The following is a 56,863-nucleotide window of genomic DNA, read 5'->3' as shown; positions in this document are numbered from 1 at the left end:
CAAGGTGGCGCGCACCTTGGCGGATCTGGAGCAGGAGGAAAACATAAGCCGGGAGCATCTGGCCGAAGCGTTGCAGTATCGACCAAGCTCCAGTTAGATAAATCTCTTCTATCCGCTCAGTTGGGAACGCCTGGATCAGAATCCAAGTTTCCAGCAATAGCCATCTCTGCATAGACCTTCTGCTGGCCTATGCCCAAACACTTCTCCCACCAATCAGGGGGATTTGAAACGACCTCCCCCGTCACGTCTCGAATTATTTTGACCAGATCATATGATCGAAGCCCATCAACGTGTTCACTCAAACTACGGCTCGTGTTAGCCCACATGGGATCCATGTATAAAATCGATACCTTTCATACGCGCCAACTTAGCGGCAGGAACAAAATCAGAATCTCCAGCAACCAATATGACAACGTCCACCAACTTGTCGAGAGTGAGTGTTGTTATATCCATCCCAAGCTTCGTATCAACTGCTTTCTGCTGAACCTTGTAATGAAAATCGCCGTTCGTCAGTTCTGCCCATTGCCGTGCCCCCCTAAGCAGATCCTTCAGAGTATGGGCGTTAAGCTGCCATTCCCCGGTTTTAGCCAACTCTCCCAGACGCAACGCGGTCTTTCGGCTTGATCGCAGATGATCGTGCAGATCCCGCCGAAGCTGGTAAGGCGGATGGCTTTTGAAATTCAAATGATCTGCCGAGGTTTGTCCTTCCGATGCTATTGGCAGACGCACCTGATTTGACGGTGGCGGACAATCGTAATAGTAAACCCGGTACAGCTCTCGGGTTGCAGTTCGTGAGTCTTCAATATGAAGCCGAACGATTTTTCTGATAACTCGCGCTAATTGCTCCGCAGTAATAGAAAAATCTTTCCTAAAGTATTTTCGAATAAAAAACATGATTCTCTGGAAGAAGAATCCTCCGTCAATGAGGACGGCTGTTCGCTTCATTGGCTTTCTCCAGGCAAAAAAAAGCCCAGGACCGCTGGGCAGGTTCTAACTATTGCCTGCGCGCTGTACTGGGCTGTTGATCGAATAATATTCGCCTATGACGAAACAGTCAAACCAATGTCATATGCTGTTTCAAAACTCAGTGACAACAGGAATATCACGCGAACAAGGTCTGACCGACACACCACACCATCGGCCAACCCATCCCCTCCAGGTTATTCCTTGCTCAAATCCACCAACGGCGTGCCCCGCACCTCCGTCTTGCGCCCGTCCTGAATCTGCGTCACCCGCTGCACCGCCTTATCCACAGCCGCCTTGTCCGCCAGCAGGCTGTAGCTGATCTGGAACTGGCGTTTCTGCCCGGCCTCGATGGTCGGCACCAGCCCCAGCGGACGCTGGTAATGGCGGTTATAGGAGAAGCTGGTCCCCGGCTCCAGCCCGGTAACATAACCCTGCCCCTGGGTATCGGTGTTTTTCCACAGGGAGAACACCGGCAACTGTTGGGTATTGAACCCGAGCGAAACCCCGAGACTGCCGGCCTTGTTGTGCAACACCGCCAAGGTGTCGCCCTTGGCATCGGCATACGGCACGACGTTGTAGACGGTCTCGTCATAGTCCTTGGTCGGCGCGCGATAGGTCTGCCAGTCCGGCAGGTCGCCCTTGGCCTTGTCGTTGAATGGCGAGACCTGCTTCACCGGCGCCACGAAACGCGCGCCCTGCTCCAGGAACGGAGTGCTGAAGTTGCTGTGGTACAGCGCCTGGTATTCCTTCGGATAGTCGCCGTTGTTGGTCAGCGTGTCGTTGAGCGCAAAGCTCACGCTCCCAGGCACCGTCGACAGTTCGGTGACCACCGAGAAGTCGACTTTCTTGAACGCTTGCTCCTTCAGCTCGCCTTGCAAACGAATGGCATAAGGCGGCTTCTCATCGATATGCAACGTGACCTTGCTGGCCGGAATATTCGCCGCCCGCCCGTGCAAGGTGAGCAGTTCACCGTTATCGAGCCCCGGATGCCCGACCCACTCATAGCCGCAACGCACCACCAACTCGTTGAAGCCCTCCAGCCAGCCCAGGCCGCCACGGCCGTTGAGCTCGATAAAGGCCGGGTTGACCACTTCCTTGACCGGCGAGTCCCAGCCCAGGCGCACATTGCCCACGGACGCGTGCAGGACGTTCATGCCCCGCGTCGGGACCACCGAGAGTTTCATCGTGCCGTTGTCGATATCGACGATGCTGACCCCTTCCTGGCGGCCGCCATGCAAGGTGCGCATCGTCACGGAAAAAGGTTTGTCGGTCTTGATCCCCAGTTGTTGGCTGGTGATCTGCCGGTTCTGCGCGGGCGTGTCGCTGTCGAGCAGCACGTAGTCCCAGGCCATGGCGTGGGAAGCAGCGGTCAGGGCGGTGACACCGAAGAGCAAGCGGAGGGAAGTCATGGGCGGTCCTTGTTGGAATTGTCCGACTTTTATAGCGCTGATGAAACGATTCAGCAAGTCGACCAGAAAAATTCCCGTCAGCTCGATGAGCGCATGTACTACCACCCGTATTTCAGCGCCTGTGACGAGGCGCCGCCTCAGCGAAACTGATCCACTTCCTGGCGCAGCTCCGTAGCCAGGGTCTCCAGCTCCCGGGCCGTGAGCGCCAGGTTGGAGACGACTTCGCGCTGCTCGCTATTGGCCAGGGCAATACCCTGCAGGTTGCCGCTGAGCTGGGTCGCGGTGTTGCTCTGCTCCTGCGTTGCGCTGGTGATGACGGCGAACTGCTGCCCGGCCGACCGGCTCTGCTCGTCGATCTGCGCCAGGGCCGACGCCACATTGGCATTGCGTGACAGGCCTTCCTGCATCAGCCGATTGCCCTCTTCCATGGTGCTGATGGCGTGGCCGGTCTGTTGCTGGATGCTCTGGATCATTCCGGAAATCTGGTCGGTGGCTTCACGGGTACGCCCCGCCAGGCTGCGCACCTCATCGGCCACCACGGCAAAGCCGCGACCTTGCTCGCCGGCGCGGGCCGCTTCGATAGCCGCGTTCAGCGCCAGCAGGTTGGTCTGGTCGGCAATCGAGGTGATCACCCCGACAATCCCGCCGATCTCCTCGGAACGTTGCCCCAGGGCGTTGATCACCTCTGCCGTGCCACCGAGGGAGCCGGCGATCTGCTCCAGGGAGGCCGAAGCCTCCTCCATGGCGGTGCGACCGATTCGTGTCTGCCGGGCATTTTCCTGGGCCAGCCGTTCGGTATTGCCCATGTTGTCGGCGATATTCAGCGAGGTGGCACTGAACTGCTCCACGGCACCGGCCATGCTGCTGATCTCGCCGGATTGCTGCTCGATCCCTTCATAGGCTCCGCCAGACAAACCGGTGAGCACATGGGCACGTGCGCTGACCTCGGCAGCCGCCTTGCGGATGTGCTCGACCATCGAGGACAGCGCCTGCCCCATCTGGTTGAAACTCTCGGCCAACTGGCCGATCTCGTCATGGCTGGACACGTTCAACCGTACACTCAAATCCCCCGCCCCCAGGGCTTGCGCCTGGCGTACCAGGTCGCCCAGGGGCCGCAACTTGCTGCGCAGCAGCCAGATCGCCGCGCCGACGGCCAGCAGCATCGCCAGCAGGCTGCCGATCACCAGTTGAATGCCGACGCTCCAGGTCACGGCGCGGATCTCGGCCTTGGGCATGCTCGCCACCACGGTCCACGGCCCGCCGTCAAAGGTCGCCGCGACGCTGTAGAAGTCCTCGTTCTTGTCACTCCAGAAGCGCCCGTGGCCCGGTTGCCGGAGCAGATCGACAATCACCGGGACCGCCTGTGCAGGGTCCGTCACCCCAGCTGGCGGCACCAGCCAATGCTTCTGCTCATCGAGCAAGGCCAGGGAGCCGGCCGTGCCGATACGGAAGCGCTTGAGGTTGTCGAACTGGGCATTCTGCGCATCGGTGTAGTCGAAACCGACGAACAGCACCGCGATCACCTTGCCGCCGGCATCGCGTACCGGTGTGTACTGGGTCATGTAGGATCGGTCGAACAGCAGCGCCCGCCCGACGTACGCCTGGCCCGCCAGCAAACGCTGGTAGGCCGGATGCTGGTGATCGAGCAAGGTGCCGATGGCGCGACTGCCGTCCTGCTTGGTCAGGGAAGTGCTGACCCGGACGAAGTCCTCTCCACTGCGCACGAACAGGGTCGCGACACCCGCGGACATCTGTTTGAACGCATCCACCTCGGTAAAGTTGTTGTTCAGCAGTTCATTGCCCAGGTACAAGCCCGGAGCTTGCACGCTGCCCACGGCGATCATTTGCTCGGGGCGCACGCTCATGCCACTGCTGAAACGCTTTTCGAACAACCCACTCAGGCGCTGGGTACTGTCGCGCAGGGTGCTGTGGAAAGTGTTCAGTTGATCAGCGAGCAAACGCGCTTCACTGGCCAGGTGCTCTTCACGGGTGTCGAGGTTGGCGGAATCCAGCGAACGCAGGGCAAACACGGTGCTGCCACTGATCACCAACGCCAGGATAACGGCGAGTGCCAGCCCCAGTTGCGAGGCGATTCGAGCACGGGGTCGAGACATGGTACGGCTCCTGACCGGGCGGCGAATCCTGTGGAGACTGTCAGACCGCGCGGAAACATTTCCAATGAACAAAGTATGAGCAAACCGTTTTTTGACGCCGGTTCCCTGTCGGTAGATTCGGCGGCACCGACGAATACTTGAGTCATTTGGGCGGATATCAGTGGCCACCAAAAACAGCGTATCAGCCCAGACGCTCGACTTCAGGCAAGACCATGGCCGCGACCTCACCCTGGAGGAAATCACTGAGCCGCCGCAGACGCTCCCCACCCGGTCGGGTTTTCGGCCAGACCAGGTAATATTTCTCACCGCTGTCGACGGCGGTCGGCCACGGCAAACTCAGACGCCCCTGGGCCACATCCTCGGCCACCATCAGCAAGTCGCCCATGGAAACCCCATAACCCCGCGCAGCGGCAATCATCCCCAGCTCCAGGGTATCGAACAGTTGGCCGCCCTTGAGGGAGACCCGTTCGGACAGACCCATGCGCCCCAGCCAACTGCGCCAGTCGCGCCGATCGGGCGTCGGGTGCAGCAGCTCGACGCTGGCCAGACGCTCGGCATCCCAAGGCTGCTCATTGAGCAGCGTAGGTGCTCCCACCGGAATCAACCACTCGGAAAACAGGTAGCTGGCCTCCCAGTCGGGCGGGAAATGGCCGTTGCTGAGCAGCACCGCACAATCGAACGGCTCCTGGTTGAAGTCCACGCTGTCGATATCCATCCAGGCGCTGGTGAGCTGCACCTCATTGCCTTGCTGCAAATGCCGGAAGCGGCTCAGCCGCGCCAGCAGCCAACGCATGGTCAGGGTCGAAGGGGCCTTCATGCGCAGGATGTCGTCTTCGGCGCGCAAGGTATTGCAGGCCCGCTCCAGGGCACCGAAGCCCTCGCGGATACCCGGCAGCAGCAAACGCGCGGATTCGGTCAGTTGCAGATTGCGCCCGTTGCGCTGGAACAGCCGGCAGGCGAAGTGCTCTTCGAGCGTACGAATATGTCGGCTGACCGCACTCTGGGTAATCGACAGTTCCTCCGCCGCCCGGGTAAACGAGCTATGGCGTGCCGCCGCTTCGAAAGCGCGCAAGGCATACAAGGGAGGCAGACGACGGGACATGGGAAGCGCTCCGATAACGCAATGCGCCAACCCTAGCAGAAAGCGCCTTGCATGAGTTTTTATCATGCGAGCAATCGGTTTTATCCCTTTGTGCAAATGCCCGGGAACCCTGAGAATCAACGGTCCTCACTGCCTTGCACCTGTCGAGCCTGATGATCATGAAGCATTCAGCACGCACCGAACTCTGGGCCATCCTGCGGCTGTCCGGGCCGCTGATCGCCTCGCAGTTGGCGCATATGCTGATGGTGCTGACCGACACCCTGATGATGGCCCGGCTCAGCCCCGAGGCCCTGGCCGGCGGCGGCCTGGGGGCGGCGAGTTATTCGTTCGTGTCAATTTTCTGCATTGGCGTGATCGCGGCGGTCGGCACCCTGGTCTCCATTCGCCAGGGCGCCGGCGATATCGAAGGCGCCACCCGCCTGACCCAGGCCGGGCTCTGGCTGGCCTGGGCAATGGCCCTGCTCGCCGGCCTGCTGCTGTGGAACCTCAAGCCGGTGCTGCTGATGTTCGGCCAGACGCCGAGCAACGTGCACGCCGCCACGCAGTTCCTGACCGTGCTGCCGTTCGCCCTGCCCGGCTACCTGAGCTTCATGGCCCTGCGTGGTTTCACCAGCGCCCTGGGCCGCGCCACCCCGGTGATGGTGATCAGCCTGTGCGGGACCCTGGCCAACTTTGCCCTCAACTACGCCCTGATCACCGGGATGTTCGGCCTGCCCAAGCTGGGCCTGGTTGGGATCGGCCTGGTCACCGCCCTGGTCGCCAGCTGCATGGCCCTGGCGCTGGCCTGGCATATCAAACGGCATCCGGCGTACCGCAACTACCCTTTGCTGCGGGGCCTGTCGCGACCCAACTGGCAGTATCTGCGCGAGCTCTGGCGCCTGGGCCTGCCGATTGGCGGCACCTATGCCGTGGAAGTCGGCTTGTTCGCCTTTGCCGCGCTGTGCATGGGCACCATGGGCAGCACGCAACTGGCGGCGCACCAGATCGCCCTGCAGATCGTTTCGGCGGCGTTTATGGTACCGGCGGGGATTTCCTACGCCATCACCCTGCGCATCGGCCTGCACTATGGTGCCGGGCAATTGCTCGACGCACGCCTGGCCGGCCGGGTCGGTATCGCCTTCGGCGCGGCCGCCATGCTGGCCTTTGCCGCGCTGTTCTGGCTGGCACCGAATCAATTGGTCGGGCTGTTCCTGGATCGCAACGACCCGGCGTTCCAACCGGTCATCGAACTGGCCGTCAGGCTGCTGGCGGTGGCCGCCTGGTTCGAGCTGTTCGACGGCACCCAGACCATTGCCATGGGCGCGATCCGGGGCCTGAAAGACGCCAAGACCACCTTCCTCGTCGGTCTTGCCTGCTACTGGCTGATCGGCGCTCCGGCGGCGTGGTTGCTGGCGTTCGACTTCAACGGCGGACCGACCGGTGTCTGGTGGGGCCTGGCGCTGGGCCTGGCCTGCTCGGCGGTGAGCCTGACACTGGCATTTGAATGGCGGATGAAGCGGATGCTCGGACGCCATACGGCGCAAAGCCCACAGCCTGGCGTCATGGATGCAGCCTGAGTCGACAGGCTGCCTCCAGCGGCGTCAAACCACTTCCTGCACCGCCGGCTGAGCGGCGTCAAAGATCAGGTATTCCACCAGTTCAGCCAGCGGCAACGGCTTGCTGATCAGGTAACCCTGGACCTGGTCGCAACCGAACTCACGCAGCAAAGCCAGTTGCCCTGGCGTTTCCACCCCTTCGGCCACCACTTCCAGATGAAGGTTGTGGGCCAGGTTGACCATGGCATGCACCAACTTGCGGTTTTCTTCGCGCTGCTCCATGCCGCCGACAAAACTCATGTCCACCTTGAGCAAGGCAATCGGCAGGCTGTTGAGGTGCACGAAGGAGGAGAACCCGGTGCCGAAGTCGTCCAGGGAAAAACGCACCCCCAGCCGCCTCAGGGCATCCATGGTCTGCTTGACCAGGTCGCTGCGGCGCATCACCGCGGTTTCGGTGAGTTCAAATTCCAGCCATTGCGCCTCGACACCGCGCTCGTTAATCAGCCGGCTCAAGGTCGGCAGCAACTGGCTGTCCTGGAACTGCCGGAACGACAGGTTGACCGCCATGTGCAACGGCGCCAGGCCGCGCTCGCGCAGGGCCTGCATATCCCGCAGCGCCCGGGAAATCACCCAGTAGCCCAACGGCACGATCAGGCCGCTTTGTTCGGCCAGGGGCACGAACTCGCTGGGCGGCAACAACCCGCGCTCGCCATGGCGCCAGCGTACCAGGGCTTCGAGCCCAACGATCTTGCCGCTGCCCAGATCGAGGCGCGGCTGGTAGTGCAATTCCAGTTCATCGCGGCGCAGGGCCCGGCGCAGTTCGCTTTCCAAGTCGGCGAGGCTGCGGGCGTTGCGATTGATCCGCTCATTGAAGATATGAAAGGTGCAGCCCTGGGTGCTCTTGGCCTGCTGCATGGCGATATGCGCATGCCACATCAACGGGTCGGCCCCGGCGTTGGCACGGGTATGGGCGATGCCCAGGCTGCAACCGATCAGCAGGCTCTCGCCGTCGACCCAGTAAGGTTCGGCCATGGCCTCGACAATCCGTTCGGCCACCCTCTCGGCCCGTTGGGGCGCGCGACGGGTGTCGATCAGCAGGGCGAATTCATCGCTGCCCAGGCGCGCCAGCTGGTCACCGGCCTCGAGCTGGCTCTTGAGCCGCGCGACCACCTGCAGGATCAGCCGGTCGCCGGCCTGGTGACCCAGGGCGTCGTTGGCATGGCGGAAATTGTCCAGGTCCAGGTGCCCGAGGGCCAGGCCGCGCCCTTCGTTCTCGGCCAACCGCGCCGCCAGCAGGGTCTGGAACCCCTGGCGATTGGCGATACCGGTCAGCGGATCCTGCTCGGCCAGGCGTTGCAAGGTGTTTTCCAGCACGCCCCGTTCCCGCACATGGCGCAGGCAGCGGCGCAAGGTCGGCGCATCGAGGCCCTGGCGAACCAGCCAGTCACTGACGCCCAACGGCGCGATCAAGGGTTCTTCGTCCAGCAACAGGATGGTCGGCAGGTGGCAGCGTCCCGGCGCCGGCTGCAGGTTCGGCACCGTCAACAACAGCGCCGTGCGGTCTGCCTCAAACAGGCGGCTGACCACCTCCCAGGATGGCGCATGGATCAGCACGGCCGAATCTCCCAACGGAGCCAGACACTCGCGCAACAAGGCAGCCCACTCCGGCTCATCGGCCAGTAGCAGCAAACGCAAGGGTTCCACAGGCGTAGACAAGCTGACTCCCTAGACTCTGCAAATAACGTTGACGATCAACATTGCGACACGCTTCGGGGCGACTTTAAATACGAGTGATTATCAAGTGCTTCGTTGTGTAACACAAAGGTGAACAATAGCTGTAATTCCGCCGCGCATCCTGCGTGAAAGTAACAAAACCGGCAAATTTAGATAGCGCGGCACGTCACAGTGTCGGAGAGTCGCGGCAGAATCCCTCCAGCCTGTTAAAATGCCCGCCCTTTTCGCAACAGACTCCTGACTCCGTCATGTCCCGACTCAATCCCCGGCAGCAAGAAGCCGTGAACTACGTCGGCGGCCCTCTTTTGGTGCTCGCCGGCGCCGGCTCCGGCAAGACCAGCGTGATCACCCGCAAGATCGCCCATCTGATCCAGAACTGCGGCATCCGCGCCCAGTACATCGTCGCCATGACCTTCACCAACAAGGCCGCGCGGGAAATGAAGGAACGCGTCGGCACCCTGCTCAAGGGCGGCGAAGGCCGTGGCCTGACGGTGTCGACCTTCCACAACCTGGGGCTGAACATCATCCGCAAGGAGCATGCGCGGCTGGGCTACAAGCCGGGTTTCTCGATCTTCGACGAGGCCGACGTCAAGGCCCTGATGACCGACATCATGCAGAAGGAATACTCGGGCGACGACGGCGTCGACGAGATCAAGAACATGATCGGCTCCTGGAAAAACGACCTGATCCTGCCGCCCCAGGCCCTGGAGAATGCACGCAATCCCAAGGAACAGACCGCCGCCATCGTCTACACCCACTACCAACGCACGCTCAAGGCGTTCAACGCGGTGGACTTCGACGACCTGATCCTGCTGCCGGTGAAGCTGTTCGAGGAACATGCCGACATCCTCGAAAAGTGGCAGAACAAGGTCCGCTACCTGCTGGTGGACGAATACCAGGACACCAACGCCAGCCAGTACCTGCTGGTGAAAATGCTCATCGGCACACGCAACCAGTTCACCGTGGTCGGCGACGACGACCAGTCGATCTATGCCTGGCGCGGCGCGCGGCCGGAAAACCTGATGCTGCTCAAGGACGACTACCCGTCCCTGAAAGTGGTGATGCTGGAGCAGAACTACCGCTCCACCAGCCGTATCCTGCGCTGCGCCAACGTGCTGATCTCGAACAACCCCCACGAATTCGAGAAGCAGTTGTGGAGCGAAATGGGCCACGGCGACGAGATCCGCGTGATCCGTTGCCGCAACGAGGACGCCGAGGCCGAACGCGTGGCCATGGAAATCCTCAGCCTGCACCTGCGCACCGACCGGCCCTATAGCGATTTCGCCATCCTCTACCGGGGCAACTACCAGGCCAAGCTGATCGAGCTGAAGCTGCAACACCACCAGATTCCCTATCGCCTGTCGGGGGGCAACAGCTTTTTCGGCCGCCAAGAAGTCAAGGACCTGATGGCCTACTTCCGCCTGATCGTGAACCCGGACGACGACAACGCCTTCCTGCGGGTGATCAACGTCCCACGCCGGGAGATCGGTTCGACCACCCTGGAAAAACTCGGCAACTACGCCACCGAACGCAAGATCTCGATGTACGCCGCCACCGACGAAATCGGCCTGGGCGAACACCTGGACAGCCGCTTCACCGACCGCCTGGCGCGCTTCAAGCGCTTTATGGACCGGGTGCGCGAGCAGTGCGCCGGCGAAGACCCGATTGCCGCCCTGCGCAGCATGGTCATGGACATCGACTACGAGAACTGGCTGCGCACCAACAGCTCCAGCGACAAGGCCGCGGACTACCGGATGGGCAACGTCTGGTTCCTGATCGAAGCGCTGAAGAACACCCTGGAAAAAGACGAAGACGGCGATATGACCGTCGAGGATGCCATCGGCAAGCTGGTACTGCGGGACATGCTCGAGCGCCAGCAGGAAGAAGAGGAAGGCGCCGAGGGCGTGCAGATGATGACCCTGCATGCATCCAAGGGGCTGGAATTCCCCTACGTGTTCATCATGGGCATGGAGGAGGAAATTCTTCCACATCGCTCCAGCATCGAAGCCGACACCATCGAGGAAGAACGGCGCCTGGCCTACGTCGGCATTACCCGTGCCCGTCAGACCCTGGCCTTCACCTTTGCCGCCAAGCGCAAGCAGTACGGCGAGGTCATCGACTGCGCGCCGAGCCGTTTCCTCGATGAGTTGCCACCGGACGACCTGGCCTGGGAAGGCAACGACGACACGCCAACCGAAGTGAAAGCCGTACGCGGCAATTCGGCGTTGGCGGATATACGCGCGATGTTAAAGCGCTAGAATTGAGCATTTTTTAATCTATCTTCAGCGCAAAAGCGCTATTCGAGGACGTTCCGTGGAAGCACTGCACAAGAAAATTCGCGAAGAAGGCATCGTGCTTTCCGATCAGGTCCTGAAGGTCGACGCCTTCCTGAACCACCAGATCGACCCGCAGTTGATGAAACTGATCGGTGACGAATTCGCCGCGCTGTTCGCCGACTCGGGCATTACCAAGATCGTCACCATCGAGGCCTCGGGGATTGCCCCGGCGATCATGACCGGGCTGAACCTCGGCGTGCCGGTGATTTTCGCCCGCAAGCACCAGTCCCTGACCCTGACGGAAAACCTGCTGTCGGCAACGGTGTATTCCTTCACCAAGCAGGTGGAAAACACCGTGGCGATTTCCCCGCGCCATCTGACCAGCAGCGACCGTGTGCTGATCATCGATGACTTCCTGGCCAACGGCAAAGCGTCCCAGGCGCTGATCTCGATCATCAAGCAGGCCGGCGCGACCGTGGCCGGCCTGGGCATCGTCATCGAGAAATCCTTCCAGGGCGGCCGCGCCGAGCTGGATGCCCAGGGTTATCGCGTGGAATCCCTGGCCCGGGTCAAGTCCCTGGCCGGTGGGGTCGTCAGCTTTCTCTGAGCCGAGCCCGGATATCAGAGGCCTATCGCGCTCGAGTCCCGCAGCGAACCGGATAACTTGAACAGTTCGCTGTCGGTCTTGATCCCCAGCTTGCGGTAGGCCGACTGTTTCTGCGTGCTGATGGTATTGGCGCTGCGGGAGAACTTGGCGGCAATCCCGTTCACCGACATGCCATCCAGGAAGCAGCGCAACACTTCCCGCTCCCGCGGCGAAAGAATCTCATCGTGCGCACAGCCGCACGTGCGCTCGGCGGCGACCGACACCTTGCACAACGCCGCCTCCGACACCCCCACCTCCCGGGCCATGGCCGGGTGCAGGTAGATCTTGCCGCGGGCCACGGTACGGATGGCGGCCGCCAGTTCGTCCAGGCGCTGGGACTTGCCGAAGAAGCCCCAGCTTCCCGCCTGCAGCGCCAGCGACACGGTCGCCGGCGTGTATTGCGCCGACAGCACCAGGGTCCGGCACTCGGGATAACGCACCCGCAGCGCGCGGATCAGGTTGACGCCATCGATCTCCAGCGGCCCGAGCATGAAATCGACGACCACGACATCGGGCCGTCGCTGGGCCAGCGCGGCGAACAGTTCCCCACTCGTGGAAAAGGAACCGATGATCTCGAGATCGGACTCCTTGGATAACCACAAGGCCGTGCCAACCCTAATCACCTCATGGTCGTCCAGCAGCATGACGGTGCGGGGACCAGGAACTACGTAACTCATGGGATCAAACCTCCTGAACGATGAAAGCCAGGCCGGCAACGGGAGGGGCCCGGCTAAGACCTACAGAACTTTCAGACTTATAGCAGCCAGCACCGGGAGCACAAACGACAAACCATTCGAGAAATCACGAAACTGCCCAGGTTCGAGTTATCTCGATATGTCGGAAGTTTGGTTTGCACGAGAGTGATAACCCTCATCCGACAGGCTAGTACCTTCCCTGCCAGCCTATCGGAAGAGACATCAACTGAAACCATTCAAGGTAATCCGATGAAAATCTCTCAAGTCTCTGCCGCCGTTTCCCTTGCGCTCGCCGCCCTGATCGCCCTGCCGGCTTCCGCAGCCAACGACGGCATCATCAACTTCAACGGCTTGGTGACCGACGTGACCTGCACCATTGAAGGCGAAGCGCCAGGCGGCGGTACCGTGGTCAAGAACGTCGACCTGGGTGGTGTGCCCGCCTCTCTCCTGACAAACGCCGGCGATCGTCGGAACCTCACCGGCTTCACGATTCGCGTGGGCGCTCCAGGCGAAACGGCCTGCACCAACGGCCGCACCGCCATGGTCGCATTCGATCCGAGCAGCCCGGCGATCGATGTCGCCACCGGCCGCCTGAACATCGATGCAACCGCGAACGCCGCCAGCAACGTCCAGGTCGAGGTGACCAAGCGCGACGGCACACCGATCCACGTCTACAGCGAAAAATCCGAAGGCGTGGTCATCGCCAACAACCAGGCACTCATTCCCCTGGCCGCCCAGTACTACGCCACCGGCGCCGCGGGCGAAGGCGAGGTCGCCACCCGGGTCGGCTTCATGGTCGAGTACGCCGACTAAGCATCATCCAATGGACCTGCGCCCTGTCGTGGGTCCAGCCTTCAACACGAGAGCTTCGCCAATGAACAACCTGACTCGTTCGGGCATGGTCATCTGTGCCCTTCTGACGGCATCGCTGCACGCTACGTCCTCGTTTGCCGCCGTGATCATCCATGGCGCGCGCGTGATCTATCCCGCCGAACAACAGGAAGTCGTGGTCCGACTGGAGAACAAGGGCGAACGCCCCGCCCTGGTCCAGCTCTGGCTCGACGACGGCGACAAACGTGCGACACCCGCAACCGCGAAGGCGCCCTTCACCGCGCTACCGCCGATGCTGCGCATCGAACCGAAAAAGCAGCAGGCCCCGCGCCTGCGTTATACCGGCGAGCCGTTGCCCACGGACCGCGAAAGCCTGTTCTGGCTGAATGTGCTGGAAGTGCAGCCGACCGCAGCCGACGCCAAGGACAAGAACCTGCTGGAGCTGTCGTTTCGCTCCCGTCTGCGAGTGTTCTTCCGCCCCGAGGGGCTGCCCTATTCGAAGGCCGCCGCTGCACCGAAGCTGAGCTGGAAGCTGGTGCGCCACGAAGGCGGTCACGCCCTGGAAGTCGTCAACCCGACGCCTTATCACGTCTCCCTGGGCTCGGTCGAACTGGTGGGCAAAGGTGGCAACGAACGTTATCCGAAAGCCCCGAACAAGGAGGCCAACGACAGCCTGTTGCTGCCGGCCGGCGATATCAAGCGCTTCGCCCTGCCCGCCCTGCGGACCCCGCCCCCGGGAGCACTGAAGGTCGAGTTCAGCGCCATCAGCGATTTCGGCGCACGGGTCAGCCATACCGCCGACATCCCCTCTTGAACCGGACCGACGATTGCCCATGAACACCCTCAGATCCCAGCACACCGCCCGTTTCACTCGCCTCGCCGCCCGGCTCGCCCTGGCGACCCTGACGTTGATCACCTGCTTCACGGTGCAGGCCAGCGTCGTTATCACCGGCACCCGCGTGGTGTATCCGGCGAACCAGAAGGAGATGAGCATAAGGTTCGAGAACAAGAACCAGAAACCGGCGCTGGTACAGGTCTGGCTGGACAGCGGCGACGAGGAGGTGACGCCGGAACGGGCCAAGGTTCCGTTTGTCGCCACGCCACCGATCTTTCGGATGGAGCCGGACAAGCAGCAGGTCGTGCGCCTGACCTACACCGGTGAACCGCTGCCCAAGGATCGCGAGAGCCTGTTCTGGCTGAACATGCTGGAAGTCCCGCCCAAGGCCCCAGATTCGGAGCAGAGCAACCAGCTGCAACTGGCGTTCAAGACCCGCATCAAGCTGTTCTTTCGACCGCAGGGCCTGCCGTACGAGGCGGTACAGGCCACCGAAAAACTGCGCTGGACGCTGGTGAAAACCGAACAGGGGCCGGTCCTGGAAGTGCATAACCCGACGCCCTACCACCTGAACTTCGATTCGGTGGAGCTGCTGGCGGCGGGCCAACGCCATGCCAAGCCGGTCGGTGAGACGGCAGTCGCGAACATGGTCAATCCGCAGGCCAGCAACCGTTTCCCCCTGCCCAGCCTGAAGTCGACGCCGAGTGCCGGCGCCCAGGTCGAATTCCAGGTCATCGACGACTACGGCGCCCGCCACACGCACAAGGCCCAGGTCATGCTTTGACGGGCTGAATCCAAAACCGGCGTCCCTCGAACGCCCACCCGTAACGACACCTCCGGCCCCGTCGCGATCCACAACGCGCGACGGCAGGGAACGGCTTGCCCGAATCCGGCAATACACAAGGTTTGGAACGTTAGTGATGAGATCGAAGACACAACCTGTAGCCGGCGGATCGCACCCTGCGCGCAGCCGCCTGGCCCACGTCATTCACAGCCTCCTGCTGCTGGCCGCCGGCAGCGTCCTGGCCGCCTACGAGGTCGAGCAGGTGGAGTTCAACCCGGCCTTCTTTCCGGGAGGTGGCGGGCAGATCGACATCTCGCGCTTCAACGAAGGCAATGTGGTCCTGCCGGGACATTATCGTGCCGATATCAGCGTCAACGGCGGCTGGATCGGCCGCGACGAACTGACTTTCGCCGGTGTCGAGGGCCAGAAAAACGCGCAGCTGTGCCTGGATCGCGCCCTGCTGATCAGGCTCGGGATCGACCTCGACGGGGTGGCACAAAAGGCCGCCGACGCTGGCGAAACCGTTCCGCCGCAGTTACCGAGTACACCGGCCTGCGGCGATATCAGTACCTATCTACCCGGCGCCAGCGCCCGCTTCGATGCCGGCGAAAGCCGCCTGGACCTGCAAGTCCCGCAGATCTACCTGTCACGCAAGGCGCGCGGTTATGTCAGTCCGGAGCACTGGGACACCGGCGTGAACGCGGCGTTCGTCCGCTACGACGCCAACGGCTTCATGAACAACAACCAGGGCCGCTCATCGTTCTCCAACTCCCTGCGGCTGAACACCGGTCTCAATCTGGAGGGTTGGCACCTGCGGCACAACGGCGCCTACAGCAGCAACGATGCCGGCAGCAGCTACCAGAGCAGCGCCACCTATGTGCAACGGGAACTGCCCGGGCTGCAATCGCAATTCATGACCGGCGAGATCTACACCACCGGCGAGTTGTTCGACAGCCTGCGCATGCGCGGCGCCAGCCTGGCCACCGACGATCGCATGCTGCCCGACTCGCAGACCGGCTATGCGCCCATCGTCCGTGGCGTGGCCGAGACCAACGCCCGGGTCAGCGTACGCCAGCGCGGCATCCTGCTCGACGAAACCACGGTGGCCCCCGGGCCGTTCGTGCTCGATGACCTGTTCCCCACCGGCTACGGCGGCGACCTGGAAGTCACCGTCACCGAGGCTGACGGGCGCCAGCGGCAATTCATCGTGCCTTTCGCTTCCGATGTGAAACTGCTCCGACCGGGTTACAGCCGCTACTCGTTGAGCGTGGGCGAAATGGCCGAGCTCGGCGTCAACAGCAATCCCTGGCTGAGCCAGGGCACTTTCCAGTACGGCCTCAACAACCTGCTGACCGGCTATGCAGGGGCCCTGGCCTCGGAAGGCTATAACTCGCAAATCCTCGGCACCGCCCTCAACACCCCGGTGGGAGCGATTTCGCTGGATCTGACCACCTCCCATGCCGAGCTGCCGGGGAATGGCAAGCGCCGGGGCCAGAGTCTGCAGGCCCGCTACAACAAGAACTTCGCCGACACCGGGACCAACTTCGCCCTCGGGGCCTTCCGTTACTCCACCGACGGTTTCCTCACCGCGCGGGATACCGCGCGACTGCGCGAACTGGCCCGCGACGGCGGCAACCTGGACAATATCAGCCGGGTACGCGAACGCCTGGATATCAGCATCAACCAGAGCCTGGAGCGGGGTTCGCTGTTCCTTACCGGCTCGTCGCAGAACTACTGGAACCGCAAGGGCGGCAGCCTGAGCTTCAGCGCCGGCTACAGCAGCAACTGGCAACGCCTGAACTACACCCTCAGTGCCCAGCGCACCCGCGACCTGCTGACCGAGCGCAGCAGCAACCAGATCGACCTCACTGTCAGCCTGCCGCTGGGCTACTCGAACCGTGCGCCCAACCTGTCGAGCACGCTGACCCACGGCGACCGGCAAAACAGCATCCGCACTGGCCTCAGCGGCACCTGGGGCGAACGCAACGAGATCAACTACGGCGCTTCGGCCAGCCACGCCGACAATGGCATCGGCAACAGTTTCAACGCCGACCTGCAGTACCGCAGCCGCTACGCCCAGGCCTCCACCAGTTACAGCCAGGGCAACGGCTACCACTCGCAATCGCTAGGCCTGTCCGGCGGACTGGTGGCCCATGCCGACGGCCTGACCCTGACCCCGGAACTGGGCGACACCTTCGGCCTGGTCAACGCGCCCGGAGCCAAGGGCGCCTGGGTCGGCGGCAACAACGCACAGGTGGACGATAACGGCTACGCGGTGGTGCCACACCTCACGTCGTACCGCCAGAACGTGGTCGAGCTGGACCCCAGGGACATGTCCCACGACGTGGAGCTCAAGTCCGCCTCGCACAACGTCGCGCCCCGGGCCGGTTCCGTGGTGGTGATGAAGTACGAGACCAGCAGCGGGCGGGCCTTGATCATCAATGCCCTGCGCGAGGATGGCAGCCCGTTGCCCTTCGGTGCCGATGTGTTCGATGAAAGCGGCGTCAGCACAGGCGTGGTCGGGCAGAGCAGCAAGGCGTTTGTCCGGGTACCGCGCGATAGCGGCCAACTGACGGTCAAGTGGGGCTCGGCCAGCACGGACGTCTGCCGGATCACCTATGACCTGGGCACGCTCGCCGACTCGAACGGTTTACGTCAGATGGATGGTGAATGCCGGGCCGCCATGACCGATACGCCTCGGTCGGGTCCGTCGGATACCGCTGCGGATGGGGCTTGATCATGGTCGCCCATACCTGCTCCGCAAACGCCCCTGCCGACAGATTCCAGCCCCTACTTCACGCGAGAAAGAAAATGAAACGCCCCCTCCAGTCAGTTTGCGCATTGCTGATCCTTTCACTGCCGGTGGCGGCTCAAGCGGCGTGCAACTATTACCCAAACAACCCGCGCAACGGCGCGACTTTTCCAGCCACCATCAGCGTGCCGTCAAGCCTGGCAGTGGGAGCCCTGATAGCAAGAGCCTCCTTTGGTGGTACATACCCCAGCGGCGTCAGCACCTGCAGCCCTCCCATCATGCAGCAAACAACCGGGCGATATACAACCGCCGATTCGGTGACGCTTCCTGGTGTGGGAGGTGTCTATCGAACCAATGTTCCAGGGATTGGCATACGGGTCTATGCGACGCTCAGGGGGGGGACCCCCTACTTGCTGCCCCTCCACAGCAGCTCGACTTCACTGACCTATACAAGCTTTGAACACACCATCGTGACGATGGAGGCCCAGTTCTACAAAATAGGGAACGTATCAAACGGTACGGTCCCCGGCGCTAACCTCATGGTGAACAGCTGGGATGGGCGCACCATCCACACGGTTCTACTGAACAACCCCGTCAGCTTCGTCACCCCCACCGCCACCTGTGACCTCGCCGCTGGCGACGTCAGCCGCGTGATCGCACTGGACCCCGTGCGGATCTCGAACTTCACCGGCATCTCGATCGGCACCAAGAGTTTCGACCTGACCGCCAACTGCAGCAATGCCTCGAACGTCACCTTCAGATTCACCGGCACGCCGGATCCCGGAAACTCCGCGCTCTTTGCCAATAGCACCGGTTCGGCTCGCGGTGTTGCGCTATGGCTGCATACACCGGGCCAGACGGTAAGCAACAACAGTACTCGCACCGTCGCGGTTTCAGGCAACCGGGCCGTGCTGCGCATGGGCGCGGAGTACCACAAGACCACCGGCACCCTGACCAAAGGCACGCTGGTGAGCACCGTCACCGTCAACATCACCTACAACTGAGCCAACAGACCGCTCGCGGCAGCGCTCGTCGAATGCAATGCGTCAATCAACGCTTTACCTGACAAGGATACCTGTAATGAAAAAACCTCTTTTCGTATTGCCCCTACTGATTGCCGCTGCAACGATCACCGGCACGGCTCAAGCTGTCCAGACCGGCAGTCTGCGGTTCACAGGTGAGATCCAGGGTGGCACCTGCCACCTGGCCACCGGCGATGTCAGCCGCTTGATCGAGCTGCCTCCGGTCAAGGTCAGCGATTTCGATAGCGCCACTTGGGCCGGGCTCAAGACATTCGACCTGACCGCCAACTGCGACTCGGATATCAGAAGTGTCACCTTCACCTTTAACGGCACATCGGACTCCTTAGCGCCTGAACGCTTCGCCAATACCGGCACCGCCCGCGGCATCGCTACCGTGATTCAATCGCGCATCGGGGGAACTGCCTACAACTTCCCTGCCAACGGCAACCCTACCGCTCGCTCGCGAACCATTTCAACAACCGCCGGCCGTGCGGTACTGCCCATGGGCGCGCACTACATAAAGACCGTCCTCTTCGGCGTCTCCAAAGGCACGCTGATCACCACGGCCTCCGTGACCATTACCTATAACTGACGCCACAAGCCTTACCAGGCCGCCACCTTCCGTCGGCCCGCCAGAACGGACAACACCCGATGAAGACCTACCTGATACCCCTGGCGCTGTCGCTCGCGCCCATCGCCCCGGCTTCGGCCACGGAAACCCTGAACCCGGGCAATCTGCGCTTCGAAGGCACTGTCGAGGGCGGCACCTGCAACCTGATTGCCGATGACATCGAACGCGCCATATCCCTGCCACCGGTCAAGATCGATGACTTCGCGGGCGTCGACTCCGCGGGCCACAAGCCCTTCGAGCTGAGCGTCCGCTGCGACTCCGATATCACCAGCGTCACCTTCACGTTCCATGGCACGCCGGCCTCCTCGGATGGCGCCCGCTTCGCCAACACCGGCGATGTCAGCGGCCTGACGCTGTGGCTGTACTCGCAGCTGGGAGGCGTGCGACAGACCATCCGCGCCGACGGCAACGACAATACCCGCACCCTGACGCCGAGCGGCGGCCAGGCGGTGCTGCCACTGGGGGCGGCCTACTGGAAGTCCGGCGCGGTCAGCGAAGGCAAGCTGGAAAGCCTGGCGACGGTGGACGTCACCTACAACTGAGGCATGCGCCCTGCGCCAAGGCCCTGTCGCTAGCCGGCAGTGGCCTGCAACCCCGCCAGCAACAGGCGCTGGTACAACTCGTCACGCAGGCCTTGGGGCTGTGCCAGCCCCATGCGCTCCAGATGTACCGGGAACGCCGACGGCTCGGGCGCGTCCAGCGTCGCCTTGCCCAACTCAAGTGCCTCGGTGAGCTTGAATTTGCTCTTGAGCCAGTTCAGCGCCCGCAGCAGATCCCGCTCCTCCACGCTGAAATCACAGCCCAGCGGATACTCCGGGAACAACTGCGGGTGACGCGCGCGAATCGCCTGCAAACGTTGCGGGCTGTTATCGGCAAACCGCGAATCGAGACGGAAATTCCCCGGCAGCTTGCCGACTTTTTGCGCCTGCTCGATCAGCTCCGACTGAAAGCGCGAATCGGCGATATTCAGCAACGCTTCGATCACCTGGGCGTCGGTCTTGCCGCGCAGATCGGCAATCCCATACTCGGTGACCACGATATCCCGCAGATGCCGGGGGATGGTGCAATGCCCATACTCCCAGACGATATTCGAACTGACCTCGCCGCCCGACTCGCGCCAGCTGCGCAGGATCAGGATCGAGCGCGCGCCCTCCAGCGCATGGCCCTGGGCCACGAAGTTGTACTGCCCGCCGACACCGCTGAGCACCCGACCGTCTTCGAGCTGGTCGGCCACCCCCGCGCCCAACAACGTCATGGTGAAGGCGCTGTTGATAAAGCGTGCGTCGAGACGCTGCAGGCGCTTGAGTTCTTCCTGGCCAAACAGCTCGTTGATATAGCTGATGGCAGTCATGTTGAACTCGCCCAGCTTGTCCCGGGACAGCTCGTGCAGGCGCTGATAAAAACTGCGCGGGCCGAGAAAGAAGCCGCCATGCACCGCAATACCGCCCGTCTGCAGGGCACTGTCGAGGGTTCCGGCATTGGCCTGGCGTTGCTGCTCAAGGTCGGCGTAGACCTTGCGCCGCACGATACCCGCGTCCACCAGCACCAGCAGGCCATTGACGAACATCTCGCTGCAACCGTAAAGCCCCTTGGCAAACGACTCGATGCCACCCTCCTTGTCGAGCAGCACCTTCCAGGGGGACAGGTCGATATCCGCCAGCAAGGCCTGGTAACCCTCGTTGTCCGCCTGACGGGCCAGCAAGGCACCGGTCAAGGCGTCGCCCATGGAGCCGATGCCGATCTGCAGGGTGCCACCATCGCGCACCAGGGTGCTGGCGTGCAGGCCGATAAAGTGGTCCTGGGTGTCCACCGGCATATTCGGGGTGGAGAACAGGGTACTGCGTTCCGGTTCGTCGATCAGCAGGTCGAAGGCATCACGGCTGAGTTCCGAATCCCCGGGCATATACGGCAGATCGCTGTGAACCTGCGCCAGCACCAGGATGGTCTCCCCGGCGGCGCGGCGGCGGGCGATCATCGACAGCAGGTCGAGGGTGATGTCCGGATTGCAGCTCAGGCTCAGATGCCCGGGATGTTCCGGCGCCTCGGCCACCAGTTGCGCGATCAGGTTCAGGCCGGCGGCGTTGATATCGCGGGCGGCATGGCTGTAGTTGCTGCTGACGTAATCCTGCTGGGCCTGCTCGCTGTGCAACAGGCTGCCGGGCTGCATGAAGAACTGCTGGACATGGATATTCGGCGGCAGGCTGTCCCGGCGCAGGTCGGCGAGGAAATCCAGTTCGGGGTAGTCGCCGAATACTCGTTCGACAAAGGGTTCGAGGAAACGCCGCTGCAAACCGTCGCCCAGGGATGGGCGACCGAGACTCAAGGCCGTATAGATCGTCAGCCGACGCTCCGGCAATTGCCTGATGCGCTGGTAGAGCGCGTTGATAAAGCGGTTGGGTTTGCCCAGGCCCAAGGGGCTGGCCATGTGGATATGTGCCGGCAGCCGTGCCAGCACCTCATCGACCGCACGTTCGATAGAACAGGATTGCACCATCGGATCCTCCTCGCCTTTCCGTGAATTGAGGTTCGACCGAGCTTGCCGGGAATCTGCTGAAAATGACAGCCCACAGACACAGGATCGGGTTTTCAGCAGATGCAAAAAAGCCGCTCGTAAGCGGCTTTTTCAGAGACGATCGGTCTTATTTCAACCCGGACATTTTCTCGATCGCACCTTTGAGCTCGTCATCGGAGCAATCGGCGCAGGTGCCTTTTGGCGGCATCGCGTTAAGGCCGGTGATGGCCTTGGCCAGCAGGCCACTGAGGCCACCTTGGTGATCGGCGCGATCTTTCCAGGCCGCGGCGTCGCCGATTTTCGGCGAACCCAGCAAACCGGTGCCGTGACAGGCGTTGCAATGTTTGGCAATCACTTCATCCGGCGTCTTGGCACCACCGCCACCGCCCACGGTAGCCGCCACTTCCATGCCTTTACACTCTTCGCCCTGGACACACACCTTGCCCACCGGCTCCAGGCGCTTGGCAATGTCGTCATTGATGGTCGAAGCCTGAGCGCTGATGGCCCACAGGGCGACTACGGTTGCTGGTACGGCCAGCATTTTCATAATTGGATTCACGCGTACACCCTCAATGGTGGCTAATCACGCCCGCAACCACGGTTTCGCAGGCGGCGTGAGTATAACGGTTCGATTGCCACTGCGAAACAACCCTAATAGTCACAAGGGTATTAGCAAGTGGCCAATCAATACTACCGGGCGCCTTGAAATCCCTGACCTGACGCCTCTCTGTTAAAAATTCGCCGGTGTCGCTGCGCTGATTAGTCGCGCGGGGGTATCGAACGGGTTGCGGAAGCGATGCGGCTTGGTGCTTTCAAAATAGTAGCTGTCGCCCGCCTCGAGGACGAAAGTTTCTGCACCCACCACCAATTCCAGTCGGCCTTCCAGCAAAATGCCAGTCTCTTCGCCTTCATGGGTGAGCATTTCCTCTCCGGTGTCGGCACCTGGAGGATAGATCTCATTGAGAAAAGCGATAGCACGGCTGGGATGAGCACGACCGACCAGCTTCATGGTCACGGCACCATCGGAGATATCGATCAGCTCGTTGGCCTTGTAGACGATCTGGGTCGGTTTTTCCTGGAGGATTTCTTCGGAAAAGAACTCGACCATGGACATGGGAATGCCGCCAAGCACCTTCCTCAGCGAACTGATCGAGGGGCTGACACTGTTTTTCTCAATCATTGAAATGGTGCTATTGGTGACGCCCGCGCGTTTGGCGAGTTCACGCTGAGACAGACCTTTCAGTTTACGGATGGATTGCAGTCGTTCACCGACGTCCAATACGGCAGCCTCCCAGGGATTCAGGCGATGTTGTAATTGAGCGATATCATGGCATAGCGTTCAGTATTTACAACACTCAGGGCCGAATCCTGGTCGGCGGGACGATCTGTGGCGCGGCGGGTTGCCCGTTAGCTCCCGGTGTAGAGCAGTGGCACCCGGCGCAGGTTGCAGAAGATCTGATAAGGAATGGTCTCGGCCCGGGCCGCGACCTCACTGGCCAGGATGTTCTTGCCCCACAACTCCACCGTCGAGCCCAACCCGGCCTGGGGCACGTCGGTCAGATCGATGCACAGCATGTCCATCGACACCCGGCCCAGCAGTTGGCTCGGCTGGCCCGCCACCAGCACCGGCGTGCCGGTCGGTGCGTGACGCGGATAGCCATCGGCATAACCCATCGCAACCACGCCAACCCGCGTCGGCCTGGACGTCACGAACAGGCCGCCGTAGCCCACCGGCTCACCCGCCGGCAGCTCGCGCACGCTGATGACTTTCGACTCCAGGGTCATGACCGGCTGCAAACGTGCGGCGACAGGGTTTTCTTCTTCGAAAGGCGTCGAGCCGAACAGCAGGATGCCGGGACGTACCCAGTCGCTGGAAATCTGCGGCCACCCGAGCACCGCCGGAGAGTTGCGCAGGCTGACCTCAGCCGACAAACCCTGGCACGCGGCCTCGAAGGTCGCCACCTGTTCGGCGCTGCGCTGGCTGCCCAGCTCATCGGCGCGGGCGAAGTGGCTCATCAGGACGATTTTCGCCACTTTGCCGCTGGCCTGCAGGCGCTGGTAAGCCGCCTGATAATCAGCCGGTTCCAGCCCCACCCGGTGCATGCCCGAGTCGAGTTTGAGCCAGACATTGATCGGCTTGGCCAACACCGTCTGCTCGATGGCCTCCAGCTGCCAGAGCGCATGCACCACGCACCAGAAGTCGTGCTCGACGATCAGTGGCAGTTCGGCGGCCTCGAAAAAGCCCTCCAGCAACAGGATCGGCGCGCGAATACCCCCGGCCCGTAACTCGAGGGCCTCCTCGATACAGGCCACGGCAAAACCATCGGCCTCGGCTTCCAGGGCCTGGGCACAGCGCAGCGCGCCATGACCATAGGCGTCGGCCTTGATCACCGCGAGGGTTCGGGCACCCGAGACTTCGCGGGCCAATTGGTAGTTGTGACGCAGGGCTTGGAGGTCGATCAGGGCACGGGCAGGACGCATGGCGGCAAACTTCTGGACGGTCAACGGGGAATAAAAAACCGGTGCGAAAAGCAGTGAGACCGCCATCACACCGGGAGAGGGATCGTACTTAAGGCAGAGCGGCCACGACCGACAGCTCGACCAGGATTTCCGGTTCGCACAGCTTCGACTCAACCGTGGCACGGGCCGGCGCGACGCCTTTGGGCAGCCACTTGTCCCAGACCGAATTCATCCCGGCGAAGTCGGCATCGATGTCTTTCAGGTAGATCGTCACCGACAGCAACCTGCTCTTGTCGGTACCCGCCAGATCCAGCAAACGCTCGATATTGCCGAGGGCTTCACGGGTCTGGGTTTCAATCCCGGCGCTCATGTTGTCGCCAACCTGCCCCGCCAGATACACGGTACCGCTGTGAACAACGATCTGGCTCAGACGTTCATTGGTGAGCTGGCGCTGGATTGCCATGTTTTGCAGTCTCCTGGGGCGTTTTGCCGTAACGGGAAATATCGAGGCCTTCGGCGCTGATCTGCGGCTTTTTCTTCGCCATCAGGTCAGCCAACAGGCGACCGGAGCCACAAGCCATGGTCCAGCCGAGCGTACCGTGACCGGTGTTCAGGAACAGATTGCGGAATGAGGTCGCCCCCACGATCGGCGTGCCGTCGGGAGTGGTCGGACGCAAACCGGTCCAGAAACTGGCTTGCTCGAGGTCGCCGCCCTGAGGATAAAGATCGCCGACGATCATCTCCAGCGTTTCGCGCCGTTTCGGATTCAGCGACAGGTCAAAACCGGCGATTTCCGCCATGCCACCGACGCGGATGCGGTTGTCGAAACGGGTGATCGCGACCTTGTAGGTTTCATCAAGGATAGTCGAAGTCGGGGCCATGGCCGGGTTGGTGATCGGCACGGTCAGCGAATAGCCCTTGAGCGGGTAGACCGGTGCCTTGATCCCCAGCGGCTTGAGCAACTGCGGCGAATAACTGCCCAGCGCCAGTACGTAGCGGTCGGCGGTTTCCAGCTTGCCGTCGATCCACACGCCGTTGATGCGGTCACCCGCATGGTCAAGCCGTTGAATGTCCTGGCCGAAGCGGAATTCCACACCGAGCTTGATGGCCATTTCGGCCAGGCGGCTGGTGAACATCTGGCAGTCGCCGGTCTGGTCGTTCGGCAGGCGCAGGGCGCCGGCGAGGATATCGGTGACGCTGGCCAGGGCCGGTTCGACCCGGGCAATGCCGGCGCGGTCGAGTAATTCGTAAGGGACACCGGACTCTTTCAGTACCGCGATGTCTTTTGCCGCGCCATCGAGTTGCGCCTGGGTGCGGAACAACTGGGTGGTCCCCAGGCTCCGGCCTTCGTAGGCAATCCCGGTTTCGGCGCGCAGTTCGTCGAGGCAGTCACGGCTGTACTCGGACAGGCGGACCATGCGCTCCTTGTTCACCGCATAACGACTGGCGGTGCAGTTGCGCAGCATCTGCGCCATCCACAGGTACTGGTCGATATCGGCGGTGGCCTTGATCGCCAGCGGTGCGTGACGCTGCAGCAGCCACTTGATGGCCTTCAGCGGCACGCCCGGGGCGGCCCAGGGCGAGGCATAACCGGGCGAGACCTGGCCGGCGTTGGCGAAACTGGTCTCCATGGCCGCGGCCGGCTGACGGTCGACCACCACCACTTCGAAACCGGCCCGCGCCAGATAATAAGCACTGGTGGTACCAATGACGCCGCTACCCAATACCAGAACTCGCATGTGTCTATTCCTCAATCCACGGCCAGGCGCCGATGTTTAATGTTCAAAGCCAAGATGCGCGCAGTGTAAAAAACAATAGCCAGTGCTTTTCACTATATAAGTGCCTATATTTGGCGAGAATTCTCGGCACTATCGCTTTTGACGGAGGGGCATTCCCTAATGAGAACCAACCATCAGACCAAGCGCGAGCTGGACAAGATCGACCGCAATATCCTGCGCATCCTGCAGGCCGACGGGCGCATCTCGTTCACTGAGCTTGGCGAAAAGGTCGGACTGTCCACCACGCCCTGCACCGAGCGGGTTCGCCGGCTGGAGCGCGAAGGCATCATCATGGGCTACAACGCCCGGTTGAACCCGCAGCACCTCAAGGGCAGCCTGCTGGTGTTCGTCGAGATCAGCCTCGACTACAAGTCGGGCGACACCTTCGAAGAATTCCGACGTGCCGTGCTGAAATTGCCCCATGTGCTGGAATGCCACCTGGTCTCGGGGGATTTCGACTACCTGGTGAAAGCACGGATTTCCGAGATGGCTTCCTACCGCAAGCTGCTCGGCGACATCCTGCTCAAGCTGCCCCACGTTCGGGAGTCCAAGAGCTATATCGTGATGGAAGAAGTGAAGGAGAGCCTGAACCTGCCGATTCCGGATTGAGCCTAGACCAGTACCTGACGCGTGGTAGCGATGTATTCGTGCACCTGCTGCTCGGCCCGTGGATGAATCATCTCCACGGGACGTCGGCCATTGGGGCAAGGCAACGTGGGTGTGGTCCCGAACAAGCGACAGATCAGCGGACGCTCGTCATACACCGTGCAGCCGTTCGGTCCCAGGTGCACGCAATTGAGCTCGTCCAGCGCCGCTTCCTGCTCGGCGGCGGTCTTGCGCGGCAGGCGGGCCATCTCCTCGGACGAAGTGGTCACCGGCCCGCAACAGTCGTGACAGCCCGGCACGCAGTCGAACGACGGAATTTGCTGACGCAGAAAGCGGATTTTCTGACTGTTGCAACTCATCGAACGACGACCGGAAAGAAGAACAAGCGCGTATTTTGCCTGAAAAGACCACTCCCGGCAGCAAACCTGCTCATCTGAAGGAACGCGGTCCCCTGTAGGAGCCGGCTTGCCAGCGATCAGGCCCTTGAGTCATGCGCCCGCTGGCAAGCCGGGCTCCCACAAGTTTCGCGTCAAGAACGCCAGAACGGTTTCAAACCTTCTTTCCGGGCCTGCTCCGGGCTCAATCCGATATCGCTCAGTTCCTCGGGCGTAAGTGCAAGCAAGGTCTTGCGGGTACGCAGACGATGCCAGAACAGACCCATGGCACCGAAGGCCGGAGCGCCGCCACGGGCGGAAGACGCCATGACTACCCGCTCGTGCTCGATCACCAGTTCCTGACTGCGCAACACCAGACGCACATCGCTCATGCCGTTCATTACCTCTGCTCCTTTGTTACTCGGTTGCCATGAGTACATAGAATGGGTGAGCGGCCAAAACCATTACAGATTCAATCATTTTTTATTAATTCAATACAGATCTCGCCAAAGCGCGACTGAATCCTGTATTTTCTTCCTATCTGTACCGTCCAACGCTTTCCACCGTCGCCGAGAACTGCGCCATGACCCTCTACGTCAACCTTGCCGAACTGCTTGGAACCCGCATAGAACAGGGTTTCTATCGCCCCGGAGACCGCCTGCCTTCTGTACGGGCGTTGAGCGTGGAGCACGGTGTCAGTTTGAGTACGGTGCAGCAGGCCTACCGCGTCCTGGAAGACAGCGGGCTGGCCCAACCAAAACCCAAGTCCGGCTACTTCGTACCCGTAGGCCGCGAACTACCGGCGTTGCCGGTCATCGGCCGACCGGCACAACGCCCTGTTGATATCTCGCAATGGGAACAGGTGCTGGAACTGATTCGCGCCGTCCCTCGCGAGGACACCGTACAGTTGGGCCGCGGCATGCCCGACATCGACAGCCCGACCCTGAAACCGCTGCTGCGCAGCCTGGCGCAGATCAGCCGCCGCCAGGACATGCCCGGCCTGTCCTACGACAATATCCACGGCAACTTCGGACTGCGCGAACAGGTGGCGCGCCTGCTGCTCGACTCCGGCTGCCAGCTCGGCCCCCAAGATCTGGTGATCACCACCGGCTGCCACGAGGCCCTGTCCACCAGCATCCGCTCCATCTGCGAGCCGGGGGACATCGTCGCGGTGGACTCACCCAGCTTCCACGGTGCCATGCAGACCCTCAAGGGCTTGGGTATGAAGGCCCTGGAAATCCCCACCGACCCGATCACCGGCATCAGCCTCGACGCCCTGGAACTGGCCCTCGAGCAGTGGCCGATCAAGGCCATACAGTTGACCCCCAACTGCAACAACCCGCTGGGCTACATCATGCCGGAGTCGCGCAAACGCGCCCTGCTGACCCTGGCCCAGCGCTTCGACGTGGCGATTATCGAAGACGATGTGTATGGCGAACTGGCCTACACCTACCCGCGTCCGCGCACCATCAAGTCCTTCGATGAAGACGGTCGCGTGCTGCTCTGCAGCTCCTTCTCCAAGACCCTTGCCCCGGGCCTGCGCATCGGCTGGGTCGCGCCCGGCCGCTACCTCGAGCGAGTGCTGCACATGAAGTACATCAGCACCGGCTCCACGGCCCCGCAGCCACAGCTGGCAATCGCCGACTTCCTCAGAAACGGCCACTTCGAGCCGCATCTGCGACGCATGCGCAGCCAATACCAGCGCAACCGCGACCTGATGATCGACTGGATCAGCCGTTATTTTCCCGCCGGTACCCGCGCCAGTCGCCCCCAGGGCAGCTTCATGCTCTGGGTCGAACTGCCCGAAGGGTTCGATGCCCTGCGCCTGAACCGGGCGCTGCAGGACCAGGGCGTGCAGATCGCGGTGGGCAGCATCTTTTCCGCCTCGGGCAAATACCGTAACTGCCTGCGCATGAACTACGCTGCCAAGCCGACGCCACTGATCGAAGAGGCTGTGCGCAAGGTCGGCGCGGCCGCGATCAAATTACTGGCACAAAACGAGAGCAGTATCGATTGACCTTTACCCGCCGGACAGCGTCCATATGCCGACACCTACCGACCCGGGGCGATGACCATTGAAAGCCTGCTTGCTGCTCATTGCCCTGCTGTTGAGCGGATGCGCGACCCTGGATGCTCCACGGCTTCCCAGCCAGGCCCTGGCGGCGAGCGAATCGAGCTTCGGTCGTTCGATCCAGGAACAGGCCGCACCCTGGCAGGGGCGCTCGGGCTTTCGCCTGCTGCCCAACGGCAGCGAAGCATTCAGGGCCCGGGCCGAATTGATCCGCAATGCCCAGGTCAGCCTGGATTTGCAGTACTACATCGTCCATGACAGCCTGAGCACCCGCATGCTGGTGGATGAACTGCTCGAGGCCGCCGATCGCGGCGTACGGGTTCGCATCCTGCTGGACGACACCACCAGCGACGGGCTCGACTCGGTCATCGGCACCCTCGCCGCCCATCCGAATATCCAGATCCGCCTGTTCAATCCGCTGAACCTGGGCCGCAGCACCGGTGCCACGCGTACCCTGGGCCGTTTGTTCAACCTGTCGCAACAACATCGGCGGATGCACAACAAGCTGTGGCTGGCCGACAACAGCGCGGCCATCGTCGGCGGCCGCAACCTCGGGGACGAATATTTCGGCGCCCAGCCGGACCTGAACTTCACCGACATCGACCTGCTCGGCTTCGGCCCCGTGGCCGAACAACTCGGACACAGCTTCGACCAGTACTGGAACAGCGCCCTGAGCGCGCCCATTGGCGACTTCCTCTCAAACCCACCGTCCGCGGTGGAACTGGCCAAGGCCCGACAACAGCTCAAGGACTCGCTGGGCAGCTATCGCCAGCACAATACCGCCCTGTACCTGAAGCTTCGGGCCTACAAGAGCGAGCCGCGCATGGATATCTGGCGCCGTGAGCTGATCTGGGCCTGGAGCGAGGCGCTGTGGGACGCACCGAGCAAGGTCCTGGCCAGGGACGAGCCTGATCCACGCTTGTTGCTGGCCACACAGTTGGCGCCGGAACTGAAGAACGTCCATACCGAACTGATGATGATTTCCGCCTACTTCGTGCCTGGTCAACCGGGGCTGGTCTACCTGGCCGGGCGCGCCGATGCAGGGGTCTCGGTCAGCCTGCTGACCAATTCGCTGGAGGCCACCGACGTGCCTGCCGTGCACGGCGGTTACGCGCCTTACCGCAAGGCGTTGCTGGAACACGGCGTGAAACTCTTCGAACTGCGGCGCCAGCCCGGAGAGCGTGGCGGCAGCGGGCCGCACCTGTTTCATAGCGCTTCCTACAAAGGCTCGGACTCCAGCCTGCACAGCAAGGCGATGATTTTCGACCGGCAGAAATCCTTTATCGGTTCATTCAACTTTGACCCGCGCTCGGTACTGTGGAACACCGAAGTCGGCGTCCTGGTGGACAGTCCGGAGCTGGCGGAACACGTTCGGGCCCTGGCCTTGCGCGGCATGGCCCCGGCCCTGAGCTACCAGCCGCGCCTGGAGCAGGGACAGATTGTCTGGGTCACCGAGGACCACGGACAGCTCCACGAGCTGCACCACGAGCCGGGCAACTGGTGGCGCCGGTTCAACGCCTGGTTCGCCAACCATATCGGATTGGAGCGCATGCTCTGAAGGTTCACGAGGCCTGACCTGTGGGAGCAAGCTTGCTCGCGATCAGCCGGCAGGCTGATGTTTCGGCGGTGCCCGGAAGCCCGTCATCGCGAGCAAGCTTGCTCCTACAGGGAGGTGGCCGACTGTGCCGTGCCGAAGGCCCCTTGGCGCAACAGCAACACCAGCAGGCCCAAGGCCCCGGCCGCCATGAACAACGGCAAGGCATGCCCGCTGATCCACTGGCTGCCCGCACCCGCCACCAACGGCCCGATCAGGCAGCCGATGCCCCACAACTGCGCCACATGGGCGTTGGCCCGCACCAGCGCGTCGTCGCGATAACGCTCGCCGATCAGGATCAACGACAAGGTGAACAGCCCGCCCGCGCTGGCACCGAACAGCACCCACAGCGGCCAGATCAGCAAGGTGTCGAGCAGCAGAGGCACCGCCAGGCTCGACAACATCAGCGCCAGGGCGCAACCGATGAACAACGCGCGCCGGGACAGCCGATCGGCCAAGGCGCCAGTCGGCAACTGCAACAAGGCATCGCCCACCACCACGGTGCTGACCATCGCCAAGGCGATATCCGCCGTAAAGCCTTGGCGCAGGCAGTACACCGGCAACAAGGTCAGAATCATCGCCTCGAAAGCAGCAAAAAGCGAAATGGCCCAGGCAATGGCCGGCAAACCCCGACAGAAGCCCAGCAAGTCCGCCAGGGTGACGCGATTGGACTCCGTGGTTGGCGCACCGCTGCGCCCCAGCAACAGGAATGGCGCGACCACCAGCAGGCCCACGCCAACCCAGAAGCCGTAATCGCCTTCCGTGCCCACGGCGGCCAGCAGCAGCGGACCGGACAGCTGGCTCAGCGCATAGGTGCTGCCATAAAGCGCCACCAGGCGCCCGCGCCATTGCTCGACCACCAGTTGATTGATCCAGCTTTCGCCGAGGATGAAGACGATGGTCAGGATCACCCCGATCATCAGGCGCAGCACCAGCCACACCGGGTAGCTGGGCAGCAGCGCCAGCAAACCGATAGACAGGGCTCCCGCCCATAGGCAGAGGGCCATCAGCCGGGCAGTGCCAAAACGCGCCGCCAGATGGCTGGAGATACTGGCACCGAGCAAGACCCCGATGGCCGGCATCGCCGCCATCACGCCAATGGCAAAAGAGCCATAACCCCAGCTTTCCAGCCGCAGGGACACCAACGGCATGCTCACGCCCAGTGCCAGCCCGACACTGAGTACCGAAGCCAGCACGGCGAAATAAGTCGCCCAACGCATGTTCCACGCTCCTGTGGATAGTTTCTGTTCAAGACGACACAGCCGGACTTCCTTGCGGAGAGTCCGGCTGCGTCAGGGGCGTTGCTCGATCACGTACGCAGAGCCCTAATCAAGCTCCTGCAGGTTTCGTTGTGCCCTCAGGATCGATGCCTTACAACTTGATCCAGGTCGCCTTCAGCTCGGTGTACTTGTCGAACGCATGCAGCGACTTGTCACGGCCATTACCCGACTGTTTGAAACCGCCGAACGGTGCGGTCATGTCGCCGCCATCGTACTGGTTCACCCACACGCTGCCGGCCCGCAGGGCCTTGGCGGTCAGGTGCGCCTTGGAGATGTTCGCGGTCCAGACCGCTGCCGCCAGGCCATAGGGCGTGTCGTTGGCAATGCTGATCGCCTCTTCCACGCTGTCGAAGGCAATCACCGACAGCACCGGGCCGAAGATTTCTTCCTGGGCGATCTTCATCGCGTTGCTCACGCCATCAAAGATGGTCGGTTCGACGTAGGTACCACCGGTTTCCTGCAGGGTCCGCTTGCCACCGGCCACCAGCTTGGCGCCATCGGCATGACCCGATTCGATATACGACAGCACGGTGTTCATCTGCTGGGTATCCACCAGGGCACCGACATTGGTCTCCGGGTCCAGCGGGTTGCCCGGCTTCCAGGCCTTCAGCGCCTCAATCACCAGCGGCAGGAAGCGGTCCTTGATCGAACGTTCCACCAGCAGGCGCGAACCGGCGGTGCAGACTTCGCCCTGGTTGAAGGCAATGGCGCTGGCCGCGGATTCGGCGGCGGCCTGCAGGTCCGGAGCATCGGCAAAGACGATGTTCGGGCTCTTGCCGCCGGCTTCGAGCCAGACGCGCTTCATGTTGGACTCGCCGGAGTAGATCAGCAGTTGCTTGGCGATCTTGGTCGAACCGGTGAACACCAGGGTGTCGACATCCTGGTGCAGGGCCAGGGCCTTGCCGACGGTATGGCCGTAACCCGGCAGCACGTTCAGCACACCCGCCGGAATACCGGCTTCAACCGCCAGGGCGGCAATGCGGATCGCGGTCAGCGGGGATTTTTCCGAAGGCTTGAGAATCACCGAGTTACCAGTGGACAACGCCGGCCCGAGCTTCCAGCAAGCCATCATCAACGGGAAGTTCCACGGCACGATGGCCGCGACCACGCCCACCGGCTCACGGGTCACCAGACCCAACTGATCGTGGGGAGTGGCAGCCACTTCGTCATAAATCTTGTCGATGGCCTCGCCGCTCCAGCTCAGGGCCTGGGCCGCGCCGGGTACGTCGATATGCAGGGAGTCGCTGATCGGCTTGCCCATGTCGAGGGTTTCCAGCAAGGCCAGCTCCTCGGCATTGACCTTCAGCAACGCGGCAAAACGAATCATCGCCGACTTGCGCTTGGCCGGGGCCAGGCGCGACCAGACACCGGAGTTGAACGTCGCGCGGGCACTCTCGACGGCACGCTGGGCATCGGCCGCATCGCAACTGGCGACGCTGGTCAGCAGGCGGCCATCGACCGGGCTGATGCACTCGAAGGTCTCATTCGAGACCGCGGCGGTGTATTCACCATTGATGTAGGCACGGCCTTCAATCTTCAGCTCACGGGCACGTTGTTCCCAGTCAGCACGAGTCAGGGTGATCATTCGAGTGTCCTCCTCTTATTGAAATACTGGAACCGTGCGCTCTTGCGCCAGCACCGTTCGGAATTCTGCCCAACGGGCCCCGATTCAGGCCCATGGCACCCACCACCCTAAACCAGCGGCACCTGAAGTTTCAATATATTTGACAAAGACTCGTCAAACGCCGTTGCCATGTTCGTTTTAATAAACATAGACTCGGTGCTTGCGACCCAAGGCCCGTCACCGCAGAGGAAGAGCACCATGAGTATCCAGGACATCGTCGATTTCAGCGAAGCCACCACCGTACCGGAACGCTTTCGCCCGGCAGAGGAGAAAGTGTTCAAGGGCGATCCCGAGCAAACCATCTACAACCACTATGGCAGCCCCTGCGGGCAGATGAATGCCGGCGTCTGGGAGGGCGCGGTGGGCCAGTGGACGGTGAACTACACCGAACATGAATACTGCGAAATCGTCCAGGGCGTCTCGGTGCTGCGCGACGCGGACGGCAACGCCAAGACCCTGCGCGCCGGCGATCGTTTCGTGATCCCGGCGGGCTTCAAGGGCACCTGGGAGGTGCTGGAGCACTGCCGCAAGATCTATGTGGTGTTCGAGCAGAAAGCCTGATCAGACCTGGACGCACCAGATACGCGGATCCTGGACAGGCTGGGCCGGGTAGGGAATATCCACCTTGATGTCATCGCGCTCGAAACGCATCCGACTGTCAGCGGTTTTCTCGAACTCGTCCCTGGTCAGGGCCAAGATCCAGTAAAGATCCAACTGACCACAATCCTCGCTCACATGGGTAGCGACCGTCGCTGCCCTGAGGTCAATGCGGCCATCGCTCAAGACGAAGGCGGCATCAATCCCGACTTCAATTTTCTCGGGCTGTGTAGCCAGACGGTAGGAATGCGTGGGATTGAAGCTCCCTTGCATAACCTGGTTCGGCACCAGCAAACGCGTCCCTGCCGGGTCGTTAAAACGCGGCAGGAACGAATCGAAAACTTGCGCTGTCTGTCGATTGGACTCGGCAATGACCTCCCGAATACGTCGCCCCATCAACTCGTCAGGGGGAGTATCCAGAGGCGGCACCGAATCCAGCAGCATCGCTACGGGCGTTTCTCCCCGGGCGACGCGCGGCAGCCAGTCCACACCCTGCTGCTCAAGCAGATAGCCGGCTAAAGCACCCAACGCATAGCTTTCATGATCGGCAGCCAGATAATCATCTCGCGCCAGCAGGCTCAGTTCCTCAAGCATGAGTACCGACCACTCACGGGAGAGTGGACGCGCGCCCAGCACCAGCGGCCGGACAATCGCTTCCACATAACGCGCACTACCTTCGGAACGATCAGTGCCATGAATGTGCTTCAACTCGTCGGCATACCCGCTTGACCATTGGCGATACCAATAACTGGCCCGCCCCAAAGCATCGGCCTGCCCCTGAGCCGCCGCCAGCAGGTGACGGATCAACTGGTTGCGATGCATGCGCGGCTCGGCGGCGGCAGGGTACAAAGTGCTGCGATCCGATCCCGGGGAGAATACCCAGCTCTTTTCGTCCTCGGCGTAAAAATGAAAGGCTTCGTGGGTTGCCAGACTGAACACATCGGGAATCGCTCGCGGATCTTCCAGCCGCTGCAGTTCGTCCGCCGGCAGTTCCTTTCCTAGACCGACAAAGACAGACGGACGCCCCCGCCAGAGGATCTTGTCGAAGGATTTGTATTCGTAGGAAACCCCAAGCGTCCTGACCGCCTCCATATCGATCTCATTCCCCCCCTGCGCGTTCATCAGCCAGGCCCGCTGCCCGTCGCTGGTCAACAACTGGACATCCGCAAACACACGGGTGATTTCATTGAACCCGGCCAATGCGGACCAGCCGATCCGAGTGGCCTCGATCATCCTGCGTACGTAGGCATCGGTACTGGTTTCGGCCTTGGCCGACTGAGCCGCCGAAACCGCAATACTCCCCGCTGCCAGGACCACCAGCAGCAGAATTCCAAACATCCTCGCAATCATCATGAGCGTTCTCCACATCCGCATCCTTTCGGTGTTCACCCCAGTCTAGGAAAGGCGCAACGGGAAAAATGTAGGAATCAGCCACGCAATAGGCAGGAGCCGGCCGAAAAAAGGCGAAAAAAAACCCCGAACCAGTCGGGGTTTTTCTCGAAAAACAAAATCAATTACTTGATTTTGCCTTCCTTGTAGATCACGTGCTTACGAACAACCGGATCATATTTCTTGATCTCGATTTTGTCCGGAGTAGTGCGCTTGTTCTTGTCAGTCGTGTAGAAATGACCAGTACCGGCGCTCGAGATCAAACGAATCAATTCACGCATGATTTAGCTCCCTTATACCTTGCCATCGCGACGAAGTTCGGCCAGCACGACATCAATGCCGCGCTTGTCGATGATACGCATGCCCTTGGCGGATACGCGCAGACGCACAAAACGCTTCTCGGACTCGACCCAGAAGCGGTGATGCTGCAGGTTCGGCAGGAAACGACGACGGGTTTTGTTGTTTGCGTGGGAAATGTTATTCCCAGTCACCGGACCCTTACCGGTAACTTGACAGACTCTAGACATGCCTCAGCCCTCTAAAACCACATGCCCAACCCGGCATGGGTTGGCCGCTTAATCTCTCAGTCATTTGGCGCCAGGCGCCGCGTTTCTTTAAGGGTCTTACCGGCTACACCTACAAGCGAAGGAACCGGGCCCCTAGAAAAGAGCGCTGCTTTATACCAGAAAGACTCAGGTGCAACAACATCAAGTGCGATTAAAACCTCGACGGCGCACCGTCAATGACCGGCCAGGACGCCAGCAACCTGGGCTGGCGCCCTGAAAGGCCGCTCGTCGCACAATACCGGCCAGCGGCGCAAAAGGCCCGGCAAACCGTGCGGTGAAAATATCGGGGGAAGCAGGCAAACTGAAAAATCCGCTAAAAACGGGATAGTCAATTACCGTCCATACCTCTAGGGTAGGACTTTTCCAGACTGCACTCGCAGATGGGACAACGACCTGCAAAGGATACTGAATATGCGTCTCGCTGCCCTACCGCTATTGCTCGTCCCCTTCCTCGGGGTGTCGGCCCAGGCCGCCAGCACCCTGAGCGTCTGCACCGAAGCCAGCCCCGACGGGTTCGACGTGGTGCAGTATAACTCGCTGAGCACCACCAATGCCTCGGCCGACGTGCTGATGAACCGCCTGGTGGACTTCGACGCCGACAGCGGCAAGCTGGTGCCCAGCCTCGCTGACAGCTGGACCGTGTCCGACGACGGCCTGATCTACGAGTTCAAGCTGCATCCGGGGGTGAAATTCCATCACACCGACTACTTCAAGCCGACCCGTGACCTGAGCGCCGCCGACGTGCGCTTCAGCTTCGAACGCATGCTCGACCCGGCCAACCCGTGGCACCAGATCGCCCAGAGCGGCTTCCCCCACGCCCAGTCGCTGCAACTGCCGAGCCTGATCAAACGAATCGAGGCGGTTGATCCGCTGACCGTGCGCTTCACCCTCGACCACCCCGACTCGACCTTCCTCGCGGCCCTGAGCATGGGCTTCGCCTCGATCTATCCGGCGGAATACGCCGACAAGCTGATGGCCGCGGGCACCCCGGAAAAACTCAACAGCCAGCCCGTCGGCACCGGCCCGTTCGTGTTCGGCCGGTTCCAGAAAGACGCCTCGATCCGCTACAGCGCCAACCCGGACTACTTCGCCGGCAAGCCGGCGGTCGACAACCTGGTCTTCGCCATTACCCCCGATGCCAACGTTCGCCTGCAGAAGCTGCGGCGCAACGAATGCCAGATCGCGCTCTCGCCCAAGCCCCTGGATGTCACGGCTGCCAGTAAAGAGCCGACGCTCAAGGTGGAAAGAACCGCGGCCTTCATGACCGCTTTCGTCGCCATCAACAGCCAGCATCCCCCCCTGGACAAACCGGAGGTGCGTCAGGCGATCAACCTCGCCGTCGACAAGACCAGCTACCTCAAGGCCGTGTTCGAAGAAACCGCCGAGGCCGCCAACGGGCCGTACCCGCCCAACACCTGGAGTTACGCCAAGGACCTGCCCGGCTACGCCCATGACCCGGAAAAAGCCAAGGCCCTGCTGGCCAAGGCCGGGTTCAAGGACGGTTTCCAGACCACCATCTGGACACGTCCGTCGGGTAGCCTGCTCAATCCCAACCCGAGCCTCGGTGCCCAGCTGTTGCAAGCCGATCTCGCCGAAGTCGGCATCCAGGCGCAGATCCGCGTGATCGAATGGGGCGAACTGATCCGCCGGGCCAAGGCCGGTGAGCACGACCTGCTGTTCATGGGCTGGGCCGGCGACAACGGCGACCCGGACAACTTCCTGACCCCGCAATTCTCCTGTGCGGCGGTGAAATCGGGCACCAACTTCGCCCGCTACTGCGATGCGGGCCTGGACAAGCTGATCAGTGCCGGCAAGACCACCAGCGAGCAAGGGGTGCGCAGCAAGCTGTACGAGCAGGCCCAGGCGCAGATCCAGCAACAGGCGCTGTGGGTGCCGCTGGCGCATCCGACGGCCTTCGCCTTGCTGCGCAAGAACGTCCAGGGCTATGAAGTGAGTCCGTTCGGGCGGCAGGATTTTTCCAAGGTCAGCCTCAAGCCTTGAAACCGGCACACCCTGTGCAGGAGCCGGCTTGCCGGCTCCTGCAGGGGATCGTTCCCGGACCGCTACATCCAGCCCCGCTCCATCATCGACAAGGGCTCGCCCTCGCCGACGATAAAGTGATCGAGCACCCGCACATCGACATATTCCAGTGCCGTTTTCAGCCGCTTGGTCAGCACGTGATCAGCCTGGCTGGGCTCGGCAACCCCCGAAGGGTGGTTGTGACACAGGATCAACGCCGCCGCATTGTGCGCCAGCGCCCGCTTGACCACCTGCCGAGGATAGACACTGGTGTTGTCGATGGAGCCGTGAAACAGCGGCTCGAATGCCAACACCCGGTGCTTGCTGTCGAGAAACAGGCAGGCGAACACCTCATGGGGCTCATGACGCAGCATCGCCTTGAGGTAATCGCGGACCGCCCGCGGGCTTTCCAGCACCGAGTCGCGGCGCAGGCGCTCGGCCAGATGCCGTCGGGCCATCTCCAGCACCGACTGCAATTGCGCGAACTTGGCCGGCCCCAGGCCCAACTGGCGACCAAACGCCTGCTGGTCGGACTCCAGCAGATTGCGCAGGCTGCCGAACCGACTCAACAGGTGCCGGGCCAGGTCCACCGCGCTCTTCCCGGAAACCCCGGTACGCAGAAAGATCGCCAGCAACTCGGCGTCCGACAGGCTCGCCGCCCCCTGCTCCAGCAATTTCTCCCGGGGCCGCTCCGCCGCCGGCCAATCACGAATACTCATTCCACCTCCCTGTCCTTGTGGCGCCGCTGTTCCCTGGCGGTCGCTGTGTTATCTTAGCCCATCATTTTTACCCCTGATCTGGCCTGGGGAGGCGTCGTCAGGGGGTCGCCATCACCGGACTAAAAGGCAGGTCTATGCAGCGGCTGTATCGGAAACGCATCGTTCTCGGCGTCGGCGGCGGCATTGCTGCCTACAAGAGCGCCGAGCTGGTTCGCCGACTCCTCGACCAGGGCGCCGAAGTGCGCGTGGTCATGACCCGTGGCGGCAGCGAGTTCATCACCCCCCTGACCATGCAGGCGCTGTCCGGGCATCCGGTGCACCTGGACCTGCTCGACCCGGCCGCCGAAGCCGCCATGGGCCATATCGAGCTGGCGAAATGGGCCGACCTGGTGCTGATCGCCCCGGCCACCGCCGACCTGATCGCGCGCCTGGCCCAGGGTATCGCCAACGACCTGCTGACCACCCTGGTGCTCGCCACCGACGCCACCGTGGCCATCGCCCCGGCGATGAACCAGGCCATGTGGCGCGACCCGGCCACCCAGGCCAACACCCAATTGCTGCAAAGCCGCGGCCTGAAAGTCTTCGGCCCGGCCTCCGGCAGTCAGGCCTGCGGCGACGTCGGCCTGGGGCGCATGCTCGAAGCCACGGACCTGGCGCAATGCGCCGCCGATTGCTTCCAGCACTTGGCCATGACCGGCAAACACGTGCTGATCACCGCCGGCCCGACCCAGGAAAACATCGATCCGGTGCGCTACATCACCAACCACAGCTCCGGGAAAATGGGCTTCGCCCTGGCCGAAGCCGCGGTGGAAGCCGGTGCCCGGGTGACCCTGATCACCGGCCCCGTGCACCTGCCGACCCCGGACCGGGTGACCCGCATCGACGTGGTCAGCGCCCGCGACATGCTCGCCGCCTGCGAAGCGGCCATGCCTTGCGACCTGTTTATCGCCTCGGCAGCGGTCGCGGACTACCGCCCGGAAGTCGTTGCCCCGCAAAAACTCAAGAAAGACCCTACGAACGGCGACGGCCTGCTGCTGCAGATGGTGCGTAACCCGGACATCCTGGCCACCATCGCCAGCCGCGCCGACCGCCCGTTCAGTGTCGGTTTCGCCGCCGAAACCGAACATCTGCTCGACTACGCCGCGCGCAAGCTCAAGGACAAGAACCTCGACCTGATCGTCGCCAATGACGTGGCCAACCCCAGCATTGGCTTCAACAGCGAGGAAAACGCCTGCAGCGTGATCGACCGCGAGCTCCACGCGACGCTGTTTGCCCAGACCAGCAAAGGCAAGATTGCCCGCCAGCTGGTTTCCTTTATCGCCGAACGACTGAACCAGGTTTAATTTTCATGCACGCTTTGCAAGCCAAGATCCTCGACCCACGCATCGGCGGCGAATTCCCGCTGCCGCAGTACGCCACGCCCGGCTCCGCCGGTCTCGACCTGCGCGCCATGCTCCAGCAGGACACCGTACTGGAACCGGGCCAGACCTTGCTGATCCCCACCGGCCTGTCGGTGTACATCGGCGATCCAGGCCTTGCGGCCCTGATCCTGCCGCGCTCCGGCCTGGGTCACAAACACGGCATCGTGCTGGGCAACCTGGTGGGCCTGATCGACTCCGACTACCAGGGCGAACTGATGGTGTCCTGCTGGAACCGTGGCCAGACCGCCTTCAACATCGTCGTCGGCGAACGGATTGCCCAGCTGGTGCTGGTGCCGGTGGTCCAGGCGCACTTCGAACTGGTTGAAACCTTTGACGAAAGCCAACGCGGTGCCGGCGGCTTCGGGCATTCGGGCAGCCATTGACCTAAGCTGGTCCAGGCCCGGTCCGAACGGTGCGCGTTGAATTTCAGGATGACCCTCTCGGAGGCAGTATTTGAAAGGCTTCAAGCGCAGTGCAAAGACCGCCGGCGGTCATGAAAGCAACGGCCATGCGCCTCCAGGCGACGCCACCAGGCCCCTGTTACCGGGATTGCAGATTGCCTTGGGCGGGTTGGCCCTGGCCGCCGCGCTCCTGTGGTTTGGCGTAGTCGCGCCCTGGAACCAGGCGCTGCGCGGCAGCCTGGTGCAGACCCCGGGTGCCGTCGCGGCCGCGGGCCTGAGCCAGGCCAGCAGCGACCTGATCGCCCAGACCGAGGCAACGGCCCTTGATCCTTCGCTGCTCAAGGCCCTGCAAAGCCAGAACGCCGACCAGGTCAAGGCCGCGGAAGCCGGCTTGCGCTTCGCCAGCGGCCTGGTGGACGCGCAACTCTACCTGCCCGGCCAGGCCCAACCGAGCAATGACCGCGCCGCGCCGCTGAATTTCTCGGCGCTGGACCTGATCACCCGCGCCGAGCGCGGCACCCGACCCGCACCGGAAGCCTACAAGATCGGCCAGCGCTGGCTGGTCTACAGCGTGGCCTCACTCAAGGCGCCCGCCGCCACCCAAAGCAGCGGCACCCTGCTGCTGGTCTTCGACCTGCAACGCCTGCTCCAATCCCTCAGCACATTCCACCCGGAGACCGGCGAACTGCGCCTGACGCAGAGCGTCCTCGGCAGCCCGGAACAGGTGCTGGACCAGCGCGGAACGGCGGCAACCGACGAAATCGTTGCCTTTGGTACCGGCAACCCCAACTGGACGCTGAAATTCAGCCCAGGCCCCTCGCTCAAACTGTCCTATCCCCTGAGCGCCTACGCCCTGACAGCCCTCGCCGCCCTGCTCGCCCTCGGCGGCGTCCTGCTGGGCACCTACCTGCCGTACAAACGCCTGCGGAACCGTCTCGACGGCGATGCCCGACAGCTGGAGCAACTGTTTCGCGAACTCTCCGGCGGCAAAGCCGTCAAAGCCTTCAGCTTGAGCCTGCCGGCCCTCAATGGGCTGGCCCAGGAACTGGCGCGCTTTTCCTTGCGCAATGGTCATCCCGAGCCTGTCGGCAGTGATCCAGGCACCGCGATCCGCAGCGCCCCCGCGCCGATCCAGTCCACGACGCCAAGTACCGTCTGGGCCGATCCGCTGTTCCAAGACACCGACATTCTCGATATCGATATTCTCGACGAACACCAGGATTTCCTGGGAACGGAGCCCCCCCACACCATGAACAGCACCGCACCTGCCATCCCGAGCTTCCCTGACAGCATCTTCCGCGCCTACGACATCCGTGGCACGGTCCCGGAGACCCTGAACGGCGAAACCGCCTACTGGATCGGCCGCGCCATCGGCGCCCAGAGCCTGGCCCAGGGCGAGCCCAACGTGTCGGTCGGCCGTGACGGTCGCCTGTCCGGGCCGGAGCTGGTCCAGCAGTTGATCCAGGGCCTGCACGACAGCGGCTGCCACGTCAGCGATGTCGGCCTGGTGCCGACCCCGGCGTTGTACTACGCCGCCAACGTGCTGGCCGGCAAGTCCGGGGTGATGCTCACCGGTAGCCACAACCCGTCGAACTACAACGGTTTCAAGATCGTCATCGCCGGCGACACCCTGGCCAATGAGCAGATCCAGGCCCTGCACACCCGCCTCAAGACCAACGACCTGAGCAGCGGCAAGGGCAGCGTCGAGAAAGTCGACATCCTCACCCCGTACTTCGAGCAGATCCGCAACGACATCGTGCTGGCGCGGAAACTCAAGGTGGTGGTCGACTGCGGCAACGGCGCCGCCGGGGTCATCGCTCCCAAGCTGATCGAAGCCCTGGGCTGTGAAGTGATCTCGTTGTTCGAAGAGGTCGACGGCCACTTCCCCAACCATCACCCGGACCCGGGCAAGCCCGAGAACCTGGTGGACCTGATCGCCAAGGTCAAGGAAAGCCATGCCGACCTGGGCCTGGCCTTCGACGGCGACGGCGACCGCGTCGGCGTGGTGACCAACACCGGCAGCATCGTCTTCCCCGACCGCCTGCTGATGCTGTTCGCCAAGGACGTGGTGGCGCGCAACCCTGGCGCGGACATCATCTTCGACGTCAAGTGCACCCGCCGCCTGACGCCCCTGATCCGCGAATACGGTGGTCGCCCGGTGATGTGGAAAACCGGTCACTCGCTGATCAAGAAAAAAATGAAGGAAAGCGGCGCCCTGCTCGCCGGCGAAATGAGCGGCCATATCTTCTTCAAGGAACGCTGGTTCGGTTTTGACGACGGTATCTACAGCGCCGCGCGCCTGCTGGAGATCCTCAGCCAGGAGAAATCCAGCGCCGAGGAGCTGTTCGCGACCTTCCCGAACGATATTTCCACGCCGGAAATCAATATCAATGTGACCGACGAGAGCAAATTCAGCATCATTGATGCACTGCAACGCGACGCCGACTGGGGCGATGCCAACCTGACCACCATCGACGGTGTGCGGGTCGACTATCCCCAGGGCTGGGGCCTGGTCCGCGCTTCCAACACCACCCCGGTGCTGGTGCTGCGTTTCGAAGCCGACACAGACGCCGAACTGCAGCGCATCAAGGACGTGTTCCACGCCCAATTGAAACGTGTTGCACCTGATCTCCCACTACCGTTCTGACCTCTGGACGGTGTAAAAGCGTAGTCTTTGCACCGTCCGACCACTTGTTCCACCGGAGCCCTGAATGACCCTCGAACGCGATGCCGCTGCCAATACCGCCAAGGTTCTTTCCGAAGCGTTGCCTTACATCCGCCGATACGTCGGCAAGACGCTGGTGATCAAGTACGGCGGCAACGCCATGGAAAGCGAAGAGCTGAAAACCGGTTTTGCCCGCGACATCGTGTTGATGAAAGCGGTGGGGATCAACCCGGTGGTGGTCCACGGGGGAGGCCCGCAGATCGGTGACCTGCTCAAGCGCCTGTCCATCGAGAGCCACTTTATCGACGGCATGCGCGTGACCGACGCCCAGACCATGGACGTGGTGGAAATGGTTCTCGGCGGCCAGGTGAACAAGAGCATCGTCAACCTGATCAACCGTCACGGCGGCAGCGCCATCGGCCTGACCGGCAAGGACGCCGAGCTGATCCGTGCGAAAAAGCTCACCGTGACCCGCCAGACCCCGGAAATGACCCAGCCGGAAATCATCGACATCGGCCAGGTCGGCGAAGTGGTCGGGATCAACACCGATCTGCTGAACCTGCTGGTCAAGGGTGACTTCATCCCGGTGATCGCGCCGATCGGCGTGGGTGCCAATGGCGAGTCCTACAACATCAACGCCGACCTGGTGGCGGGCAAGATCGCCGAGGCCCTGAAGGCCGAGAAGCTGATGCTGCTGACCAACATTGCCGGCCTGATGGACAAGGAAGGCAAGGTCCTGACCGGTCTGAGCACCACCCAGGTGGATGGACTGATCGCCGACGGCACCATCTATGGCGGCATGCTGCCGAAGATCCGTTGCGCGCTGGAAGCGGTACAGGGCGGGGTTGGCAGCTCGCTGATCATCGACGGTCGCGTGCCGAACGCGGTGCTGCTGGAGATCTTCACCGATACCGGCATGGGCACCCTGATCAGCAATCGCAAGCGTCACTGATCAAGCCGAAGCACGGACTCGAAAACGCAATACCCCCTGTAGGAGCCTGGCTTGCCAGGCTCCTACAAGGATCGCGTCAGCCGTCGCTACGAGCGAAGGTCAAGGCAGTATTTACAGGCTCGCGCCGACCACACCTCAGCGCGTCAACTGCTCCACCCGCGCCCGATCCACCGCGAAGTCCTGCTGCGCCTGGACCCGTGCCGCCTGGTAGCGGGCAATATCGGCCCTCATCCGCGCCTGCTCATCCCGCAGCCCCGCGAGTTGCCCGAGCAATTGCGGCGGCACCTCGTGCCCCGCCCGCTCCTGCTCCGCCGCCTGGCCTTGCAAACTGGCCTGCTGCGCCAACAAGGCGTTGAGGTTGGTCTGGATACTCGCAATCATTGCGTCCAGCTCAGCGAGTTTCCGAGCCTGGGCCTTGTCGACCTCGCCGACGCTGGAATAACGCTGCAACAGCTGCGCATTGGCATCGGCCTGGGCTTTCTGCGCCTGCAAGCGCGCCAACTCCTCGGCCGTCGGCGCCGGCGCAATCGTCTGCACCACCCGACCGCGCGAGTTCAGCACCTGATAACCCTTGCCCGCGTACTCCGGCGGCACCTGGCGGTCGAGCACCGTGACGCCCTTGCCGTCGACATAGCGATACAACAGCACGCCGGATGCGTCCTCGGCCTGAACGGCAAAGGACACACAGAGCATCAGGGGCAACCACCGATACCCACGGCGCAAGGGAGGTCAGATTCCGTATTGCGCGCGATAAGCCTCAACCGCAGGCAAATGCTGCTTGAGCTGCTCATCGTCGGCCAGGAACTGCAGGACCTGGGTCAGGGAAACGATGCTGACCACCGGGATCGCGAAGTCACGCTCGACTTCCTGGATCGCCGACAGCTCGCCATTGCCGCGTTCCTGGCGGTTGAGTGCGATCAGCACGCCGGCAGGCTTGGCGCCCTGGGCCTGGATGATCTGCATCACTTCACGGATCGCGGTGCCGGCGGTGATCACGTCGTCGATGATCAGCACATCGCCGGCCAGCGGCGCGCCGACCAGGCTGCCGCCTTCGCCGTGGGCCTTGGCTTCCTTGCGGTTGAAACACCAGGGCAGATCACGCCCGTGATGCTCGGCCAGGGCCACGGCGGTGGCCGCCGCCAAGGGGATACCCTTGTAGGCCGGGCCGAACAGCACGTCGAACGCAATACCGCTCTCGACAATCGCCGACGCATAGAAACGCCCCAGCTGGGCCAGGGCCGAACCGCTGTTGAACAGACCGGCATTGAAGAAGTAAGGACTGGTACGTCCCGACTTCAGGGTGAACTCACCGAAGCGCAAAACCCCGCGATCGATGGCAAAACGAATGAAGTCGCGTTGATACGCCTGCATGAAAAAAGCCCCAAATACCACGGATTTAGCTAATTAGGTAGACCTTGGGGTATCATACACGCACGTGATTTTTGGGGCCATTTATGCGGATCATCAGTGTGAACGTCAATGGTATTCAGGCCGCAGTCGAGCGTGGTTTGCTCAGTTGGCTGCAAGCTCAGAATGCCGACGTCATCTGCCTGCAGGACACCCGCGCCTCCGCCTTTGAACTGGACGACCCAGCCTTCCAACTGGATGGCTACTTCCTTTATGCCTGCGATGCCGAAGTCCCCGCCCAGGGTGGCGTGGCTCTGTATTCGCGGTTGCAACCGAAGGCTGTCATCAGCGGTCTCGGTTTCGAGACGGCAGACCGCTACGGGCGCTACCTGCAAGCCGATTTCGACAAGGTCAGCATCGCGACCTTGCTGCTTCCCTCGGGGCAGAACGGCGATGAAGACTTGAACCAGAAGTTCAAGCTTATGGACGACTTCGCCCGCTATCTGGATAAACAGCGGCGCAAACGTCGCGAATACATCTACTGTGGCTCGCTGTACGTCGCGCAACAGAAGCTGGATATCAAGAACTGGCGCGACAGCCAGCAATCCCCGGGTTTCCTGGCGCCGGAACGGGCCTGGATGGACGAGATTGTCGGCAACATGGGTTATGTCGATGCCCTGCGCGAAGTCAGCCGCGAAGGCGACCAGTACAGCTGGTGGCCGGATAACGAACAGGCCGAGATGCTCAACCTCGGCTGGCGTTTCGACTATCAGCTGCTGACCCCGGGCCTGCGCCGTTTTGTCCGTAGCGCACGCCTGCCGCGCCAGCCGCGTTTCTCGCAGCACGCGCCGCTGATCGTCGACTACGACTGGACCCTGACCATCTAAGGGTCTTTTCGCAGTGACAAAAAAGCCGACTTCGCGTCGGCTTTTTTGCGTGTCGCCGCTGGATATGGCGGTGCCTGTGCGGCCGTCTTCGCGGGCAAGCCCTGCTCCTACAGTTCGCCGTCGAGCACAAAATCTGTGTACGACACAATACTGTAGGAGCAGGGCTTGCCCGCGAATAGGCCCTCAAAAGCGCCACAAACCTCGCAGGAACAGCACCAGGACCTACTTGATCGGCCGCCAGGTGAAGGGATAGCGGTAAGCCACGCCTTCATTGGCCTTGACCCCGGCAATGATGGTCAACACCACCGCCGCGATCACCAGCAAACCGAACAGCGGAATGCCGATCAGCACGAACATCAGCGGGATGCAGACCATCGCCGCAATCGCCACGGTGATCTGGAAGTTCAGCGCTTCCTTGCCCTGGGCGTCGATAAACGGATCCTGCTCGCGCTTCATCTGCCACAGGATCAGCGGCCCGATCAGGCTGCCGAACGGAAACCAGTAGCCGAGAAACGCCGACAAATGACAGAACATCGCCCATTGCCTGACTTCCTGGCTCGGTGTCGGTACGGGTAATTGCTCGTCACTCATGGCGCTCTCCTTATGCTGGTAACAGTTCGAATCCTCAGTCGGCCAAGGTGGCGTTCTGCAATTCGAAGATTTCGTTCATGCCTTTCTGTGCCAATGCCAGCATCGCGTTCAGGTCTTCCGGCTGGAACGGCGCGCCTTCGGCTGTGCCCTGGACTTCGATGAAACCACCGGTGCTGGTCATGACCACGTTCAGGTCGGTCTCGGCGGCCGAGTCTTCCAGGTAGTCCAGGTCGAGCACCGGCTCGCCCTGGTACATGCCCACCGATACCGCGGCGATCATCTGCTTGAGCGGGCTACCGCCCTTCAGGCCGCCACGCTTCTTGATCACTGCCAAAGCGTCGACCAGCGCGACCATGGCACCGGTGATGGACGCGGTGCGGGTGCCGCCGTCGGCCTGGATCACATCGCAGTCGACATACAGGGTCACATCGCCCAGCTTGGACATATCCAGCGCGGCGCGCAGCGAACGGCCGATCAGGCGCTGGATCTCCAGGGTCCGGCCGCCTTGCTTGCCGCGGCTGGCCTCACGCTGGTTACGCTCGCCGGTGGCGCGCGGCAGCATGCCGTACTCGGCGGTCAGCCAACCCTGGCCCTGGCCCTTGAGGAAACGCGGCACACCGTTCTCGACGCTGACCGTGCAAATCACTTTGGTATCACCAAACTCGACCAGTACAGACCCCTCGGCGTGTTTGGTGTAGTTGCGGGTGATGCGGATCGAGCGAAGCTGATCGGCAGCGCGACCACTTGGACGTTTCATTGGGAATACCTGTACGAGGACGGAAATCTACTGGGCATTATAGAGGCCAGGGACTGCGCTGGGCACCTCTAAATACCTCATGCCACCCGCCGACCCTGTAGGAGCGAGCTTGCTCGCGATGGACGTCAACGATAACGCGGGAAACCTGATACCCCGCGGTGCCTGGACTACCATCGCGAGCAAGCTCGCTCCTACGGGGGGTTTGGGGGCAGCGCCCGCACTGCGCTACAATCCTGCGCCTTGCTGCCCGTCGGCTTTAATTCATTCATCGGTATTGCCCGCCCAAACGGCGGCGAACCTGAATCGCGAGGTACTTCCATGGTCCACAGCATGACCGCCTTCGCCCGCGTCGAAAGCGCCGTCAGCCAGGGCACCCTGAGCTGGGAGCTGCGCTCGGTCAACAGCCGCTACCTGGAACCCCACCTGCGTTTGCCGGAATCCTTCCGCGACCTCGAAGGCGCGGTTCGCGAAGCCCTGCGCCAGGGCCTGTCCCGGGGCAAGCTGGAATGCACCCTGCGCTTTACCGAGGAAACCACCGGCAAGGCCCTGCAGATCGACCGCGAGCGCGCCACCCAACTGATCGCCGCCGCCGAAACCGTCGCCGGCCTGATCAAGCAGCCCGCCGCGCTGAACCCGCTGGAAGTGCTCGCCTGGCCCGGCGTGCTGGTGGCCGACGCCAGCGACCCGCAGGCCCTGAACAACGAAGCCTTGGCCCTGTTCACCCAAGGCCTCGAGGAACTCAAGAACGGCCGCCAGCGCGAAGGCGCGGAGCTGGCCCGCTTGATCGTCGAGCGCCTGGACGCCATCGAAGGCGATGTCGCGACCCTGCGCGAACAGGTTCCGCAGATGCTCGCCACCCAGCGCCAGAAAGTCCTCGACCGCTTCGCCGACATGAAAGCCGAGCTGGATCCGACCCGCCTGGAGCAGGAAATGGTCCTGCTGGCGCAGAAAAGCGACGTGGCCGAAGAACTCGACCGCCTCGCCACCCATATCATCGAAGTCCGCCGGGTCCTCAAGTCCGGCGGCGCGGCCGGCCGACGCCTGGACTTCCTGATGCAGGAACTCAACCGCGAAGCCAACACCCTCGGCTCCAAGGCCTTCGACCCGCGCAGCACCCAGGCGGCGGTCAACCTCAAGGTGTTGATCGAGCAAATGCGCGAACAAGTACAGAACATCGAGTAAGGCTAACCCGACATGACCCACAGCACTGGCACCCTCTACATCATTTCCGCACCGTCGGGCGCAGGCAAGACCAGCCTGGTCAAGGCCCTGATCGATGCCGAGCCGCAGATCCGCGTCTCGGTCTCGCACACCACCCGCGCCATGCGCCCGGGCGAAGCCAACGGCGTGAACTACCACTTCGTCGACCGCGCCGAGTTCGTGCGGATGGTCGAGCACGGTGATTTCCTCGAGCAGGCGGAAGTTTTCGGCAACCTCTACGGCACCTCCCAGAGCCACCTGCAACAGACCCTGGACGAAGGCCACGACCTGATCCTGGAGATCGACTGGCAGGGCGCCGAACAAGTACGTCGGCAAATGCCCGCGGCCCGCTCGATCTTTATCCTGCCGCCGAGCCAGCAGGCCCTGCGCCAGCGCCTGACCAACCGTGGCCAGGACAGCGACGCGATCATCGAAGGGCGGATGCGCGAAGCGGTCAGCGAAATGAGCCACTACGTCGAATATGATTTCCTGATCATCAACGACGATTTTGCCCACGCACTGGACGATCTGAAGGCGATTTTCCGCGCCAATCGCTTGCAACAGCTGCCCCAACAGCAACATTTCACTCAGCTCTTGAGTGAATTACTGGCATAAGCAACACTTCCCAAAAGCGCCGCGAGGGCTTTACATTGGTACTCGTAGCGCGTTGGTGAAGCGACCGGGAAAATCAGCGCTTCCCTAAACGCTGGTGATTTTTTAAACTGTTCAGTCCGCTCGCCCATCCGGGTAGCGTGATTACCGCATTTGCTACGAGGAACACCATGGCCCGCGTAACCGTTGAAGACTGCCTAGAACATGTGGCTAACCGTTTTGAGCTGGTCATGCTCTCCACCAAGCGCGCTCGTCAACTGGCGACCGGCGGCAAAGAGCCGAAGCTGGCGTGGGAAAATGACAAACCAACCGTAATGGCCCTGCGGGAAATCGCCGAAGGCTACGTGACGGACGCGTTCATCGCTGAACAGGATATCGTCCATGAAGACCCGGTCTTCGCCGCCTTCGAGGACGAGTCCAACGAGGCCGTCTAAGCCTATGCCTGGTCGACGTAGCACGGCGCAGGGTACAAGGCTTCGGCCGGGGGAAACCTCATGCCGAGCATAGACGCCCTCGCCGATCGCTTATCGACCTACCTCGGCGCCGACCAGGTCAACCTGGTCCGCCGGGCGTACTTCTACGCCGAACAAGCCCATGACGGTCAACGCCGTCGCAGCGGCGAAGCCTACGTCACGCATCCGCTGGCGGTGGCCAATATTCTTGCCGACATGCACATGGACCATCAGAGCCTGATGGCGGCCATGCTCCATGACGTGATCGAAGACACCGGGATCGCCAAGGAAGCGCTGCAAGCGCAGTTCGGTGAAACCGTGGCCGAACTGGTCGACGGGGTCAGCAAACTGACCCAGATGAATTTCGAGACCAAGGCCGAAGCCCAGGCGGAAAACTTCCAGAAGATGGCCATGGCCATGGCCCGCGATATTCGCGTGATCCTGGTCAAGCTCGCCGACCGCCTGCACAACATGCGCACCCTTGAAGTGCTGTCCGGCGAAAAACGCCGGCGCATCGCCAAGGAAACCCTCGAGATCTATGCCCCCATCGCCAACCGCCTGGGCATGCATGCGATCCGCATCGAATTCGAAGACCTCGGCTTCAAGGCCATGCACCCGATGCGTTCCGCACGGATCTACCAGGCGGTCAAGCGCGCCCGGGGCAACCGCAAGGAAATCGTCAACAAGATCGAAGAGTCCCTGAGCCACTGCCTGGCCGTCGACGGTATCCAGGGCGAGGTCAGCGGACGGCAGAAGCACCTGTACGGTATCTACACCAAGATGCGCGGCAAGCGCCGGGCCTTCAACGAGATCATGGACGTCTATGCGTTCCGGATCATCGTCGACAAGGTCGACACCTGCTATCGGGTCCTCGGCGCCGTGCATAATCTGTACAAACCCCTGCCCGGCCGCTTCAAGGACTACATCGCGATTCCCAAGGCCAACGGCTACCAGTCGCTGCATACCACCCTGTTCGGCATGCACGGCGTTCCGATCGAGATCCAGATTCGCACCCGCGAGATGGAAGAGATGGCCAACAATGGCATCGCCGCCCACTGGCTGTACAAGTCCAGCGGCGACGAGCAGCCCAAGGGCACCCATGCCCGGGCCCGCCAGTGGGTCAAGGGCGTGCTGGAAATGCAGCAACGGGCCGGCAACTCCCTGGAATTCATCGAAAGCGTGAAGATCGACCTGTTCCCGGACGAGGTCTACGTGTTCACGCCCAAGGGCCGGATCATGGAGCTGCCAAAAGGCTCCACGGCGGTGGACTTTGCCTACGCGGTGCACACCGATGTCGGCAACAGCTGCATTGCCTGTCGGATCAATCGCCGTCTCGCACCGCTGTCCGAACCGCTGCAAAGCGGCTCCACGGTGGAGATCGTCAGCGCCCCCGGCGCGCGCCCGAACCCGGCCTGGCTCAACTTTGTCGTCACCGGCAAGGCCCGCACCCATATCCGCCATGCCCTGAAGCTGCAACGCCGCTCCGAATCCATCAGCCTCGGCGAACGCCTGCTGAACAAGGTGCTCAACGGTTTCGACAGCGCCCTGGACAAGATTTCCGGCGAGCGCGTGCAGGCCATGCTCCACGAATACCGCCTGGAACTGATCGAAGACCTGTTGGAAGACATCGGCCTGGGCAACCGCATGGCCTATGTGGTCGCCCGTCGCCTGCTCGGCGAAGGCGAACAATTGCCCAGCCCCGAAGGGCCGCTGGCGATCCGTGGCACCGAAGGCCTGGTACTCAGCTACGCCAAGTGCTGCACGCCGATCCCGGGCGACCCGATTGTCGGCCACCTGTCCGCCGGCAAAGGCATGGTGGTGCACCTGGACAACTGCCGCAATATCAGCGAAATCCGCCACAATCCGGAAAAATGTATCCAGCTCTCCTGGGCCAAGGATGTCACCGGCGAATTCAACGTCGAGCTGCGCGTCGAGCTGGAACACCAGCGCGGCCTGATCGCCCTGCTGGCCAGCAGCGTCAATGCCGCCGACGGCAATATCGAGAAAATCAGCATGGACGAACGCGATGGTCGCATCAGCGTGGTCCAACTGGTGGTCAGCGTACACGACCGCGTGCACCTGGCCCGCGTGATCAAGAAACTGCGCGCCCTGACCGGGGTGATCCGCATCACCCGCATGCGCGCATAGCTCCCCAACGTAGCCGCCCATTACAAGGAACCCGTTCATGAGCAAGACCGTTATCAGCAGCGACAAGGCACCGGCCGCCATCGGCACCTACTCCCAGGCGATCAAGGCCGGGAACACCGTCTACATGTCCGGCCAGATTCCCCTGGACCCGAAAACCATGGAACTGGTGGAAGGCTTCGAAGCCCAGACCGTACAGGTCTTCGAAAACCTGAAGGCCGTGGCCGAAGCGGCTGGCGGTTCGTTCAAGGACATCGTCAAGCTGAACATCTTCCTCACCGACCTGAGCCACTTCGCCAAGGTCAACGAGATCATGGGCAAGTACTTCCAGCAGCCTTACCCGGCCCGCGCCGCCATCGGCGTTGCCGCACTGCCACGCGGCTCGCAGGTCGAGATGGACGCGATCCTGGTCCTCGAGTAACTGCCAGCCACGCCGCCCTCGAACAACCCCGCACTGCCTGGTGCAGCCCTCCCGCTGCGCCAGCTTCGTCTGCAAAGGATTCCACCATGCGCAAAGCGCTTGCCTTCTCGGTGTTTGCCCTCCTGCTCGGCGGTTGCGCCAGCGACCCTGCCAAATACGACATCAGCGGCACCTGGATCAACCAGGCCGCCATCGATGCCGCCGTTAAAAAGGGCAGCTTGCGCGAAGCCCTGGAGACCTACGGGCCGAACCTGGAATGGAGCATCGACACCCGTAACGGCCAGGCCCGCTACAGCAACGGTTTCGAGCGCCCCGAGGGCCATGTGCGCGCGGACGGCAAGCAGTGGCATGTCGACTTCTATGGCAGCGCCGGGACTGCGCTGGCGCGTGACGGCAAGGAGCTGATCCAGAGTGCCAGCGATTCGGAGCCTGAACAGCCATTCGTGCGGGCCCAGACCGAACTGCCGGCCAACGCGCCGGTGGGCGCCAGCTTCGAGCAGGCCTTGTACGCGGCCTACATGGGTGGCGACTGGAAGATCAGCAGTGGCCCGGGCGAAGGCGGCCAGGTGAAATTCCTGCCGGACGGACGCCTGGAAGGCTTGCCCGGTGCCGATCGCTACGCGCTGTGCCTGGCCGGCGATTGCGCCTCCATGAGCGGCGAGAACGACAGCATCTGGTTGCAGCAAGGCGGCAAGGGCGCCGCCTGGATCTTCGTGCGCAAGGGCAAGCAACTGGAAATCTTCCAGGCGTTGAACTCGGCCCAGGCCGATGAACAGCCGCAGCTCAACCCCGGTCCTCGCCAGTGGTTGCTGGAGAAGTAACCTCAGCAACGCCCCTCAAGAATCGCCGCATAACCCTCGCGGAAACTCGGATAACGCGGTGCCCAACCCAGGGCCCGCGCCCGGGCATTGCTACAGCGCTTGCTGCCGGTGCGGCGAACGCTGGCGTCCTCGGCCCACTCGGTCACCCCCAGGTATTCGCGCAACCAGCCCACCACCTCGGCCAAGGGCGCCGGCGCATCATCGACACCGATATAACAATCCTCCAACACCTTCCCGGCCCGATCAGCCTCCAGCAGAAACGCCAACAGTCCGGCCGCGTCGTCGGCATGAATCCGATTGCCATATAAAGGCGGCTCCACCGCCACCCGATAACCGCGCCGGACCTGGGTCAACAACCACTCGCGACCCGGACCGTAGATACCGGTCAGGCGCACCCGTGTCGCCGGAATGCCGCTGTCCAGCGCCACTTGCTCGGCCTCCAGCATCAAGCGCCCGGAATAACCTTCGGCTTCGGTCGGCGCAGTCTCGTCGACCCACTCACCGGTCTGCTGCACATACACGCTGCTGCTGGAGACGAACAGCAGGCGCCGCGGCTGCTGGCCCGATTGCCTGAGCCAGCTCAATACATGCCGCAACCCATCGACGTAGGCTGCTTGATAACCCGCCTCGTCGTGATCGGTCGCCGCGGCGCAATACACCAGGTAATCCAGCGGGCCACTCGGCCAGCGGTCAGGCCGCTGCTCGGCGAACAGGTCGCCCGCCACCCCGACGACACCCTCCGGCAAACGCGCGATCGAGCGGCGCAGGCCATGGACGTGCCAACCCTGGGCGAGCAACTGCGTCGCCAGGCGACTACCGACATCGCCGCAACCGGCAATCAGAACAGAAGGAGCAGACATCACGGATCTCCAGGAAAAAAGCCACAAACGAGTGCTGAAAATTGACCAGCGGTTAGCAATGGAAGAAAAAAAGAGAAGCTATTACTTTTGTTAACAAGAATTAATTGCAATAATGCACGTCCAAATGTTCTCGGCCCCACGAGGCCTGGAAGGACAAGACCCTCTTCATATCTTCTCTCAGGTCCGGCCAGCATGACACGCAATAAACGCCCCGCTTCGTCACCCCAGCCCCATAGCCCTTCGCGCGCCTGGCGCTCGACGGCGGCTTTGCTGCTCAGCCTGTTGCTGGCGCCGACCCTGACCTTCGCCGACGAAGCCCCGCCCCATGCCCCTGCGGCGACGGTCGTTCCGGCCCCGGCCGATCATGCCGCGCCTGTCGTCGCACCGACCGCCACCGTTCCAGTCCAGACCGAGAATGCCGCACCCGCCGACGATGCCGACGCGCTGCCTGCCGAGGACAACAGCCTGGGCATGGCCCACGACCTGTCACCCTGGGGCATGTACAAGAACGCCGATATCATCGTCAAGATCGTGATGATCGGCCTGGCCATCGCCTCGATCATCACCTGGACCATCTGGGTCGCCAAAGGCTTCGAACTGCTGGGCGCCAAGCGTCGCCTGCGCCGTGAGATGCTCGCCCTGAAAAAGGCCCGCACCCTCAAGGAAGCCAGCGAGACCGCCAACCAGGAGGGCAGCCTCGCCCACCTGCTGGTCCACGACGCCCTGGAAGAAATGCACCTGTCGATCAACAGCCGCGAAAGAGAAGGCATCAAGGAGCGCGTGAGCTTCCGCCTCGAACGCCTGGTCGCCGCCTGTGGTCGCACCATGAGCAGCGGCACCGGCGTGCTCGCCACCATCGGTTCCACCGCGCCCTTCGTCGGCCTGTTCGGCACTGTGTGGGGCATCATGAACAGCTTTATCGGCATCGCGAAAACCCAGACCACCAACCTTGCCGTGGTCGCGCCGGGTATCGCCGAAGCCCTGCTGGCCACTGCCTTCGGCCTGGTCGCAGCGATCCCGGCCGTGGTGATCTACAACGTCTTCGCCCGCTCCATCGCCGGCTACAAGGCCCAGGTCTCCGACGCCTCCGCCCAGGTCCTGCTGCTGGTCAGCCGTGACCTCGACCACCAGCCGCACGAGCGTTCCACGCAAGCGCCGCATATGGTGAAAGTGGGGTAATCAGCCATGGGCCTGCATTTGAACGAAGGCGGCGACGATCTCGCCGAAAACCACGAAATCAACGTCACGCCGTTTATCGACGTGATGCTGGTACTGCTGATCATCTTTATGGTGGCCGCTCCCCTCGCCACTGTGGACATCAAGGTCGACCTGCCCGCGTCCACCGCCAAACCGGCGCCGCGACCGGAAAAGCCGGTGTTCCTCAGCGTCAAGTCCGACCAGCGCCTGTTCCTCGGTGACGACGAAGTCAAGGCCGAGGCCCTGGGCCCGACCCTCGACGCCCGGACCCACGGCAAGAAGGACACGACCATTTTCTTCCAGGCCGATAAAGGCGTGGACTATGGCGACCTGATGCGCGTGATGGATGCCCTGCGCGCCGCCGGTTACCTGAAGGTCGGCCTGGTCGGACTCGAGACGGCAGCCAAGAAATGATCAATACGCGCCAAAAGCTGACGCGTTATGGCGCCAGCCTGGGCCTGGTGCTGGGCATTCATGCGGCGGCGATCATCGCCACCTTGAACTGGTCGGTGTCCAAGCCCATCGAGCTGCCGCCCCAGGCGATGATGGTCGAACTGGCGCCACTGCCCCCGGCTCCACCGCCACCGGCACCGCCCAAGGTCATCACGCCACCACAGCCGCCCGCGCCGGTGGAAGAGCTACCGTTGCCCAAGCTGGCCGAAGCGCCGAAGCCGACGATCTCGGTGCCCAAGCCGGTCAAGCCGAAACCCAAGCCGCAGCCGCCCAAGCCCCAGGCGAAGCCCGAGCCGGTGAAGGAAAAACCGACGGAAGAGAAACCTTCCGATACGCCGCCGACCAACACGCCAGCGGAGAAATCCGCGGCACCGGCGCCGGGCCCTTCGCCCCAGCAGATCGCGGCGAAAGCCAGTTGGGAAGGCACCTTGCTGGCTCACCTGAGCAAGTACAAGAAGTACCCGCCGGCTGCACAGTCACGGGGCAAGGAAGGTCTGAACCGCCTGCGCTTCGTGGTCGATGCCGAAGGCAAGGTGCTCTCGTATGAACTGGTGGGTCGTTCCGGCAACGCCGATCTGGACCGGGCCACCCTGGAAATGATCCGTCGAGCCCAACCGCTGCCCAAGCCGCCGGCCGATATGCTGACCAACGGCAGCATCGAGATCGTCGCGCCGTTCGTCTACTCCATCGACAAGCGCAACCGCTAGACACCGCAGGAGCTTGCCAGCGAAGAGGCCCCTGAGGCCGCCAAAAGCTTCGC

The 56,863-nt window shown here is 62.4% G+C and carries 54 protein-coding genes and 1 pseudogene (1 of these 55 only partly in view); 30 read left to right on the top strand and 25 right to left on the bottom strand.

The genetic code is table 11. From position 1 onward, the window contains the following. Positions 1-97 (top strand): annotated as a pseudogene (locus HX830_RS14115) (ATP-binding protein) (its annotated part extends 452 nt beyond the left edge of the window); the annotation flags it as partial. 218 nt (positions 98-315) lie between these two features. Here HX830_RS14115 and HX830_RS14110 read toward each other — a convergent pair. The 4 genes from HX830_RS14110 to HX830_RS14095 form a co-directional block, all read right to left on the bottom strand. After that, the gene (locus HX830_RS14110) at positions 316-945 is read right to left on the bottom strand and encodes an NYN domain-containing protein (protein WP_256350504.1); all 630 of its coding nucleotides are present in this window, start codon (positions 943-945) and stop codon (positions 316-318) included. Positions 946-1,160: 215 nt separating this feature from the next. Then, positions 1,161-2,375 carry an aldose 1-epimerase family protein gene (locus HX830_RS14105; RefSeq protein ID WP_152736684.1) on the bottom strand — a complete coding sequence of 405 codons (1,215 nt, stop codon included), beginning with the start codon at positions 2,373-2,375 and terminating at the stop codon, positions 1,161-1,163. A 137-nt stretch (positions 2,376-2,512) separates the two neighbouring features. Then, complete coding sequence (locus tag HX830_RS14100; RefSeq protein ID WP_177100814.1) at positions 2,513-4,489, bottom strand: methyl-accepting chemotaxis protein; 1,977 nt, start codon at positions 4,487-4,489, stop codon at positions 2,513-2,515. Positions 4,490-4,670: 181 nt separating this feature from the next. Continuing rightward, on the bottom strand, positions 4,671-5,591 hold the full coding sequence (locus tag HX830_RS14095) for a LysR substrate-binding domain-containing protein (RefSeq protein WP_103497704.1): 921 nt from the start codon (positions 5,589-5,591) through the stop codon (positions 4,671-4,673). A 152-nt stretch (positions 5,592-5,743) separates the two neighbouring features. Between HX830_RS14095 and HX830_RS14090 the strand changes: the two genes are divergently transcribed. Continuing rightward, entirely contained in the window at positions 5,744-7,147 is a 1,404-nt protein-coding gene (locus HX830_RS14090) for a NorM family multidrug efflux MATE transporter (protein WP_152736681.1), read from the top strand. Between the two features lie 24 nt (positions 7,148-7,171). On the opposite strand, the gene HX830_RS14085 is transcribed toward HX830_RS14090, so the two are convergent. Continuing rightward, positions 7,172-8,842 carry a putative bifunctional diguanylate cyclase/phosphodiesterase gene (locus tag HX830_RS14085; RefSeq protein ID WP_177100812.1) on the bottom strand — a complete coding sequence of 557 codons (1,671 nt, stop codon included), beginning with the start codon at positions 8,840-8,842 and terminating at the stop codon, positions 7,172-7,174. 266 nt (positions 8,843-9,108) lie between these two features. Between HX830_RS14085 and rep the strand changes: the two genes are divergently transcribed. Further along, positions 9,109-11,118: a DNA helicase Rep gene (rep, locus tag HX830_RS14080; protein ID WP_177100810.1), complete on the top strand. Its 2,010-nt coding sequence runs from the start codon at positions 9,109-9,111 to the stop codon at positions 11,116-11,118. 55 nt (positions 11,119-11,173) lie between these two features. After that, the gene (locus HX830_RS14075) at positions 11,174-11,743 is read left to right on the top strand and encodes a xanthine phosphoribosyltransferase (protein WP_103499758.1); all 570 of its coding nucleotides are present in this window, start codon (positions 11,174-11,176) and stop codon (positions 11,741-11,743) included. Between the two features lie 14 nt (positions 11,744-11,757). On the opposite strand, the gene HX830_RS14070 is transcribed toward HX830_RS14075, so the two are convergent. After that, on the bottom strand, positions 11,758-12,426 hold the full coding sequence (locus tag HX830_RS14070; protein ID WP_152736883.1) for a response regulator: 669 nt from the start codon (positions 12,424-12,426) through the stop codon (positions 11,758-11,760). Between the two features lie 300 nt (positions 12,427-12,726). Here HX830_RS14070 and HX830_RS14065 point away from each other — a divergent pair, with 300 nt between their 5' ends. The 7 genes from HX830_RS14065 to HX830_RS14035 all read left to right on the top strand — a co-directional run bounded on the left by HX830_RS14065 (position 12,727) and on the right by HX830_RS14035 (position 19,874). Then, complete coding sequence (locus HX830_RS14065) at positions 12,727-13,290, top strand: fimbrial protein (RefSeq protein ID WP_103499760.1); 564 nt, start codon at positions 12,727-12,729, stop codon at positions 13,288-13,290. A gap of 61 nt (positions 13,291-13,351) precedes the next feature. After that, entirely contained in the window at positions 13,352-14,122 is a 771-nt protein-coding gene (locus tag HX830_RS14060; RefSeq protein ID WP_103499761.1) for a fimbria/pilus periplasmic chaperone, read from the top strand. A gap of 19 nt (positions 14,123-14,141) precedes the next feature. Continuing rightward, on the top strand, positions 14,142-14,927 hold the full coding sequence (locus HX830_RS14055) for a fimbria/pilus periplasmic chaperone (RefSeq protein WP_152736679.1): 786 nt from the start codon (positions 14,142-14,144) through the stop codon (positions 14,925-14,927). 136 nt (positions 14,928-15,063) lie between these two features. Continuing rightward, complete coding sequence (locus tag HX830_RS14050) at positions 15,064-17,664, top strand: fimbria/pilus outer membrane usher protein (protein ID WP_177100808.1); 2,601 nt, start codon at positions 15,064-15,066, stop codon at positions 17,662-17,664. 74 nt (positions 17,665-17,738) lie between these two features. Next, positions 17,739-18,683 (top strand): fimbrial protein, encoded by a 945-nt coding sequence (locus tag HX830_RS14045; RefSeq protein WP_177100806.1) that lies wholly within the window; start codon positions 17,739-17,741, stop codon positions 18,681-18,683. Between the two features lie 76 nt (positions 18,684-18,759). After that, a complete protein-coding gene (locus HX830_RS14040) occupies positions 18,760-19,293 on the top strand; it encodes a fimbrial protein (protein WP_177100804.1) in 534 nt (177 codons plus the stop codon). Positions 19,294-19,352: 59 nt separating this feature from the next. Beyond that, complete coding sequence (locus tag HX830_RS14035; protein ID WP_177100802.1) at positions 19,353-19,874, top strand: fimbrial protein; 522 nt, start codon at positions 19,353-19,355, stop codon at positions 19,872-19,874. A gap of 29 nt (positions 19,875-19,903) precedes the next feature. Here HX830_RS14035 and HX830_RS14030 read toward each other — a convergent pair whose 3' ends face one another. From HX830_RS14030 to dadA, 6 genes are all read right to left on the bottom strand, one after another. Beyond that, on the bottom strand, positions 19,904-21,826 hold the full coding sequence (locus HX830_RS14030) for an acetyl-CoA hydrolase/transferase C-terminal domain-containing protein (protein WP_152736675.1): 1,923 nt from the start codon (positions 21,824-21,826) through the stop codon (positions 19,904-19,906). A gap of 145 nt (positions 21,827-21,971) precedes the next feature. Continuing rightward, positions 21,972-22,391 carry a c-type cytochrome gene (locus tag HX830_RS14025; protein WP_103497912.1) on the bottom strand — a complete coding sequence of 140 codons (420 nt, stop codon included), beginning with the start codon at positions 22,389-22,391 and terminating at the stop codon, positions 21,972-21,974. A gap of 183 nt (positions 22,392-22,574) precedes the next feature. After that, on the bottom strand, positions 22,575-23,123 hold the full coding sequence (locus HX830_RS14020) for a cupin domain-containing protein (protein ID WP_100942162.1): 549 nt from the start codon (positions 23,121-23,123) through the stop codon (positions 22,575-22,577). A gap of 128 nt (positions 23,124-23,251) precedes the next feature. Beyond that, a complete protein-coding gene (gene alr / locus HX830_RS14015; protein WP_177100800.1) occupies positions 23,252-24,325 on the bottom strand; it encodes an alanine racemase in 1,074 nt (357 codons plus the stop codon). Positions 24,326-24,413: 88 nt separating this feature from the next. Then, positions 24,414-24,767: a RidA family protein gene (locus HX830_RS14010; RefSeq protein WP_103497910.1), complete on the bottom strand. Its 354-nt coding sequence runs from the start codon at positions 24,765-24,767 to the stop codon at positions 24,414-24,416. Continuing rightward, entirely contained in the window at positions 24,739-26,043 is a 1,305-nt protein-coding gene (gene dadA, locus HX830_RS14005) for a D-amino acid dehydrogenase (RefSeq protein ID WP_103497908.1), read from the bottom strand. The genes HX830_RS14010 and dadA overlap by 29 nt, the downstream gene beginning before the upstream one ends. A gap of 159 nt (positions 26,044-26,202) precedes the next feature. On the opposite strand from dadA, the gene HX830_RS14000 reads away from it, so the two are divergent. After that, positions 26,203-26,691, top strand: coding sequence for an Lrp/AsnC ligand binding domain-containing protein (locus HX830_RS14000; protein WP_017125528.1), 489 nt, complete (start codon positions 26,203-26,205; stop codon positions 26,689-26,691). A 2-nt stretch (positions 26,692-26,693) separates the two neighbouring features. On the opposite strand, the gene HX830_RS13995 is transcribed toward HX830_RS14000, so the two are convergent. Together HX830_RS13995 and HX830_RS13990 are read right to left on the bottom strand one after the other, a co-directional pair. Beyond that, positions 26,694-27,047: a YkgJ family cysteine cluster protein gene (locus HX830_RS13995; protein ID WP_103497907.1), complete on the bottom strand. Its 354-nt coding sequence runs from the start codon at positions 27,045-27,047 to the stop codon at positions 26,694-26,696. 170 nt (positions 27,048-27,217) lie between these two features. Beyond that, the gene (locus HX830_RS13990; RefSeq protein WP_103497905.1) at positions 27,218-27,463 is read right to left on the bottom strand and encodes a DUF1127 domain-containing protein; all 246 of its coding nucleotides are present in this window, start codon (positions 27,461-27,463) and stop codon (positions 27,218-27,220) included. Between the two features lie 182 nt (positions 27,464-27,645). On the opposite strand from HX830_RS13990, the gene HX830_RS13985 reads away from it, so the two are divergent. Both HX830_RS13985 and HX830_RS13980 read left to right on the top strand, forming a co-directional pair. Next, on the top strand, positions 27,646-29,079 hold the full coding sequence (locus HX830_RS13985; RefSeq protein WP_103497903.1) for an aminotransferase-like domain-containing protein: 1,434 nt from the start codon (positions 27,646-27,648) through the stop codon (positions 29,077-29,079). Positions 29,080-29,137: 58 nt separating this feature from the next. Then, entirely contained in the window at positions 29,138-30,691 is a 1,554-nt protein-coding gene (locus tag HX830_RS13980) for a phospholipase D family protein (RefSeq protein WP_177100798.1), read from the top strand. A gap of 104 nt (positions 30,692-30,795) precedes the next feature. On the opposite strand, the gene HX830_RS13975 is transcribed toward HX830_RS13980, so the two are convergent. Together HX830_RS13975 and HX830_RS13970 are read right to left on the bottom strand one after the other, a co-directional pair. Further along, positions 30,796-31,947, bottom strand: a complete 1,152-nt coding sequence (locus HX830_RS13975) for an MFS transporter (protein WP_177100796.1) — start codon at positions 31,945-31,947, stop codon at positions 30,796-30,798. A 151-nt stretch (positions 31,948-32,098) separates the two neighbouring features. Then, a complete protein-coding gene (locus HX830_RS13970; protein WP_103497899.1) occupies positions 32,099-33,592 on the bottom strand; it encodes an aldehyde dehydrogenase in 1,494 nt (497 codons plus the stop codon). Positions 33,593-33,829: 237 nt separating this feature from the next. On the opposite strand from HX830_RS13970, the gene HX830_RS13965 reads away from it, so the two are divergent. After that, a complete protein-coding gene (locus HX830_RS13965) occupies positions 33,830-34,192 on the top strand; it encodes a cupin domain-containing protein (RefSeq protein WP_103497897.1) in 363 nt (120 codons plus the stop codon). Here the strand turns inward: HX830_RS13965 and HX830_RS13960 are convergent, their stop codons facing one another. The 3 genes from HX830_RS13960 to rpmB form a co-directional block, all read right to left on the bottom strand. Beyond that, entirely contained in the window at positions 34,193-35,581 is a 1,389-nt protein-coding gene (locus HX830_RS13960; protein ID WP_177100794.1) for a hypothetical protein, read from the bottom strand. Positions 35,582-35,742: 161 nt separating this feature from the next. Beyond that, positions 35,743-35,898: a 50S ribosomal protein L33 gene (gene rpmG / locus HX830_RS13955; RefSeq protein ID WP_003177274.1), complete on the bottom strand. Its 156-nt coding sequence runs from the start codon at positions 35,896-35,898 to the stop codon at positions 35,743-35,745. Between the two features lie 12 nt (positions 35,899-35,910). Next, on the bottom strand, positions 35,911-36,144 hold the full coding sequence (gene rpmB, locus HX830_RS13950) for a 50S ribosomal protein L28 (protein WP_007921114.1): 234 nt from the start codon (positions 36,142-36,144) through the stop codon (positions 35,911-35,913). 450 nt (positions 36,145-36,594) lie between these two features. Between rpmB and HX830_RS13945 the strand changes: the two genes are divergently transcribed. Next, on the top strand, positions 36,595-38,184 hold the full coding sequence (locus tag HX830_RS13945) for an ABC transporter substrate-binding protein (protein WP_152736671.1): 1,590 nt from the start codon (positions 36,595-36,597) through the stop codon (positions 38,182-38,184). 62 nt (positions 38,185-38,246) lie between these two features. Here HX830_RS13945 and radC read toward each other — a convergent pair whose 3' ends face one another. Next, positions 38,247-38,921, bottom strand: a complete 675-nt coding sequence (gene radC, locus HX830_RS13940) for a RadC family protein (protein ID WP_177100793.1) — start codon at positions 38,919-38,921, stop codon at positions 38,247-38,249. Positions 38,922-39,055: 134 nt separating this feature from the next. Between radC and coaBC the strand changes: the two genes are divergently transcribed. The 4 genes from coaBC (at position 39,056) to argB (ending at position 44,360) form a co-directional block, all read left to right on the top strand. Continuing rightward, entirely contained in the window at positions 39,056-40,264 is a 1,209-nt protein-coding gene (gene coaBC / locus HX830_RS13935; RefSeq protein ID WP_100942177.1) for a bifunctional phosphopantothenoylcysteine decarboxylase/phosphopantothenate--cysteine ligase CoaBC, read from the top strand. A gap of 5 nt (positions 40,265-40,269) precedes the next feature. Continuing rightward, complete coding sequence (gene dut / locus HX830_RS13930; RefSeq protein ID WP_100942178.1) at positions 40,270-40,725, top strand: dUTP diphosphatase; 456 nt, start codon at positions 40,270-40,272, stop codon at positions 40,723-40,725. Between the two features lie 1,267 nt (positions 40,726-41,992). Next, complete coding sequence (locus HX830_RS31905; RefSeq protein ID WP_218171296.1) at positions 41,993-43,390, top strand: phosphomannomutase/phosphoglucomutase; 1,398 nt, start codon at positions 41,993-41,995, stop codon at positions 43,388-43,390. Between the two features lie 64 nt (positions 43,391-43,454). Then, positions 43,455-44,360: an acetylglutamate kinase gene (gene argB, locus HX830_RS13920; RefSeq protein WP_103497890.1), complete on the top strand. Its 906-nt coding sequence runs from the start codon at positions 43,455-43,457 to the stop codon at positions 44,358-44,360. Between the two features lie 135 nt (positions 44,361-44,495). Here argB and HX830_RS13915 read toward each other — a convergent pair whose 3' ends face one another. Continuing rightward, complete coding sequence (locus HX830_RS13915; RefSeq protein WP_177100789.1) at positions 44,496-45,053, bottom strand: DUF4124 domain-containing protein; 558 nt, start codon at positions 45,051-45,053, stop codon at positions 44,496-44,498. A gap of 36 nt (positions 45,054-45,089) precedes the next feature. After that, positions 45,090-45,731, bottom strand: a complete 642-nt coding sequence (gene pyrE / locus HX830_RS13910; protein WP_152736668.1) for an orotate phosphoribosyltransferase — start codon at positions 45,729-45,731, stop codon at positions 45,090-45,092. Between the two features lie 83 nt (positions 45,732-45,814). Here pyrE and HX830_RS13905 point away from each other — a divergent pair, with 83 nt between their 5' ends. Beyond that, the gene (locus HX830_RS13905) at positions 45,815-46,594 is read left to right on the top strand and encodes an exodeoxyribonuclease III (RefSeq protein ID WP_003176915.1); all 780 of its coding nucleotides are present in this window, start codon (positions 45,815-45,817) and stop codon (positions 46,592-46,594) included. A 222-nt stretch (positions 46,595-46,816) separates the two neighbouring features. On the opposite strand, the gene HX830_RS13900 is transcribed toward HX830_RS13905, so the two are convergent. After that, positions 46,817-47,185, bottom strand: a complete 369-nt coding sequence (locus tag HX830_RS13900; protein WP_103497885.1) for a DUF4870 domain-containing protein — start codon at positions 47,183-47,185, stop codon at positions 46,817-46,819. 34 nt (positions 47,186-47,219) lie between these two features. Then, positions 47,220-47,942, bottom strand: coding sequence for a ribonuclease PH (rph, locus tag HX830_RS13895; RefSeq protein WP_103497884.1), 723 nt, complete (start codon positions 47,940-47,942; stop codon positions 47,220-47,222). A 318-nt stretch (positions 47,943-48,260) separates the two neighbouring features. Here rph and HX830_RS13890 point away from each other — a divergent pair, with 318 nt between their 5' ends. The 6 genes from HX830_RS13890 (at position 48,261) to HX830_RS13865 (ending at position 53,593) form a co-directional block, all read left to right on the top strand. Next, positions 48,261-49,124 carry a YicC/YloC family endoribonuclease gene (locus HX830_RS13890; protein ID WP_103499223.1) on the top strand — a complete coding sequence of 288 codons (864 nt, stop codon included), beginning with the start codon at positions 48,261-48,263 and terminating at the stop codon, positions 49,122-49,124. Between the two features lie 12 nt (positions 49,125-49,136). Further along, complete coding sequence (gene gmk / locus HX830_RS13885; RefSeq protein WP_103499222.1) at positions 49,137-49,757, top strand: guanylate kinase; 621 nt, start codon at positions 49,137-49,139, stop codon at positions 49,755-49,757. 167 nt (positions 49,758-49,924) lie between these two features. Continuing rightward, positions 49,925-50,188: a DNA-directed RNA polymerase subunit omega gene (gene rpoZ, locus HX830_RS13880; RefSeq protein WP_103499221.1), complete on the top strand. Its 264-nt coding sequence runs from the start codon at positions 49,925-49,927 to the stop codon at positions 50,186-50,188. A 60-nt stretch (positions 50,189-50,248) separates the two neighbouring features. Further along, a complete protein-coding gene (gene spoT, locus HX830_RS13875; RefSeq protein WP_103499220.1) occupies positions 50,249-52,354 on the top strand; it encodes a bifunctional GTP diphosphokinase/guanosine-3',5'-bis pyrophosphate 3'-pyrophosphohydrolase in 2,106 nt (701 codons plus the stop codon). 37 nt (positions 52,355-52,391) lie between these two features. Then, positions 52,392-52,772, top strand: coding sequence for a RidA family protein (locus tag HX830_RS13870; protein WP_040071713.1), 381 nt, complete (start codon positions 52,392-52,394; stop codon positions 52,770-52,772). An 86-nt stretch (positions 52,773-52,858) separates the two neighbouring features. Next, a complete protein-coding gene (locus HX830_RS13865; RefSeq protein WP_103499219.1) occupies positions 52,859-53,593 on the top strand; it encodes a hypothetical protein in 735 nt (244 codons plus the stop codon). A 2-nt stretch (positions 53,594-53,595) separates the two neighbouring features. Here the strand turns inward: HX830_RS13865 and HX830_RS13860 are convergent, their stop codons facing one another. After that, positions 53,596-54,453: an SDR family oxidoreductase gene (locus HX830_RS13860; RefSeq protein ID WP_177100787.1), complete on the bottom strand. Its 858-nt coding sequence runs from the start codon at positions 54,451-54,453 to the stop codon at positions 53,596-53,598. Positions 54,454-54,645: 192 nt separating this feature from the next. Between HX830_RS13860 and exbB the strand changes: the two genes are divergently transcribed. Genes exbB through HX830_RS13845 form a run of 3 tightly spaced genes read left to right on the top strand, consistent with a single transcriptional unit; the run spans position 54,646 to position 56,810 of the window. Further along, positions 54,646-55,632, top strand: a complete 987-nt coding sequence (gene exbB / locus HX830_RS13855; RefSeq protein WP_177100786.1) for a tonB-system energizer ExbB — start codon at positions 54,646-54,648, stop codon at positions 55,630-55,632. A 6-nt stretch (positions 55,633-55,638) separates the two neighbouring features. Continuing rightward, the gene (gene exbD, locus HX830_RS13850; protein ID WP_177100784.1) at positions 55,639-56,064 is read left to right on the top strand and encodes a TonB system transport protein ExbD; all 426 of its coding nucleotides are present in this window, start codon (positions 55,639-55,641) and stop codon (positions 56,062-56,064) included. Continuing rightward, positions 56,061-56,810, top strand: a complete 750-nt coding sequence (locus HX830_RS13845; protein WP_177100781.1) for a TonB family protein — start codon at positions 56,061-56,063, stop codon at positions 56,808-56,810. Before exbD ends, HX830_RS13845 begins: the two co-directional genes overlap by 4 nt. Positions 56,811-56,863: the final 53 nt, after the last annotated feature.

This window comes from Pseudomonas gingeri, from assembly GCF_013385425.1.
GTDB lineage: Bacteria > Pseudomonadota > Gammaproteobacteria > Pseudomonadales > Pseudomonadaceae > Aquipseudomonas > Aquipseudomonas gingeri_D.
Note: the sequence above shows the minus strand (reverse complement) of the source record. Positions and strands in the feature narration are given on the sequence as shown.

Excerpts from the sequence above, each read along its gene's own strand:
- HX830_RS14110 (WP_256350504.1), bottom strand. The coding sequence starts at position 945 with ATGAAGCGAACAGCCGTCCTCATTGACGGAGGATTCTTCTTCCAGAGA.
- HX830_RS14105 (WP_152736684.1), bottom strand. The coding sequence starts at position 2,375 with ATGACTTCCCTCCGCTTGCTCTTCGGTGTCACCGCCCTGACCGCTGCT.
- HX830_RS14100 (WP_177100814.1), bottom strand. The coding sequence starts at position 4,489 with ATGTCTCGACCCCGTGCTCGAATCGCCTCGCAACTGGGGCTGGCACTC.
- HX830_RS14095 (WP_103497704.1), bottom strand. The coding sequence starts at position 5,591 with ATGTCCCGTCGTCTGCCTCCCTTGTATGCCTTGCGCGCTTTCGAAGCG.
- HX830_RS14090 (WP_152736681.1), top strand. The coding sequence starts at position 5,744 with ATGATCATGAAGCATTCAGCACGCACCGAACTCTGGGCCATCCTGCGG.
- rep (WP_177100810.1), top strand. The coding sequence starts at position 9,109 with ATGTCCCGACTCAATCCCCGGCAGCAAGAAGCCGTGAACTACGTCGGC.
- HX830_RS14070 (WP_152736883.1), bottom strand. The coding sequence starts at position 12,426 with ATGCTGCTGGACGACCATGAGGTGATTAGGGTTGGCACGGCCTTGTGG.
- HX830_RS14065 (WP_103499760.1), top strand. The coding sequence starts at position 12,727 with ATGAAAATCTCTCAAGTCTCTGCCGCCGTTTCCCTTGCGCTCGCCGCC.
- HX830_RS14060 (WP_103499761.1), top strand. The coding sequence starts at position 13,352 with ATGAACAACCTGACTCGTTCGGGCATGGTCATCTGTGCCCTTCTGACG.
- HX830_RS14055 (WP_152736679.1), top strand. The coding sequence starts at position 14,142 with ATGAACACCCTCAGATCCCAGCACACCGCCCGTTTCACTCGCCTCGCC.
- HX830_RS14050 (WP_177100808.1), top strand. The coding sequence starts at position 15,064 with ATGAGATCGAAGACACAACCTGTAGCCGGCGGATCGCACCCTGCGCGC.
- HX830_RS14045 (WP_177100806.1), top strand. The coding sequence starts at position 17,739 with ATGAAACGCCCCCTCCAGTCAGTTTGCGCATTGCTGATCCTTTCACTG.
- HX830_RS14040 (WP_177100804.1), top strand. The coding sequence starts at position 18,760 with ATGAAAAAACCTCTTTTCGTATTGCCCCTACTGATTGCCGCTGCAACG.
- HX830_RS14035 (WP_177100802.1), top strand. The coding sequence starts at position 19,353 with ATGAAGACCTACCTGATACCCCTGGCGCTGTCGCTCGCGCCCATCGCC.
- HX830_RS14030 (WP_152736675.1), bottom strand. The coding sequence starts at position 21,826 with ATGGTGCAATCCTGTTCTATCGAACGTGCGGTCGATGAGGTGCTGGCA.
- HX830_RS14025 (WP_103497912.1), bottom strand. The coding sequence starts at position 22,391 with ATGAAAATGCTGGCCGTACCAGCAACCGTAGTCGCCCTGTGGGCCATC.
- alr (WP_177100800.1), bottom strand. The coding sequence starts at position 24,325 with ATGCGTCCTGCCCGTGCCCTGATCGACCTCCAAGCCCTGCGTCACAAC.
- HX830_RS14010 (WP_103497910.1), bottom strand. The coding sequence starts at position 24,767 with ATGGCAATCCAGCGCCAGCTCACCAATGAACGTCTGAGCCAGATCGTT.
- dadA (WP_103497908.1), bottom strand. The coding sequence starts at position 26,043 with ATGCGAGTTCTGGTATTGGGTAGCGGCGTCATTGGTACCACCAGTGCT.
- HX830_RS14000 (WP_017125528.1), top strand. The coding sequence starts at position 26,203 with ATGAGAACCAACCATCAGACCAAGCGCGAGCTGGACAAGATCGACCGC.
- HX830_RS13995 (WP_103497907.1), bottom strand. The coding sequence starts at position 27,047 with ATGAGTTGCAACAGTCAGAAAATCCGCTTTCTGCGTCAGCAAATTCCG.
- HX830_RS13990 (WP_103497905.1), bottom strand. The coding sequence starts at position 27,463 with ATGAACGGCATGAGCGATGTGCGTCTGGTGTTGCGCAGTCAGGAACTG.
- HX830_RS13985 (WP_103497903.1), top strand. The coding sequence starts at position 27,646 with ATGACCCTCTACGTCAACCTTGCCGAACTGCTTGGAACCCGCATAGAA.
- HX830_RS13975 (WP_177100796.1), bottom strand. The coding sequence starts at position 31,947 with ATGCGTTGGGCGACTTATTTCGCCGTGCTGGCTTCGGTACTCAGTGTC.
- HX830_RS13970 (WP_103497899.1), bottom strand. The coding sequence starts at position 33,592 with ATGATCACCCTGACTCGTGCTGACTGGGAACAACGTGCCCGTGAGCTG.
- HX830_RS13965 (WP_103497897.1), top strand. The coding sequence starts at position 33,830 with ATGAGTATCCAGGACATCGTCGATTTCAGCGAAGCCACCACCGTACCG.
- HX830_RS13960 (WP_177100794.1), bottom strand. The coding sequence starts at position 35,581 with ATGATGATTGCGAGGATGTTTGGAATTCTGCTGCTGGTGGTCCTGGCA.
- rpmG (WP_003177274.1), bottom strand. The coding sequence starts at position 35,898 with ATGCGTGAATTGATTCGTTTGATCTCGAGCGCCGGTACTGGTCATTTC.
- rpmB (WP_007921114.1), bottom strand. The coding sequence starts at position 36,144 with ATGTCTAGAGTCTGTCAAGTTACCGGTAAGGGTCCGGTGACTGGGAAT.
- HX830_RS13945 (WP_152736671.1), top strand. The coding sequence starts at position 36,595 with ATGCGTCTCGCTGCCCTACCGCTATTGCTCGTCCCCTTCCTCGGGGTG.
- radC (WP_177100793.1), bottom strand. The coding sequence starts at position 38,921 with ATGAGTATTCGTGATTGGCCGGCGGCGGAGCGGCCCCGGGAGAAATTG.
- coaBC (WP_100942177.1), top strand. The coding sequence starts at position 39,056 with ATGCAGCGGCTGTATCGGAAACGCATCGTTCTCGGCGTCGGCGGCGGC.
- dut (WP_100942178.1), top strand. The coding sequence starts at position 40,270 with ATGCACGCTTTGCAAGCCAAGATCCTCGACCCACGCATCGGCGGCGAA.
- HX830_RS31905 (WP_218171296.1), top strand. The coding sequence starts at position 41,993 with ATGAACAGCACCGCACCTGCCATCCCGAGCTTCCCTGACAGCATCTTC.
- argB (WP_103497890.1), top strand. The coding sequence starts at position 43,455 with ATGACCCTCGAACGCGATGCCGCTGCCAATACCGCCAAGGTTCTTTCC.
- HX830_RS13915 (WP_177100789.1), bottom strand. The coding sequence starts at position 45,053 with ATGCTCTGTGTGTCCTTTGCCGTTCAGGCCGAGGACGCATCCGGCGTG.
- pyrE (WP_152736668.1), bottom strand. The coding sequence starts at position 45,731 with ATGCAGGCGTATCAACGCGACTTCATTCGTTTTGCCATCGATCGCGGG.
- HX830_RS13905 (WP_003176915.1), top strand. The coding sequence starts at position 45,815 with ATGCGGATCATCAGTGTGAACGTCAATGGTATTCAGGCCGCAGTCGAG.
- HX830_RS13900 (WP_103497885.1), bottom strand. The coding sequence starts at position 47,185 with ATGAGTGACGAGCAATTACCCGTACCGACACCGAGCCAGGAAGTCAGG.
- rph (WP_103497884.1), bottom strand. The coding sequence starts at position 47,942 with ATGAAACGTCCAAGTGGTCGCGCTGCCGATCAGCTTCGCTCGATCCGC.
- HX830_RS13890 (WP_103499223.1), top strand. The coding sequence starts at position 48,261 with ATGGTCCACAGCATGACCGCCTTCGCCCGCGTCGAAAGCGCCGTCAGC.
- gmk (WP_103499222.1), top strand. The coding sequence starts at position 49,137 with ATGACCCACAGCACTGGCACCCTCTACATCATTTCCGCACCGTCGGGC.
- rpoZ (WP_103499221.1), top strand. The coding sequence starts at position 49,925 with ATGGCCCGCGTAACCGTTGAAGACTGCCTAGAACATGTGGCTAACCGT.
- spoT (WP_103499220.1), top strand. The coding sequence starts at position 50,249 with ATGCCGAGCATAGACGCCCTCGCCGATCGCTTATCGACCTACCTCGGC.
- HX830_RS13870 (WP_040071713.1), top strand. The coding sequence starts at position 52,392 with ATGAGCAAGACCGTTATCAGCAGCGACAAGGCACCGGCCGCCATCGGC.
- HX830_RS13865 (WP_103499219.1), top strand. The coding sequence starts at position 52,859 with ATGCGCAAAGCGCTTGCCTTCTCGGTGTTTGCCCTCCTGCTCGGCGGT.
- HX830_RS13860 (WP_177100787.1), bottom strand. The coding sequence starts at position 54,453 with ATGTCTGCTCCTTCTGTTCTGATTGCCGGTTGCGGCGATGTCGGTAGT.
- exbB (WP_177100786.1), top strand. The coding sequence starts at position 54,646 with ATGACACGCAATAAACGCCCCGCTTCGTCACCCCAGCCCCATAGCCCT.
- exbD (WP_177100784.1), top strand. The coding sequence starts at position 55,639 with ATGGGCCTGCATTTGAACGAAGGCGGCGACGATCTCGCCGAAAACCAC.
- HX830_RS13845 (WP_177100781.1), top strand. The coding sequence starts at position 56,061 with ATGATCAATACGCGCCAAAAGCTGACGCGTTATGGCGCCAGCCTGGGC.